General features: G+C 61.9%; 39 protein-coding genes and 1 pseudogene (1 of these 40 cut by a window edge). 24 read left to right on the forward strand and 16 right to left on the reverse strand.

Annotated elements, in window-relative coordinates:
• From murC to OO25_RS19060, 13 genes are all read left to right on the forward strand, one after another.
• Positions 1 to 1,137, forward strand: partial view of a UDP-N-acetylmuramate--L-alanine ligase gene (gene murC, locus OO25_RS19000; protein ID WP_040174189.1) — the 3' portion only. It extends 261 nt beyond the left edge of the window; the window shows 1,137 of its 1,398 coding nt (coding positions 262-1,398); the start codon falls outside the window, past its left edge; the stop codon is at positions 1,135 to 1,137.
• A gap of 58 nt (positions 1,138 to 1,195) precedes the next feature.
• Positions 1,196 to 1,450 (forward strand): DUF2484 family protein, encoded by a 255-nt coding sequence (locus OO25_RS19005; protein ID WP_040182038.1) that lies wholly within the window; start codon positions 1,196 to 1,198, stop codon positions 1,448 to 1,450.
• Positions 1,447 to 1,698, forward strand: a complete 252-nt coding sequence (locus OO25_RS19010) for a DUF2484 family protein (protein WP_040174185.1) — start codon at positions 1,447 to 1,449, stop codon at positions 1,696 to 1,698. The genes OO25_RS19005 and OO25_RS19010 overlap by 4 nt, the downstream gene beginning before the upstream one ends.
• Positions 1,699 to 1,881: 183 nt before the next feature.
• The gene (murB, locus tag OO25_RS19015) at positions 1,882 to 2,805 is read left to right on the forward strand and encodes a UDP-N-acetylmuramate dehydrogenase (protein ID WP_040182040.1); all 924 of its coding nucleotides are present in this window, start codon (positions 1,882 to 1,884) and stop codon (positions 2,803 to 2,805) included.
• A gap of 287 nt (positions 2,806 to 3,092) precedes the next feature.
• Positions 3,093 to 4,013 (forward strand): D-alanine--D-alanine ligase, encoded by a 921-nt coding sequence (locus OO25_RS19020; RefSeq protein ID WP_040182043.1) that lies wholly within the window; start codon positions 3,093 to 3,095, stop codon positions 4,011 to 4,013.
• Positions 4,001 to 4,894 carry a cell division protein FtsQ/DivIB gene (locus tag OO25_RS19025; protein WP_024097909.1) on the forward strand — a complete coding sequence of 298 codons (894 nt, stop codon included), beginning with the start codon at positions 4,001 to 4,003 and terminating at the stop codon, positions 4,892 to 4,894. Before OO25_RS19020 ends, OO25_RS19025 begins: the two co-directional genes overlap by 13 nt.
• 1 nt (position 4,895) lies before the next feature.
• On the forward strand, positions 4,896 to 6,230 hold the full coding sequence (gene ftsA / locus OO25_RS19030) for a cell division protein FtsA (protein WP_014874087.1): 1,335 nt from the start codon (positions 4,896 to 4,898) through the stop codon (positions 6,228 to 6,230).
• A gap of 449 nt (positions 6,231 to 6,679) precedes the next feature.
• Positions 6,680 to 8,476, forward strand: a complete 1,797-nt coding sequence (gene ftsZ, locus OO25_RS19035; protein ID WP_040182045.1) for a cell division protein FtsZ — start codon at positions 6,680 to 6,682, stop codon at positions 8,474 to 8,476.
• Positions 8,477 to 8,690: 214 nt separating this feature from the next.
• Positions 8,691 to 9,626 (forward strand): UDP-3-O-acyl-N-acetylglucosamine deacetylase, encoded by a 936-nt coding sequence (gene lpxC / locus OO25_RS19040; protein WP_040174179.1) that lies wholly within the window; start codon positions 8,691 to 8,693, stop codon positions 9,624 to 9,626.
• A 566-nt stretch (positions 9,627 to 10,192) separates the two neighbouring features.
• On the forward strand, positions 10,193 to 11,041 hold the full coding sequence (locus tag OO25_RS19045; RefSeq protein WP_024097905.1) for an outer membrane protein assembly factor BamD: 849 nt from the start codon (positions 10,193 to 10,195) through the stop codon (positions 11,039 to 11,041).
• 27 nt (positions 11,042 to 11,068) lie between these two features.
• Positions 11,069 to 12,715: a DNA repair protein RecN gene (gene recN, locus OO25_RS19050; protein WP_040182047.1), complete on the forward strand. Its 1,647-nt coding sequence runs from the start codon at positions 11,069 to 11,071 to the stop codon at positions 12,713 to 12,715.
• Between the two features lie 114 nt (positions 12,716 to 12,829).
• Positions 12,830 to 14,521, forward strand: a complete 1,692-nt coding sequence (locus OO25_RS19055) for a chloride channel protein (RefSeq protein ID WP_040182050.1) — start codon at positions 12,830 to 12,832, stop codon at positions 14,519 to 14,521.
• A 216-nt stretch (positions 14,522 to 14,737) separates the two neighbouring features.
• Positions 14,738 to 14,929 carry a hypothetical protein gene (locus OO25_RS19060; protein ID WP_040174173.1) on the forward strand — a complete coding sequence of 64 codons (192 nt, stop codon included), beginning with the start codon at positions 14,738 to 14,740 and terminating at the stop codon, positions 14,927 to 14,929.
• Between the two features lie 404 nt (positions 14,930 to 15,333).
• Here the strand turns inward: OO25_RS19060 and OO25_RS19065 are convergent, their stop codons facing one another.
• From OO25_RS19065 to cobS, 4 genes are all read right to left on the reverse strand, one after another.
• Entirely contained in the window at positions 15,334 to 15,675 is a 342-nt protein-coding gene (locus OO25_RS19065) for a DUF427 domain-containing protein (RefSeq protein ID WP_040174171.1), read from the reverse strand.
• 62 nt (positions 15,676 to 15,737) lie between these two features.
• Complete coding sequence (locus tag OO25_RS19070) at positions 15,738 to 17,540, reverse strand: aminopeptidase P family protein (RefSeq protein ID WP_040182052.1); 1,803 nt, start codon at positions 17,538 to 17,540, stop codon at positions 15,738 to 15,740.
• Positions 17,541 to 17,773: 233 nt separating this feature from the next.
• A complete protein-coding gene (cobT, locus tag OO25_RS19075) occupies positions 17,774 to 19,654 on the reverse strand; it encodes a cobaltochelatase subunit CobT (protein ID WP_040182055.1) in 1,881 nt (626 codons plus the stop codon).
• A 180-nt stretch (positions 19,655 to 19,834) separates the two neighbouring features.
• Complete coding sequence (cobS, locus tag OO25_RS19085) at positions 19,835 to 20,821, reverse strand: cobaltochelatase subunit CobS (RefSeq protein WP_014879537.1); 987 nt, start codon at positions 20,819 to 20,821, stop codon at positions 19,835 to 19,837.
• A gap of 426 nt (positions 20,822 to 21,247) precedes the next feature.
• On the opposite strand from cobS, the gene OO25_RS19090 reads away from it, so the two are divergent.
• Positions 21,248 to 23,371 (forward strand): DEAD/DEAH box helicase, encoded by a 2,124-nt coding sequence (locus OO25_RS19090; protein WP_040182108.1) that lies wholly within the window; start codon positions 21,248 to 21,250, stop codon positions 23,369 to 23,371.
• 396 nt (positions 23,372 to 23,767) lie between these two features.
• Here OO25_RS19090 and OO25_RS19095 read toward each other — a convergent pair whose 3' ends face one another.
• Positions 23,768 to 24,391 carry a DnaJ domain-containing protein gene (locus OO25_RS19095; protein ID WP_040174166.1) on the reverse strand — a complete coding sequence of 208 codons (624 nt, stop codon included), beginning with the start codon at positions 24,389 to 24,391 and terminating at the stop codon, positions 23,768 to 23,770.
• Positions 24,392 to 24,509: 118 nt separating this feature from the next.
• Between OO25_RS19095 and OO25_RS19100 the strand changes: the two genes are divergently transcribed.
• Entirely contained in the window at positions 24,510 to 24,764 is a 255-nt protein-coding gene (locus OO25_RS19100; protein WP_040182060.1) for a BolA family transcriptional regulator, read from the forward strand.
• Positions 24,765 to 24,838: 74 nt separating this feature from the next.
• Here OO25_RS19100 and OO25_RS19105 read toward each other — a convergent pair whose 3' ends face one another.
• Entirely contained in the window at positions 24,839 to 25,540 is a 702-nt protein-coding gene (locus OO25_RS19105) for a DUF4177 domain-containing protein (RefSeq protein ID WP_040182062.1), read from the reverse strand.
• A 280-nt stretch (positions 25,541 to 25,820) separates the two neighbouring features.
• Positions 25,821 to 27,335, reverse strand: a complete 1,515-nt coding sequence (gene gatB / locus OO25_RS19110) for an Asp-tRNA(Asn)/Glu-tRNA(Gln) amidotransferase subunit GatB (RefSeq protein WP_040182065.1) — start codon at positions 27,333 to 27,335, stop codon at positions 25,821 to 25,823.
• Positions 27,336 to 27,507: 172 nt separating this feature from the next.
• Between gatB and OO25_RS19115 the strand changes: the two genes are divergently transcribed.
• A complete protein-coding gene (locus OO25_RS19115) occupies positions 27,508 to 29,886 on the forward strand; it encodes a Tex family protein (RefSeq protein WP_040182069.1) in 2,379 nt (792 codons plus the stop codon).
• Between the two features lie 51 nt (positions 29,887 to 29,937).
• Here OO25_RS19115 and OO25_RS19120 read toward each other — a convergent pair whose 3' ends face one another.
• The 3 genes from OO25_RS19120 to pepN form a co-directional block, all read right to left on the reverse strand.
• Positions 29,938 to 31,278 (reverse strand): hypothetical protein, encoded by a 1,341-nt coding sequence (locus OO25_RS19120; RefSeq protein WP_040182111.1) that lies wholly within the window; start codon positions 31,276 to 31,278, stop codon positions 29,938 to 29,940.
• Between the two features lie 166 nt (positions 31,279 to 31,444).
• Positions 31,445 to 31,897 carry a hypothetical protein gene (locus OO25_RS19125; RefSeq protein WP_040182071.1) on the reverse strand — a complete coding sequence of 151 codons (453 nt, stop codon included), beginning with the start codon at positions 31,895 to 31,897 and terminating at the stop codon, positions 31,445 to 31,447.
• A 123-nt stretch (positions 31,898 to 32,020) separates the two neighbouring features.
• Positions 32,021 to 34,585: an aminopeptidase N gene (gene pepN / locus OO25_RS19130; RefSeq protein WP_040182074.1), complete on the reverse strand. Its 2,565-nt coding sequence runs from the start codon at positions 34,583 to 34,585 to the stop codon at positions 32,021 to 32,023.
• Positions 34,586 to 34,706: 121 nt separating this feature from the next.
• Here pepN and OO25_RS19135 point away from each other — a divergent pair, with 121 nt between their 5' ends.
• The 4 genes from OO25_RS19135 (at position 34,707) to OO25_RS19150 (ending at position 38,786) form a co-directional block, all read left to right on the forward strand.
• On the forward strand, positions 34,707 to 34,907 hold the full coding sequence (locus OO25_RS19135) for a hypothetical protein (protein WP_040182076.1): 201 nt from the start codon (positions 34,707 to 34,709) through the stop codon (positions 34,905 to 34,907).
• A 245-nt stretch (positions 34,908 to 35,152) separates the two neighbouring features.
• The gene (locus tag OO25_RS19140; protein ID WP_040182078.1) at positions 35,153 to 37,285 is read left to right on the forward strand and encodes a malate synthase G; all 2,133 of its coding nucleotides are present in this window, start codon (positions 35,153 to 35,155) and stop codon (positions 37,283 to 37,285) included.
• A 75-nt stretch (positions 37,286 to 37,360) separates the two neighbouring features.
• Complete coding sequence (locus OO25_RS19145; protein ID WP_040174154.1) at positions 37,361 to 37,786, forward strand: heme-binding protein; 426 nt, start codon at positions 37,361 to 37,363, stop codon at positions 37,784 to 37,786.
• A 220-nt stretch (positions 37,787 to 38,006) separates the two neighbouring features.
• Entirely contained in the window at positions 38,007 to 38,786 is a 780-nt protein-coding gene (locus OO25_RS19150; protein WP_040182080.1) for a gamma-glutamyl-gamma-aminobutyrate hydrolase family protein, read from the forward strand.
• 90 nt (positions 38,787 to 38,876) lie between these two features.
• On the opposite strand, the gene OO25_RS19155 is transcribed toward OO25_RS19150, so the two are convergent.
• Together OO25_RS19155 and OO25_RS19160 are read right to left on the reverse strand one after the other, a co-directional pair.
• Complete coding sequence (locus tag OO25_RS19155; protein WP_040182082.1) at positions 38,877 to 41,117, reverse strand: xanthine dehydrogenase family protein molybdopterin-binding subunit; 2,241 nt, start codon at positions 41,115 to 41,117, stop codon at positions 38,877 to 38,879.
• A 3-nt stretch (positions 41,118 to 41,120) separates the two neighbouring features.
• Complete coding sequence (locus OO25_RS19160) at positions 41,121 to 41,585, reverse strand: (2Fe-2S)-binding protein (RefSeq protein WP_040182083.1); 465 nt, start codon at positions 41,583 to 41,585, stop codon at positions 41,121 to 41,123.
• 99 nt (positions 41,586 to 41,684) lie between these two features.
• Here OO25_RS19160 and OO25_RS19165 point away from each other — a divergent pair, with 99 nt between their 5' ends.
• Positions 41,685 to 42,266: a TetR/AcrR family transcriptional regulator gene (locus tag OO25_RS19165; protein WP_040182084.1), complete on the forward strand. Its 582-nt coding sequence runs from the start codon at positions 41,685 to 41,687 to the stop codon at positions 42,264 to 42,266.
• Between the two features lie 36 nt (positions 42,267 to 42,302).
• Here the strand turns inward: OO25_RS19165 and kynA are convergent, their stop codons facing one another.
• From kynA to OO25_RS19185, 4 genes are all read right to left on the reverse strand, one after another.
• Positions 42,303 to 43,136 (reverse strand): tryptophan 2,3-dioxygenase, encoded by an 834-nt coding sequence (gene kynA, locus OO25_RS19170; protein WP_040174147.1) that lies wholly within the window; start codon positions 43,134 to 43,136, stop codon positions 42,303 to 42,305.
• Positions 43,137 to 43,288: 152 nt separating this feature from the next.
• Entirely contained in the window at positions 43,289 to 44,482 is a 1,194-nt protein-coding gene (gene kynU / locus OO25_RS19175) for a kynureninase (protein WP_040182085.1), read from the reverse strand.
• Between the two features lie 64 nt (positions 44,483 to 44,546).
• Positions 44,547 to 44,975: an MmcQ/YjbR family DNA-binding protein gene (locus OO25_RS19180; RefSeq protein WP_040182086.1), complete on the reverse strand. Its 429-nt coding sequence runs from the start codon at positions 44,973 to 44,975 to the stop codon at positions 44,547 to 44,549.
• The gene (locus OO25_RS19185; protein WP_040182087.1) at positions 44,975 to 45,727 is read right to left on the reverse strand and encodes an SDR family NAD(P)-dependent oxidoreductase; all 753 of its coding nucleotides are present in this window, start codon (positions 45,725 to 45,727) and stop codon (positions 44,975 to 44,977) included. The genes OO25_RS19180 and OO25_RS19185 overlap by 1 nt, the downstream gene beginning before the upstream one ends.
• Positions 45,728 to 45,967: 240 nt before the next feature.
• Here OO25_RS19185 and OO25_RS19190 point away from each other — a divergent pair, with 240 nt between their 5' ends.
• The 3 genes and pseudogenes from OO25_RS19190 to OO25_RS19200 all read left to right on the forward strand — a co-directional run.
• Entirely contained in the window at positions 45,968 to 46,921 is a 954-nt protein-coding gene (locus OO25_RS19190) for an MBL fold metallo-hydrolase (RefSeq protein WP_040182088.1), read from the forward strand.
• 287 nt (positions 46,922 to 47,208) lie between these two features.
• Complete coding sequence (locus OO25_RS19195) at positions 47,209 to 47,670, forward strand: isoprenylcysteine carboxylmethyltransferase family protein (RefSeq protein WP_040182089.1); 462 nt, start codon at positions 47,209 to 47,211, stop codon at positions 47,668 to 47,670.
• A gap of 137 nt (positions 47,671 to 47,807) precedes the next feature.
• Positions 47,808 to 48,040, forward strand: a pseudogene (locus OO25_RS19200) (NAD(P)(+) transhydrogenase (Re/Si-specific) subunit alpha); the annotation flags it as partial.

Here is a 48,040-nt window from a genome sequence, read left to right on the forward strand (position 1 = left end):
GACGAGGCGCGCTTGCGTGGTCTGCCGGTAGTGCGCCGGGCGGAGATGCTGGCAGAGCTGATGCGCCTGAAATCCAACATCGCCATTGCAGGCACCCATGGCAAAACAACCACCACCACCATGATGGCAGAGCTGATGGTGGCGGGGCATTTTGATCCGACGATTGTGAATGGCGGGATTATTCACGCCTATGGCTCCAACGCGCGGATGGGGCAGGGCGAGTGGATGGTGGTTGAGGCCGATGAGAGTGACGGCACATTCAACCGCCTGCCCGCGACCATCGCGGTGGTGACCAATATCGACCCGGAACACATGGAGCATTGGGGGGATTTTGACACTCTGCGGGACGGGTTTTATGACTTTGTCTCCAACATCCCGTTTTATGGCGTCGCGGTCTGCTGCACCGATCACCCTGAGGTACAGGCGCTGGTGGGCCGGATCACCGACCGCCGGGTTGTCACCTATGGCTTCAACGCGCAGGCGGATGTGCGTGCGGTCAACCTGAGCTACAAGGCCGGTGTGGCGCATTTCGACATTCACTTGCAGGCCGAAGACCGCGTGATCGAGGGCTGCACCCTGCCGATGCCGGGGGATCACAATGTCTCCAACGCATTGTCCGCCGTGGCCGTGGCGCGCCACCTGGGCATGAAGAGCAGTGAGATCCGCGAGGCGCTGGCGGCCTTTGGCGGGGTGAACCGTCGCTTTACCAAGGTGGGCGAAGTGGATGGTGTGACCATCATTGACGACTATGGCCACCATCCGGTTGAGATCACCGCCGTGCTGAAAGCGGCGCGTCAGGCCTGCGACGGGCGGGTAATTGCGGTACATCAGCCGCATCGTTACTCGCGCCTGTCCAGCCTGTTTGAAGATTTCTGTGCCTGTTTCAATGAGGCCGATGTCGTCGCCATCGCCGAGGTCTTTGCCGCCGGTGAAGACCCGATCGAGGGCGCCGGTCGCGATGATCTGGTGGCCGGTCTGATCCGCCATGGCCACCGCCACGCGCGCGCCCTGCTGGACGAATCGGATCTTGAACGCCTGGTGCGCGAACAGGCGCGCCCCGGTGATATGGTGGTCTGCCTTGGGGCGGGGACCATCAGCGCCTGGGCCAATGGCCTGCCCGAACGGTTGCGGGGCTGAGGGTGACTGGCGTGATCTCATATCTGCTGGCGGTTGGCCCGGTGGGTGAGGTGACGCCATGCTGAGCCTGCTTGCTGCCATCCTCTGGGTGTTCGTGGCCACCGGCGTCGCCGCATTGCCGTTGCGCTGGCAGCGGGGACCGGGGATTGCACTGATCGCTGTGGCGCCGGGTCTGATCTATCTGCTGGGACGGGATCACGGCTGGTTTGCCGCCGCTTTTGGAACCTTTGCGCTGGTGTCGATGTTCCGCCGCCCGTTGTTGCATGTGCTGTCGCGCCTGCGCCGCGCTCCGACGCCGGAGGTGAAGGAATGACGCTGTCGCTCATCCTTGCCTGTCTTTGGGTGGTGGCGGCCAATGTGTTGGCGATGGTGCCCAGCCGCGACAATCACTGGTCGCGCGCCTATCTGCTGATCGCGGCAGGAATCCCGCTCGTCGGCTATGTGACCTATGAAAACGGCCCCTGGTGGGGGCTGGGTGTGCTGTTTGCAGGCATGTCGATGCTGCGTTGGCCGGTGATCTATTTGGGCCGCTGGCTGCGCAGTCGGCTGAGCCGCGGCTGAAGCCCGCCGATTCTTTCGCTCTTGCAATCTTCCTTTGGCACCTGGCATCGGGTTGGGCCATTGTGTGCCCGACCCAAACCGGAGTAAACGCAGGTCTGATCCGGCGCGCATGAGTCTTTTTCTGCGTCCGGGTGGCCATAATGGCGCCAGTGCGTATTGGTGCGACAGGCAGGGGCAGGGCATATGAATATCGACGGGCTGCGTGGCAAGCTTCATCCCAATCGCGATCTATCCGGGTTGACCTGGCTGCAGGTTGGCGGCCCGGCGGATTATCTGTTTCAGCCTGCTGATATCGAGGATCTGAGCCATATGCTGCGCAGTCTCGACCCAGAGGTGCCGGTGTTTCCGATGGGGGTCGGCTCAAACCTGATCGTGCGGGACGGCGGTATGCGGGCGCTGGTGATCCGGTTGGGGCGCGGGTTCAATTCGATTGAGATTGAGGGCGACACGGTTGTGGCGGGGGCTGCCGCGCTGGATGGTCATGTGGCGCGCAAGGCGGCAGACGCGGGCATTGATCTGACATTTCTGCGCACCATCCCCGGCTCCATTGGCGGCGCTGTGCGGATGAATGCGGGCTGTTATGGCAGCTATGTCGCGGATGTGTTCCAGTCGGCCACCGTGGTGCTGCGCAGTGGTGAGGTGGTGACGTTGAGCGGGGAAGACCTGAATTTTGCCTACCGCCAGAGCGATCTGCCAGAGGGGGCGGTGCTGGTATCGGCGACCCTGCGCGGTGGCAAGGGTGAGCCGGATGCGCTGCATGCGCGGATGGAGGAGCAGCTGGCCAAGCGCGATGCGACACAGCCAACCAAGGACCGGTCTGCCGGATCCACCTTTCGCAATCCGGCGGGGTTTTCCTCCACCGGGCAGGCGGATGACGTTCATGATCTGAAGGCCTGGAAGGTCATTGATGATGCCGGAATGCGCGGTGCGCGGCGCGGGGCTGCGCAGATGAGCGAGAAGCACTCCAATTTCTTGATTAACACGGGTGGCGCATCTGCCGCAGATCTTGAGGGATTGGGGGAAGATGTCAGAAAAAAGGTTTACGCCAATTCTGGCATAACGCTAGAGTGGGAAATCATGCGGGTGGGGGATCCGCTTTCCAAATAGCCGACAAAGGCCATGTTTTTCAGGATGTTACTCCTGATCAGCAGGGTGCCGCTTTGGGAATCGCAGCGGCAGGCTAACTGGAAAAGCGTGATCTTGGTAAAGGCACTGTTAACGGGCCGGTAACGTTTATGACGTTAATGTGGTGACAGCGAACCACAAGGGTGCGCGCAGTGCGGGGAACACGCCTCGCGATATCAAAAAGGCAGGTTCTGACCTGCCGCATTTGCGGTCAATTTGGGATCGCACAACAAGGGGCGAAAAGCCCCGGAACATTTGAGGCGCTTGTCGTGAGTAAGTCGAGCAGGACACTCCCGAAAGTGGCGGTATTGATGGGGGGCCCCTCGGCTGAGCGCGAGGTGTCTTTGTCCACTGGGCGCGAATGCGCCACCGCGCTGCGGGACGAGGGATATCAGGTTACGGAACTGGACGCGGGTCCGGATCTTGCCGCACGTTTGCAGGCGGATCGCCCCGATGTGGTGTTCAATGCGCTGCATGGCCGCTGGGGCGAGGATGGCTGCGTTCAGGGTCTGCTGGAATGGCTTGCCATCCCCTACACCCATTCCGGGGTGTTGGCTTCGGCGTTGGCGATGGACAAGCAGCGCGCCAAATCAATCTACCGCGCCGCTGGCCTGCCGGTTGTTGAGAGCGGGATCTATTCCAAAGCCGAGGTGATGGCGGGGCATGTGATGGCGCCGCCCTATGTGGTGAAGCCCAACAACGAAGGCTCCAGCGTCGGCGTCTATCTGGTGAATGAGGTGGCCAATGGCCCGCCGCAGCTGTCGCAGGATATGCCGCATGAGGTGATGGTCGAAAGCTTTGCCCCCGGACGTGAGCTGACCACCACGGTGCTGGGTGACCGGCCATTGACGGTAACGGATATCCTGACCGACGGCTGGTATGACTACGACGCGAAATACAAACCCGGCGGTTCGCGGCATGTGTTGCCGGCAGATGTCCCCGAAGAGATTTTTGCGCTTTGCCTGGACTACGCGGTGAAGGCCCATGATGCGCTGGGGTGCCGGGGCATCAGCCGGACCGATTTCCGCTGGGATGAGGCGCGGGGCGCCGAAGGGTTGATCCTGCTGGAGACCAACACCCAGCCCGGCATGACCCCGACCTCTCTGACGCCGGAGCAGGCGGAGCATAGCGGTATGACCTTCGGGCAGCTTTGTTCCTGGCTGGTTGAGGATGCGACATGTCCTCGTTGATCGACCGTTTCCGCAAACCCCGCGAGGGGCGCCCTGATCCGGCGCCATCGCGGCTGACCTATCGCATCCAGCGCTGGATGCTGACGCCGGGCATCCGCTTTGGTGTGCGGTTTGGCATTCCCTTCTGTCTGGTTTTTGTCGCCGGGGCCGCCTTTATGGCGGATGATGCGCGGCGTGACCGGTTGCAGGTGATGATCAGCGACCTGCGGGCGTCGATCGAGGAGCGACCGGAGTTCATGGTCAATGTGATGGCCATTGATGGGGCCGGGCGCAGCGTTGCCGAAGACATCCGCGAAGTGGTGCCGATTGATTTCCCCATCAGCTCCTTCGATCTGGATCTGACGCAGATCCGCGATGAGATCACCGGGCTGGACCCGGTGCAGACGGCGGATGTGCGGATCCGCCCCGGTGGTGTGCTTCAGGTCACGGTGGAAGAACGCCAGCCCGCTGTTGTTTGGCGCAGCCGCGAAGGGTTGGCGCTGCTGGATGCAAATGGGGTGCATGTGGCTGAGCTGGGCGCGCGCAATATGCACCCGGACCTGCCGCTGGTGGCCGGGCGCAGTGCGGATGATGCCATTGTGGAAGCGCTGCGGCTGTTTGCCGTGGCCAAGCCACTGGGGCCGCGGATGCGCGGGTTGGTGCGCATTGGCGAGCGGCGCTGGGATCTGGTGCTGGACCGTGGTCAGCGGATCATGTTGCCGGCCGAAAACCCTGTGCCCGCGCTGGAGCGGGTGATTGCCGTCAGCGAAGTGCGCGACCTTCTGGAGCGCGACGTGGCTGCGGTGGATATGCGCCTGGCGGCGCGTCCGACCGTAAGAATGACCGAAAACGCCGTCGAGGACTGGTGGCGGATCCGACAGTTGAACGCAGGCGGGCTATGACATGACCGATCTTTACCAATCCCAGCGCGCCATGCGGCAGATGCGACGTCAGGCGATGCAGCGCGGTGTTGTGGCCATTCTGGATGTGGGCAGTTCCAAGATCGCTTGTCTGGTGCTGCGCTTTGACGGCACCGGGCGGCTGAGCGAGGACAATTCCATCGGCTCACTGGCGGGGCAGTCGGGATTCCGGGTGATCGGCGCGGCCACCACCCGCTCCCGCGGGGTGCAGTTTGGCGAGATCACCGCCATGCAGGAAACCGAGCGCGCCATCCGCACCGCTGTTCAGGCGGCGCAGAAAATGGCTGAGGTGCGGGTGGATCACGTGATCGCCTGTTTCTCGGGGGCCAACCCGCGCTCCTACGGGCTGGATGCACAGGTCGATCTGGAAGGTCAGGTGGTGACCGAGAATGAAATCGCCCGCGTGCTGGCCGCCTGCGAGGTGCCGGAATATGGCGCCGGTCGCGAGGTGCTGCATGCACAGCCGGTGAACTTTGCGCTGGATAACCGCTCCGGTCTGAACGATCCGCGTGGTCAGATGGGGCAGACGCTGGCGGCGGATATGCACATGCTGACGGTGGATGCACTGACGGTGCAGAACCTCGTGCGCTGTATCCAGCGCTGCGATCTGGAACTGGCGGGAATTGCCTCCTCTGCCTATGCCTCCGGCTTTGCCGCGCTGGTTGAGGATGAGCAGGAACTGGGGGCGGCCTGCATCGATATGGGCGGCGGCTCGACCTCGATTTCGGTCTTCATGAAGAAACATATGATTTATGCCGATGCGGTGCGTATGGGTGGCGATCACATCACCAGCGATATCTCCATGGGTCTGGGGGTTCCGACCGCCAATGCGGAGCGGATCAAGACCTTCCATGGCGGGGTGCATGCCACTGGCGCGGATGACCGCGAGATGATCGACATCCATGCCGACACCGGCGATTGGGAGCATGATCGCCGCACAGTCAGCCGGGCCGAGTTGATCGGCATCATGCGTCCGCGTGTTGAGGAGATCCTCGAAGAGGTCCGTGCGCGTCTGGATGCGGCTGGGTTTGACAGCCTGCCGAGCCAGCAGATCGTGCTGACCGGTGGGTCCAGCCAGATCATGGGTCTGGACGGGTTGGCGAGCCGTGTTCTGGGGCAGCAGGTGCGGCTTGGCCGGCCTTTGCGCGTCCACGGCCTGCCGCAATCGGCGACCGGTCCCGGCTTTGCCTCCGCCGTTGGTCTCAGCCTGTTTGCTGCCCATCCACAGGATGAGTGGTGGGATTTTGAAATGCCGGTGGATCGCAACGCCAGCGGCACCTTGAAGCGGGCGGTCAAATGGTTCCGCGACAACTGGTGAGCGGTGGTGCCCGGCAGGGCTGACAAGGGCCTGCCGTCACCTCGGGACCTGTGGTTGCAGGGCTTTCATTAATCAAATGTTAACGAAAAACTTCGCTGGCAAGGCGGTTTCGCGGGTGACAGCGAAATCCCGCCGCGTTAATATTCCGATAACGACCGCATCATGCGGCGCATGTAGGCCGAGCAGTGGCCACCAGTATCAGTGACGAGATGTGCTTTCGAGGGCTTTGGTTTTCGGGGGCTGACGTCATGTTGTGGTGTGTTGCGTGGCTTTCCACAGCATTTGCCAAAATCGGCGAAATGTCGCGAAATTAGACAATACTATGTCTATATTTTGTGGAAAATAGCGCTTTTTTGGATGACGCGACTCGTGCTGCGCGGTAGGATTGTCGCAAAGATGGACAGGAATAGGCCCTTGCGGGAGGGCTGATAAACACAGGCGGAACGAGCATGACCTTGAACCTTTCGATGCCCGGCCAGGAAGAGCTGAAGCCCCGGATTACCGTGTTTGGCGTCGGCGGGGCAGGCGGCAATGCCGTCAACAACATGATCGACAAACAGCTGGATGGCGTGGACTTTGTCGTCGCCAACACCGACGCGCAGGCGCTGCAGCAAAGCGCCTCCAAGAGCCGCGTTCAGCTGGGCATCAAGGTGACCGAAGGTCTGGGCGCGGGCGCGCGCCCTTCGGTCGGGTCTGCTGCCGCTGAAGAGAGTATCGAACAGATCGTGGATCACCTCGCGGGGGCGCATATGTGCTTCATCACCGCAGGTATGGGTGGCGGCACCGGCACCGGCGCGGCGCCGATCATCGCGCAGGCCGCCCGTGAACTGGGTGTGCTAACCGTCGGTGTTGTCACCAAGCCGTTCCAGTTCGAAGGCAACAAGCGGATGCGTCAGGCCGAGGAGGGTGTCGAAGCCCTGCAGAAGGTCGTCGATACGCTGATCATTATTCCGAACCAGAACCTGTTCCGTCTGGCCAATGAAAAAACCACCTTCACCGAGGCGTTCTCCATGGCGGATGACGTTCTTTATCAGGGTGTTAAGGGTGTGACTGACCTGATGGTTCGCCCCGGTCTCATCAACCTCGACTTTGCGGACGTGCGCGCCGTGATGGACGAGATGGGCAAGGCAATGATGGGCACCGGCGAGGCCGAGGGCGAAGATCGCGCCGTGCAGGCCGCCGAGAAGGCCATTGCCAACCCGCTCCTGGATGAAATCAGCCTCAAAGGCGCGAAGGGTGTTCTGATCAACATCACCGGCGCCCATGATCTGACCCTGTTTGAACTGGACGAAGCGGCCAACCGCATTCGCGAAGAGGTCGACCCGAACGCAAACATCATCGTTGGCTCTACCCTCGACACTGAGATGGAAGGCAAGATGCGCGTTTCCGTGGTTGCCACGGGTATTGATGCGGTTGACGTCCACTCCGACATTCCGGTGCCGCGTCGTCCGATGTCCGCGCCGCTGAAACAGACCGTAAGCGTTGAAGAAACCCGCAGCGCCGCGCCGCTGGAGCTGAGCACCCCGGTCGAGCAGCCCGTGGCCGCCACCGCAGAGCCGGTTGCCGCAGCGCAGGAAGAACCGTCGCTGTTCTCGGAATTCGATGACGGTCAGGCCGCTGCGGAGGGCCACTACGAAGAGGTTCTGGAAGACGCAGGCGAACAACTGGGCGCCGATGGTCTGCCAGCACCGGCCTATCAGGGCACGCCTGCGCCGGAATTCCAGCCGCAAGCAGATGTGGGCAGCACTCAGGCCGAAAGCTTTGTCGCGCCGAAGGCACCTGCGCCCGGCACCCCGTCGCCTGAGGCGATCGTGCGTCTTCAGGCCGCCGCACAGCGTGCGCAGCCTCAGCAGCCGATGCAACAGCAGGTCCAGCAGCCGCCTATGCAGCAGCGTCCCTCGATTGATGCGGTTCAGCCGCGTGCGCCGCAGCCTCAGCAGGTGCAGCAGCACCAGCCTCAGCACCAGCCCGCTGCAGCAGGTCAGGAACAGCGCCGTTTTGGCCTGAACTCTCTGATCCACCGCATGACTGGCAGCGCCGCTGAAGGCCAGCCTGCCAAGCCGCAGCAGCCGACGCGCCAGCAGCCGCCAGTGCAGCAGTCCCCGGTTCAACAGGCGCCGATGCATCAGCCCCAAGTTGCGCATCAGGGCCAGCAGGCGGCCCCGGCTGCCCAGCCGCAGCGTCAGGCCAACCCGGAGCAGGAACGTATCGAAATTCCGGCATTCCTGCGCCGTCAAGCCAACTGAGTTGATCACATATATGATAAAAAGGTCGCCATCTGGCGGCCTTTTTTCGTTTTTTATCAAGGGGTTGTTGTCGATTGGGCAGTGTTTTGCCTATCTGTTACAGGGATGTTTCATTCCGTTACAAAGATTGAGTTGAGCCTAACGGACTGACACCTTACCTCTGTTCCGCAACAAGGGCCAAGACTGCGGCCCTCCCATACGGAATGAGGCCAACGTGCAGAATACGCTTAAAGCATCAGTGACATTTGACGGGGTGGGCCTCCACTCCGGCAAACCCGTTCGCATGATCCTGAAGCCTGCTGCAGCAGGGCACGGTATCTGCTTCCGGCGCACTGACATTGCCTTGGGCAACACTTTGGTTCCTGCGCTTTGGGACCGGGTCGAGCGGACGCCGCTCTGCACACGTTTGGTCAACGCCTCCGGCGTTGCGGTCTCCACCGTAGAACACATCATGGCCGCGCTGGCAGGCTGTGGCATCCACAATGCGATGATTGATCTCGACGGCCCGGAAGTGCCGATCATGGATGGGTCTTCGGCCTATTTTGTTCGCGGCATCATGCAGACTGGCATTCAGCGCCTTGCTGCGCCTGTCACCGCCTATCAAATCCTGAAGCCAGTGAGCGTCAGCCACGACGGCGCTACAGCGACCCTGTTGCCGAGCAACCGTCTGACCATCGAATTCCACATCGATTTTGCCGAGGCTGCCATCGGGCGTCAGAGCAAGACACTGGATCTGCGCAATGGCGCCTTCGCACGTGAGCTTTGTGACAGCCGCACCTTCTGCCGTCGTGTTGACGTCGAAAGCATGCAGGCCAATGGTCTGGCGCTGGGGGGTGTTCCTGGTGAAAACGCAGTGGTGTTTGACGGTCCCGAAGTCCAAAGCGGTCTGGGGTTGCGCCACGCGGATGAGCCGGTGCGCCACAAGATGCTGGATGCGCTTGGCGATCTGTCGCTGGCCGGTGGTCCTGTGTTTGGCCATTACATTGGCGACCGTGCCGGTCATTCGCTGACCAACACATTGCTTCGGGCCGTGTTTGCAACGCCCGGCGCCGTGCGTCAGGTGACCTGCGATACCGCGATGACAGCGCGCCTGCCCGGGCAGGGGTTGGTCTGGGCGGAGATCCCGACCGACGCGCGCCGCGTTGCGTAATTGAATTGAGGCTATCGGGCGGAAACGTCGACTGGGGGGTTGACGTTCGATCTGGGTTCCCCCGGCAATCGGGGCGCACCCGGCGCCAACCGGACCGTGCGCTGCAACGACAGCACTTCGGTCATCTTCGGACAGAGTGAAGCAGCAGGCGTGCCGGGCACAGGCTGCACCTCAGTCCGCTTCTATACAGGCCTATGCGTTGGCGCAGCCCGACCGGAGCAGCTTGCACCGAGGGCACCGGGGGGAGATCTTCGAGCCGTTCTTAGGCACAGACCCTTGAGGGGCGGGGCGGTTCGAAGATCACACTGTTAGTGGTGCCTTGCGCCAGCAGCTGCTGCGCCTCGCCGGTTTCACCTTGTTTTGACAGTTTGGGATTTCATTGCATTGTGGGCGCGATCCTCCCACGGCTCGGTGCTGGGCCACTTCGCACTCTTGACCCCGCCGCGCTTTCTCTGCCAAGTGGGCTGGAAATCGGTTAAAGACGTTTTGCACGTCAGTTGAATGTGCTAGACCGGGCAGAACCGGGGTTCACACCCGTAAGTAAATGACGGTGAGGTTAGGCGGACATGATCGGCATGGGGGCGGCAGCCAAAACCATCGGCGCGGTTCTACTCGTAGCTGCGCTTTCGGGATGCGGCGGAGATGGGGGCGCGGCCAAGAGTTCGCAACCGCTTGAGGGCTTTACACCGGAGCAGATCTACGAACGTGGTGAGTTCGAGATGGAGCGTAACCGGACCGAGGATGCGGCCTTCTATTTCTCCGAGATTGAACGTCTTTATCCCTATTCGTCCTGGGCTAAACAGGCCCTGATCATGCAGGCCTACGCCTACCATCTGGGCCGGGACTATGAGGACAGCCGCGCTGCGGCGCAGCGCTATATCGACTTCTACCCGACCGAGGAAGATGCCGCTTATGCGCAGTATCTGCTGGCGCTGAGCTATTATGACCAGATCGACGAAGTTGGCCGCGATCAGGGGCTAACCTTTCAGGCGCTGCAATCGCTGCGCACTGTGATCGAAGTCTATCCCGACAGTGAATATGCCAGTTCAGCGATCCTGAAATTCGACCTCGCCTTTGACCATTTGGCGGGCAAGGAAATGGAGATCGGTCGCTACTACCTGCGCAAGGGGCATTATACTTCTGCGGTGAATCGGTTCCGCGTCGTGGTCGAGGATTTCCAGACCACCACCCATACCGCAGAGGCGCTGCACCGCTTGGTTGAGGCCTATCTGTCGCTGGGGCTGGTGAATGAAGCGCAGACCGCCGGTGCCATTCTGGGCCATAACTATCAATCGACCGAATGGTATGAGGACAGCTTCAAGCTGTTGACAGACAACGGGCTGAAAATGCGCGATGTCGGCAACAACTGGTTGAGCCAGATCTACCGTCAGTCCATCAAGGGGCAGTGGCTGTAATCGCCACGTCCGCAATGGGGCCGGGCCATGCTGCGCGCGCTTGATATCCGCGATATTCTGATTATCGACCATCTTGAGCTGAATTTTCAGCCGGGATTGAACGTGCTGACCGGGGAAACCGGCGCCGGTAAGTCCATCCTGCTGGATTCGCTTGGGTTTGTTCTGGGCTGGCGCGGGCGGGCCGAACTGGTGCGCCAGGGCGCCAAACAGGGCGAGGTTCTGGCAGAGTTCGACCTGACCCCGGACCATCCTGCCCATGCGGTGCTGGCGGAAGCCGGACTGCCCGGTGGCGACACGCTGTTGTTGCGCCGGGTGAACACCGCTGAGGGGCGCAAGACCGCCTGGGTCAACGACCGGCGCTGTTCCGGTGAGGTGCTCAGGGCGCTGTCCGACACTCTGCTGGAGCTACATGGGCAACATGACGACCGGGGGCTGCTGAACCCGCGCGGCCACCGCGCCATGCTGGATGAATTTGCGGGGCTGGGCGACATGTTGGCCACCGTGCGCGATCGCTGGGCCACCGCCAGCCGGGCACGCAAGGCCGTCGAGGAAACCCGTGTCGCGCTGGAGGCCATCCGCGCCGAGGAGGACTTTCTGCGCCATGCGGTCGCAGAACTGGACGCGCTGGACCCGCAACCTGGCGAGGATGCCGCGCTGGATCAGCGCCGCCGTGAGATGCAGTCTGCCGAACGCATTCGCGGTGATATCCAACGTGCGCAGGGTATTCTGACAGATGGGGCCGAGGCGGCATTGGGTGATGCGCAGCGCTGGCTGGAAGGGGTTTCGGATCAGGCGGAAAATGCGCTGGATGCGCCAATTGCCGCGTTGCTCAGAGCGATGATTGAACTGGGCGAGGCGCAGGACGGCGTTGCCCGGGTGCTGGATGGGCTGGATTTCAACCCCGGTGAGCTGGAGGAGAGCGAGGAGCGCCTCTTTGCGATCCGGGCGCTGGCACGCAAGCATGATGTGCTACCGGATGATCTGGGTGGCTATGCCGAGACGCTGCGCCGGAAACTGGCGGCAGTTGACGCAGGTGATCAGGATCTGGCCAATCAGGAGGCCGCATTGGCCGAGGCTGAGGCTGCCTATGCAGGCGCTGCCGCGCAGCTGTCGGCAGCGCGCCGCGAAACAGCTGCTGCACTGGACACGGCGGTGATGGCGGAGCTGGCGCCGCTGAAGATGGAGCGGGCAGTGTTTGAAACACGGCTCACCGATGCTGAGCCGGGGCCGGAGGGCAAGGACGCTGTCGCCTTTACCGTGGCAACCAATCCGGGCGCGCCGGCAGGGCCACTGAACAAGATCGCCTCGGGCGGTGAGCTCAGTCGCTTCCTGCTGGCCCTAAAAGTGTGTCTGCGCGGTGAGACCGGCAACCAAACAATGATCTTCGATGAGATCGACCGCGGAGTTGGCGGTGCCACCGCCGATGCTGTGGGACGGCGGCTGAAATCGCTGGCTGAGGGCAGTCAGGTTCTGGTGGTGACCCATTCACCGCAGGTTGCCGCACAGGGCGCGCATCACTGGCGGGTGCAGAAACAGGTGATCGACGGCCAGACGCTGTCGCAGGTGGTGCCTCTGGATGAGGGCGAGCGCGTTGATGAGCTGGCGCGGATGGTTTCCGGTGATACAATCACCCCAGAGGCCCGCGCAGCCGCCAAGGCGCTGCTGACGGGCTGAAGTAAAACTGTCGCTCAGGCGGCCGTAAGCGGTTGAGTTTTCACGATGGTTTAACCACCCAACCGATAGTCTGCCGCCGAACGAGACAAGAACGACACCGGGACAATCGGGTTCATGCCACAGACCATTCGCTCCGTTATTTCTGCCCAGTTTACTCAGGGCATTGCCGCGGCGCGGGATGTCTGGAGGGTGTTGCGCCACCGTGGGCCAAGCCAGATTCAATTCTGGTTCATCGCTCTTCTGATCGGTATCGCCGCCGGGTTTGCGGCGCTGTTCTTTCGCAAAGGGATCACGGCGTTTCAGGCTTGGGTCTACGGCGCGGAAGATGTGAATTTTCTGCATAGTTTTGCGCAGGACATGCCGTGGTACTGGCTCATGGCGATTCCAACGCTGGGCGGGTTGGTGGTCGGGTTGATCTTGCACCGGTTCACTCCTGACGCCCGCGTGCGCTCGGTTGCGGATGTGATCGAGGGGGCAGCCCTTGGCGATGGCCGGGTCGAGATGCGCGCCGGGCTGGCCTCGGCCTGTGCATCCTTTCTGACACTCAGTACCGGAGGTTCAACCGGGCGGGAGGGACCGGTGGTCCATATGGCCGGGGTAATTTCGACCTGGGTCAGCAACCGCATTCAGGCCGATGGCATCACTGGGCGCGATCTTCTGGGCTGTGCAGTGGCGGCGGCTGTCTCCGCCAGTTTCAATGCGCCGATCGCCGGGGCGCTCTTTGCCTTGGAGGTGGTTCTGCGCCATTTTGCGGTCCATGCCTTTGCGCCGATTGTGATTGCCTCGGTCGCCGGGACGGTGATCAACCGGCTGGAATACGGCGATGTGACCGAATTTGATCTGATCACGCCGGGTGCGCTGCAGTTTTATGTCGAGTTGCCGGCGTTTCTGATGCTGGGCCTGATTTGCGGGTTGGTGGCGGTGGTGCTGATGCGCTCAATCTTCTTTGCCGAGCAGATCGGCAATGCGCTGCAGGACCGGCTACAGCTGCCGCGCTGGCTGCGCCCGGCAGCGTCGGGTCTGCTGCTGGGCATGATTGCGGTCTGGTTTCCCCATATTATCGGTGTCGGCTATGAGACCACGGTTTTGGCGCTGACAGGGGCGTTGGTGTTGCATCAGACGATCCTCTTTACGGTGGTCAAGACCGCCGCTGTGGCGATCACCATGGGCGGACGCATGGGGGGCGGGGTGTTTTCGCCCTCGCTGATGGTGGGCGCGTTGACCGGATTGGCCTTTGGGTTAATTGCTACGGCGGTGTTGCCGGATGTCTCGGGGACGCACACGCTTTATGCCTTTGCCGGAATGGGGGCGGTGGCGGCGGCTGTTCTGGGGGCACCGATTTCCACCACGTTGATTGTGTTTGAGCTGACCGGCGACTGGCAAATTGGCCTGGCGGTGATGGTGGCGGTGTCGATATCGACAGCGCTGGCCTCACGTATTGTGGATCGGTCGTTCTTCCTCACCCAGCTGGAGCGGCGCAATATCCACTGTGCCGCAGGTCCGCAGGCCTATCTGCTGTCGATGCTGCGCGCAGGTGCGGTGATGCGGCCGATGGGGGATCCGCGCTGTGCCAGCGCCGAAGACTGCACCGTGTTGATTGAACATGGGCTTTCGATCCGTGCCTCTGCCTCGCTGGAAGCAGCGATGCCGGTCTTCGATCGGGCCGAAATTGACTATCTGCCGGTGCTGGCTGAGGGGGGCGGTGGCGACAATCCGCCGAATCTCATCGGCGCTCTTTACCACGTTGATTCGCTCAAGGCCTACAATCGCGCATTGGCCGCAGCGGCTGCCGAAGAGCACAGTTGACGGCTGAAAGCTGCGGCAGCTTAGTGCCGGTTTGCGACATTTCCGGCAAAGGAGTCGCTCAAAGACATGTTTACCCGCAAAAGACGATCTTGAATATGTGATATTTCTGAAACGGGTGGTCGGTTTTTTCCTTAAGTAATTTTAACCTTTGTCGGCGCGACCGCTTAATTATGGTTAACATAAGGCTAATAGTGATCATTCTTCGGAAGTGAAAACATGCAACACAATAAAATCAGCCCAGCAGAGGCTGAACACGTGGCGAAGGCAGTAGAGCAGGAAAACGAGCGGGCCTCCTATGAGGCCCTGATCGACTATGTTGTTCAAAGTGCTCGGGATGCGCAGATGTTCTGTACAGGCGAGTCGGTCGAGGCGGCGCGTGAGCATCTGTGCCAGACTATCCTCAGCTGACAGGCACAGTGTTTCAGTTGGCCTATTTCGGTTTGTTAATTGGTACTATTTCTATCTTTTTAGGTCTGCTTCAAAGGATCTAAAAAACGGCCCGGATAAAGAAAACGACATAGCAATCAAAATGATCGTTATACGTGCGTTTTGTTGCGGGTCTTTACGGCCAAGGCTATCTGCCCGCGGCCTGCTGCCGATTGAATCGTGTCGCTCTGTGCCCAGCCTTGTGCCGTGCCGCGCTGTGAGTTCCTGATTTCGCACGGCCTGCCGAAGATCCTGAGACGGTTCTGTTTGGCGGTCTCAGGCCACCGGAAATGTCGGCGAAAGCTTGCTTACCCATAAATGGGGCGCCCCGATATGGGACGCCTGTAACGTGTTAGCAGCGTAATTCCGCTGATGATATTCAGGCCTCAGATCTGCTCAACCTTGACCGTGTCTCCGGTGACAAAGGCGAGGTGATCCTTGATCTCGGCCACCGCAGCGATCGGATCTTCATAGCTCCAGACGGCGTTTTCGGTCACCGAGGATTTGTTCACGATGGAATAGTAGCTGGCGTCGCCCTTGCCCGCGCAATGGGTGGTTTTGTCACTGCGATCGAGGAAGGCGGTTGCGATGTCGCCGCGCGGAAAATAAATGACGGGCGCCAGATCGCCCTCGCTCAGCTCAAGCGCGTTGCTGCTCTCGCCGAGCACAGCGCCCCCGGAGCGCACCACCCAGGTGCCGGCTGCCTTGCGAATTTGGATCTTTGTCATGGTCTTTTCCTTCACGTCGTTCGTCACGGATCAATATCGTCTTTGGTTGTAACACTGCGGTATCACAGCGGTGCCGTAGCGGCATCCAGCCAGCGTCGCGCCGGGGCTGTTACGTTGGGTCCAATCTTGTCGGCCACAGCCGCATGATAGGTGTTCACCCAGTCCCGCTCTGCCGTTGTGAGCATCTCTGCGACAATCAGTCGCCGGTCCAGCGGGGCGTAGGTCAGGGTGCGCCAGCTCAGCATCTCGCGGTCTGCGTCAGCACTGTCCAGCTCAGGCGCCGGTTCTACCACCAACAGGTTTTCAATGCGAATACCAAAAGCGCCTTCCCGGTAATATCCCGGCTCATTGGACAGAATCATGCCGGGGTCCAGGGGAACGGTGCCAGAGCGGCTGAGCCGCTGCGGGCCCTCGTGAACGCTGAGAAAGGCACCGACCCCGTGGCCCAGCCCATGGTTGAAATCCTGTCCGGCCAGCCAGAGCGGCATTCGGCCCACCGCTTCGATGTCGCGCCCGGCGAGACCTCTGGGCCAGCGCAGCCGCGACATGGCAATCATACCCTGAAGGACGCGGGTATAGGCCTCCCGGGCGTCCTGCGGTGGGGTGCCTATGGCGAGGGTGCGGGTGATGTCGGTGGTGCCGTCCAGATATTGCCCGCCGCTGTCGAGCACCAGAAGGTGGCCGTCGTCCAGCGTGGCATTGCTGTCCTCGCTGACGCGGTAGTGAATGATTGCGCCGTTGGGGCCGGTGCCGGAGATGGTCTCAAAGCTGATGTCGCGCAGTTTGGGATCCTTGCGGCGCTCCGCTTCGAGGTGTTTGACCACGTCGATTTCGGTGACGCTGCCGGCGGGCTGCGCATCGAGCCAGGCGAGGGTTTCGACCACAGCGGCCCCGTCGCGCAGATGAGCGGCGGCGCTGCCCTCGATCTCGGCGGCGCATTTGCGGGCCTTGGGCAAAGCGCAGGGATCACCGGCTGCGACCAGCGCATCACCGAGCTGATCGGCGACGATCTGGGGCAGGGTGGTCAGGTCTGCCGCGACGGCTGCGTTCGGGCCCTGAGCAAGGTCCGCCACTGCCGGGAGGAAGGCCGCAGGCGTTTGCACGGACACATCCGGGCCGAGATGTGCGGTGACGTCAGCCAGCTTTTCTGCGGCCATGAACAGATCCACCCGCGCGTCGGCGTGCAGAATGGCAAAACCGTGGGCGACCGGGTTGTGAGCGATATCGCTGCCACGGATGTTCAACAGCCACATGATGCTGTCAGGCAGGGTGATCACCGCCGCGCTCTGACCCGCGTTGCGCAGCCCCTCGGCCAGAGAGGTGATCTTGGCGGCGGCGGTTGTGCCTGCGTAGTCAACAGGATGGGCGATGACGGGTTGCATGGGCGGAGCGGGCTGATCGGGCCAGATGCGGTTCACCAGATTGTCGCATTGGACGAAGTCAAAACCATGGTCGCCCAGTGATGCGGTCAGCGCTTGGATCTGGCTCGCGGAATGCAGCCAGGGGTCATAGCCGATGCGTCCGCCCTCTGGCAGCTGTTCTTTCAGCCAGTCGGCGAGCTGCACCTCTGGCCAATGGACCGGGGTGTAGACCTCTGCCACCTGCTGTTTCACCTGCGTGCGGTAACGCCCGTCTATGAAGACGCCTGCGATGTCGCGCAACACGGCGCAGAAACCGGCCGAACCGGTGAAGCCAGTGAGCCAGGCCAGCCGCTCATCGCCGGGGGCAACATACTCGCCCTGATGGGCATCGGCGCGGGGCACCAGAAAGCCGTCCAGCGCCTCCTGTTGCATCTCCGCGCGCAGCGCGTTGAGCCGGGGCGGGCCTTGGTCCGGGCGGGTCACTACGTCAAAGGTCTGGAACATCGGCTCCCTCCATCTGTTTCGGGTGGTCCGCGACGGTCGGTCAGAGCGCAGCGACCGGCCCTTCCGGGAGGGTGTTGCGCGACGTCGGCGGGAACAAGGAAATGACGCGGCAATCATGGCGCGCTCTGTCGCGAATACTTGTTCCAAATCCGGCGGCTTCCCGCAACCCCTGTAACACAAAGCCCCGCACGGTTGGCGGGGCTTTGGTAAGAAGGGACGGCTGACAGATCGGATCAGCTGGCGCGTTTGATGCCCATGACGCGGGCACGGGCGCGCGGATCACTGTCAAACAGCGCGGCGAGCTGTTCGGTCATGGCACCTGCCAGCTGTTCAACATCGGTGATGGTGACGGCGCGGTCATAGTAGCGGGTCACGTCATGGCCGATGCCGATGGCCAGCAGTTCGACCTGCTTGCGCCGCTCCACCATGGCGATTACATCGCGCAGGTGTTTTTCCAGATAGTTGGCCGGGTTCACCGACAGGGTGCTGTCATCCACCGGCGCACCATCGGAAATCACCATCAGGATTTTGCGCGCCTCTTGCCGCGCGATCATGCGGCGGTGCGCCCATTCCAGCGCCTCACCGTCGATGTTTTCCTTCAGGAGGCCCTCTTTCATCATCAGGCCAAGGTTGTCACGGGTCCGGCGCATCGGCGCATCGGCGCCTTTGTAGATGATGTGGCGCAGGTCGTTGAGGCGGCCGGGCAATTGCGGACGACCCTCATTGAGCCAGGCCTCGCGGGCCAGGCCACCTTTCCAGGCGCGGGTGGTAAAGCCGAGGATTTCGACCTTCACGTTGCAGCGTTCCAGCGTGCGGGCCAGAACATCGGCGCAGATCGCGGCGATGGAGATCGGGCGCCCCCGCATGGAGCCGGAGTTATCGAGGAGCAATGTCACCACGGTGTCGCGGAATTCGGTGTCTTTCTCGCGTTTGAACGACAAGGGCGTGGTGGGGTTCGCGACCACACGGGCCAGACGACCGGCATCCAGAATGCCCTCTTCCAGATCAAACTCCCAAGAGCGGTTCTGCTGCGCCTGAAGGCGGCGCTGCAATTTATTGGCCAGCCGAGAAACAGCACCTTTCAGCGGTTCCAGCTGTTGATCGAGATAGGCACGCAGACGCTCCAGCTCGGCAGGTTCGGCGAGGTCCTCGGCGGCGATTTCCTCGTCATGGGCATCGTTGAACACCTTATAGTCGGGATCCGCCTCCGACACAGCTGGCGGCGGGGGTGGGTCCAGCGGTGCCTCACCATCGGGCATTTCGGTGTCTTCGGCGAGTTCATCATCCGCCATTTCATCCATGGAGACCTGCGCCTGACTCTCGTCCTGCTGCTGTTCCTGAGCCTGCTCGGGGTTGGCGTCGGCTTCCTCCTCGTCGGAATCGTCCTGACCGTTGCTGTCGGGGTCCTGCTGCTCCTCAGCGTCCTCTTCAGCGTCGTTTTCCTGCTCATCGTCGAGCTGGTCCGGGTCCTCACCCAGCTGATCGCCATAGCCAAGATCGGTGATCACCTGGCGGGCGAATTTGGCAAAGGTGGCCTGATCCTCGATAGTGTCGTCAAGGTTGGCCAGTGTTTCACCGGCCTGCTGTTCAATAAACCCGCGCCAGAGTTCCATGACATTGGCAGCAGCTTCGGGCATGGGGCGGCCAGTGGCCAGATGGCGGATCAGGTAGCCGGCCGAGACGGCCAACGGCGCCTCGGTTGCGGATTTGATCTGGTCATAGCCCTTGCGCAGGGCCTCGTTCTGGATCTTGACGTCAATATTGGAGGCGGTGCCGGGCATGTGCCGCGCGCCCATCGCCTCGCAGCGGGCGGACTCCAGCGCCTCATAGAGGTCCCGCGCCATATCGCCGGGTGGGGCGTAGCGGGCATGGGTGGCGGTGTCGTGGAATTTGTGGCGCAGCGCCAGTGCGTCGGCGGTGCCACGGGCCAGCAGCACTTCTTCCCGGCTCATCCGGCGGGAGACCTGCGGCAGCCGCATGCTGTCCCCGGACATTCCAGCCGGGTCAACGGAATAGGACACGTTCAATTCCGGGTCGTCGGCCATCACCTTGGTGGCTTCGGCCAGCGCCTTCTTGAACGGATCGGCGGGGTTATCGTTGGGCTTTTTAGCCATTGAACGCACTCCAGATCGACACCGTCAGGAACAAAAGGGCGTACTCCCAACGCAGCCGTATCAAATGACTGTGTTGACTGCCCGTCATCGCTGACGGGGCAGTCTTCTTCCAACCAGTTTTGTCAAACAACCAGACTGCGTCAAGCGCGACCCAAATAGCTGCTATGACGAAAAATGGCGTCACCCCAAGCTCACGCTGGCAGCGCTTTCGGGCAGCTCTTCGTCAAAGCAGCGCTGGTAGAACTCGGCCACGGTCTGGCGTTCCAGCTCGTCGCATTTGTTCAGGAACGACAGGCGGAAGGCATAGCCCACATCGCGGAAAATCTCGACGTTCTGTGCCCAGTTGATCACGGTCCGGGGCGACATCACAGTGGAGAGGTCGCCGTTCATAAAGGCGGTCCGGGTGAGGTCGGCGACGGTCACCATCTGGGAGATGGTCTTGCGCCCCTCGGCAGTGTTGTAATGCGGCGCCTTGGACAGCACGATGGCCGCTTCGGCATCATGGCTGAGGTAGTTCAGTGTCGCCACCAGCGACCAGCGGTCCATCTGGGCCTGGTTGATCTGCTGGGTGCCGTGGTAGAGCCCGGTAGTGTCCCCAAGGCCCACGGTGTTGGCGGTGGCAAACAGGCGGAAGTAGGGGTTCGGGGTGATGATTTCGTTCTGGTCCAGCAGCGTCAGCTTGCCGTCATGCTCCAGCACCCGCTGGATCACGAACATCACGTCGGCGCGGCCGGCATCATATTCGTCAAACACGATGGCAACCGGATTGCGCAGGGCCCAGGGCAGGATGCCCTCGTGGAATTCGGTGACCTGCTTGCCGTCGCGCAGCTTGATCGCGTCCTTACCAATGAGGTCGATCCGGGAGATGTGACTGTCGAGGTTCACCCGCACGGAGGGCCAGTTCAGGCGGGCGGCAACCTGTTCGATATGGGTCGACTTACCGGTGCCGTGGTAGCCTTGGATCATCACGCGGCGGTTGTGGCTGAAGCCTGCAAGAATGGCCAGTGTTGTTTCGGGATCGAATTTGTAGGTGGGGTCCAGAGCCGGAACCCGGTCAGAGCCTTCGGCGAAGCCCTTGACGGTCATATCCGTATCAATTCCGAACACATCGCGCACCGAAAAGGTCTCGGTGGGTTTCGCGTTCATATCCAGCAAACCGTCGGTCATCGCAGTCGATCCTTATCCTCATCCGCGCAGCGTCCGTTGGCTGCGGGCAATCCGCTGGATTGGTGCCTGATCTTGTCTGCAATCGCAAGGGGCCATGACCGGGTTTGACCAGCTGTCGTGACGTTTGGATCAAAACTGGCCCTATGGGGGCTGTCCTCGCTACCGGACGCGCTATGTTTCCTCCGCCTAACGCGTGTTGTGCTGAAGGGCGGCGGCGCTGTGGGATGTCGCTGCAAACGCATAGCGGGGTTGCGTCTACGGGCGGTCTGCGGCGCCCTGATGGGCAAATGAACCCTGTACAACAGGGGGCAAAGCCGATATCAGCGCGCACTTGGATGATGCCATCCGCGTTCCTGCGCAGTCGGGGACATTCCCGATATCGGCGTGCCCTCTGGCGGCGCGCCCCGCAGCAAGCGAAATGAAATCTTGAAAACAGCACTCGAACAAGCGCTTCAGGCGCGCGGCTACGAGCATTTGACACCCGTGCAAGAGGCCGTCACCGCAGCCGAGCTGGATCAGTCCGACCTTCTGGTGTCGGCACAGACCGGATCCGGCAAAACCGTAGGCTTTGGCCTGGCGATGGCCCCCACATTGTTGGGCGACGCCGAGAAACTGGACCGTGCCGATCTGCCGCTGGCACTGGTTATTGCGCCGACCCGCGAATTGGCGTTGCAGGTCAAACGCGAACTTGGCTGGCTTTATGCCGAAGCAGGCGCGCATGTGGTCTCCACCGTTGGCGGTATGGATATGCGCGATGAGCGGCGCGCGCTGGAACGTGGCGCCCATATTGTTGTGGCAACCCCCGGGCGTCTGCGCGACCACATTATGCGCGGCTCCATCAATCTGTCGCAGGTCCGCGCCGTGGTGCTGGACGAAGCCGATGAGATGCTCGATCTGGGCTTCCGCGAAGACCTTGAGTTCATTCTGGGCGAGTCCCCGGAAGAGCGCCGGACCCTGATGTTCTCGGCCACCGTGCCTGCGGGCATTGCGCGGCTGGCGGAGACCTATCTGAAGGATCACCAGCGCATCAAAACCGTGGCGGAAGCCTCGCAGCACGCCGATATCGAATACCAGATGCTGGCCGTGGCGCAGCGGGATGTTGAGAATGCGGTCATTAACGTGCTGCGTTTCCACGAGTCGCCCAATGCCATTGTGTTCTGCAACACCCGCGCGGTGGTGAATCGGATGACCACACGGCTGAGCAATCGCGGATTTTCCGTGGTTGCCCTATCCGGCGAGCTGTCCCAGGCGGAGCGGTCCAACGCGCTGCAGTCCCTGCGGGACGGGCGCGCGCGGGTCTGCGTGGCAACGGATGTGGCGGCGCGCGGGATCGACCTTCCGAAGCTGGATCTGGTCATTCACGCGGATCTGCCATCCAGCCATGAGACGCTGTTGCACCGGTCGGGCCGTACTGGCCGTGCCGGGCGTCAGGGCGTGTCCGCGCTGATCGTGCCACCAAAGGCAAAGGGCAAGGCCCTGCGCCTGTTGCGGTCGGCCAAGATCACGGCAGAGACCAGCCCGGCCCCCAGTGCCGATGATGTCCGCACCCGCGACTTTGAGCGCCTTCTGGGCGACAAGGCCTGGAGCGAACCGGTCAGCGAAAATGAGACCGCCCCTGTGGCAGAGCTGGTTGAGCGGTTCTCGCCCGAGCAGCTGGCCGCCGCCTATCTGCGTCTGTTCCACGATCGCCACAGCGCGCCTGAGGAGCTGAGCGATCCGCAGCACGACAAACGTGAGCGCCAAGAACGCGCGCCCTTTGGTCCGTCCGTGTGGTTTGCCGTCAGCGGTGGCCGTAAGGCTGGTGCCGAGCCGCGCCGACTGCTGCCTGCGCTGTGCAATGCCGGTGGGTTGACCAAGGATGATATCGGCGCGATCCGGGTCCAGTTTGACCAAAGCTATGTGGAAGTGCGCGAAGGCAGCGCCGAAAGCTTCTGGGGCGCAGTGAAACATGACGGTCTGGAAGAGGGGGCAAATGTCACCCGTCTGGACAAGGCGCCGGATCTGCCCAAATCTCCACGCCCGCAGGGGCGTGAAGGCGGTGGTTTCCGCGATGACAAGCGCGGCCATCGTGGACAGGATCGCGGAGATCGTGGAGATCGCGGCGGCGAGCGGGGGGAGCGTAAGCCCTATGGCGACAAGCCCCGCTATGACAAACCGCGCGGCGACAAGCCTGCTTACGGTGACAAGCCACGTGGTGAAAAACCATATGGTGACAAGCCTCGTGCCAGCAAACCCTATGGCGATAAACCGCGCGGTGACAAACCGGCCTATGGCGACAAGCCCCGTTTCGATAAGCCCAAGCGCACAGGTGAGGGCGGCAAAGCCACGGTGACCGCACGCGGGTCGTCGGACCGGGGGGCAACGCCGTCGGCGCCTGCCAAACCTGCGGTTCCGGGCAAGCCCAAAGGCGATTGGTCCAATCCGGGGAAATCCGGTCGCAAGGGGCCGCCACCGCCGAAGGGCAAGCCCAACAGCAAGAAGAACAAGGCGCGTGCAGCCGTTTCCGGGAAGCCCGGCGGCAACGCGCGACCGCAGCGCAAGGGCAGCTGAGCCGCCTATCAGCGTAAAACAAAAAAGCCACGGCACCAATGTGCCGTGGCTTTTTTGTTTTGTCGTGACTGCAAGTCGTGTTGGGAAATCTATCGACTGGTCTTTGGATTTCCCCATTTGGCCAAGATCGCTCCTAATAACAGCGGAGCGGCTCTCACATGCACACGATTTTCGGGCATTCCTCGACCGGTTCAATGACCTGACCTCGGCGCAGGTCGAAGACGCCAGAAGTGGGCGCGACCCCGCTCCGGTGGTCAACGGGCGCCAGGCAGATCAGCGAAAACCTGGGGGAGGCGAAGCATTGGGCAAATAAAAAGCACCGCTTGCGCGACGCTTTCTGGTGTTTTCAAAACGGCAAAGACACCGTTGAGACGAACTTGCTTTAGGTGCTGCGGCTCACTTGAAGCTGCGGCTGTCCTTGATCTGGTCCCAGGCCCAGACCACCTCTTGCAGCTGTTCTTCCTGGCTGCGGTCGCCCCCGTTCATGTCGGGGTGCAGCACTTTGATCAGCTTTTTGTAGGCCTTGCGGATGTCGGCCTTGCTCCAGTCATCCTTGGCCTCCAGCACCTCAAGCGCGCGGCGTTCGGTCGGCGGCAGACGGCGCCCGGCAGGGGCGGAGCGGCCCGGATTGCGAGTGGCGTTCTGACCGAGCACCTGATGCGGATCCTCAATGCCTAGCCGCGCCCAGGCCCGTGCCTCCGGGTCGCCCATGGGTTTGGTCTGGCGTTCCCAGACCTTGTCCTTGGACTGCTGGGCGTTCATCTCAGCCTCAGTGGTGCCTTCAAAGAAGTTCCACTTGTTGTTGTATTCGCGCACGTGCTCCTGGCAGAACCAGTAGAAATCATCCAGCACATCGGGCGCCTTGGGGGCGCGGAATTTGCCGGGTTCATTGCAACCGTCCTTGTCGCAGACGCGTTGGGAGGTTTCGGACGCGCCGGTGGCGGCCCGCCGCCCGCGGGGGTTCTTTTTCTTCGCTGACCGGATGGACATATCGAAACCAAAGGGATCTGACTTGGTCATGGGGCGCACCTTCTAGACGCAACTGTTCGACTCGGAGGCAGCAGTTTAGTCTAAGGGGCGGCAGATTGAAGGGGGCTGGGAAAATTAATACGGGGATTTTTGTGCAGGACACGGCAGAATGAGCATTCGTGATGAGATTGAGGCCCGCCTGCGTGCTGAATTTGCGCCAAGCGTGCTGCGGGTCGAGGATGAGAGCGATCAACACATCGGCCATGCAGGCCACGACGGGCGCGGCGAGAGCCATTTCAACGTGCATATCCGGGCCGCGGCCTTTGCGGATATGAGCCGCGTCGCGCAGCATCGTGCGGTGCATCAGGCGTTGGGCGACATTGTGCCACGCATCCACGCGCTGGCGCTGGATATTGGCGCCTAGCGCGGCAAGTCAGGCAAAGCCCCGCCTATGTGACCAAGCGGCAACGTCGGCGGGGAATTCGGGTAAGGGGCTGGTCAGCTCCCTGCCGGATCTTTGGAGGGGTCTTGCGCCTTTGTCAGCTTTGGCTCGGCCTTTGCGGCGGGTTTGGCTGCGGCGCCTTTCGGCGTTGCGGCGAGGGTGGCGCGGGCCTTCAGTGCGGCGGTCACGCCGGACACCGGGCTGAGTTCCTCCACGCCATCATCAGCCATCATCGCACGTGCACCACGACCGGGAACGGCGATGGCGCCCGCCGGGGCCTCCGGATCACCGGCAATGGCGGTGGGCGGTACGTTGGCGGTGGTGGTCGCCGGACCAAGGGTCGGCACAGTGGTGGTTTCCGGGCGACTGGCGGCCGCGGGCTCCGCGGTGGCGGCTGCGACGTCCTTGGTGTCCGGATCTGCCGGCTCGCTGATGGCCGGACCCGTGGTCTGAGTGGCGATCTGGGCGCTGAGCTGTGCCGCCAGCTGGGCGATGGCCGTGGACTGCGAGTCCTCAGCCGTTGCGGGCAAGGCGCGGCGGAAAATCAGCACGTTGCGCCAATTGGTGGTCGAGCCGGTCAGCCCGCTGCGTTCTTCTGAGGGCAGAAGCTCCGCGCGCTGATACTCCCAGCCCTCTGCTGCCATCTCATTAAGCAGAATATCTATGGAATTGGCGAACCGGGCTTCGGCTGTTTTGACCCCCTTGGCCTTGGTGCCCTTGGCGGGGGCGGGAACAACCTTGTACTCAAAAGCTTGCATAAACGTCTCCTGTGTCGACGGCAGGTTTAGCGCAAGCGTGCGGGGGGTCAAGCGTCCGCGTTCCCCATGGGCGGGGACCTGTCGATGGGCAAGTCGATCTGCAGTATAACCAAATTCCGCGGCGGAATTCCAGTTTGATGACGGGGGCTTGCGCTGTGATGTCAGCACAAAGGGGACACAGGCGGCTGAGTTACAGCCTGCGCAGGCACCAAAAAGGGCGCCACCGGGGCGCCCTTGGTCAATCTGCAATTCGGTCTGATCTGCGACTGGCGGCTTGCGCTCACTCGCCCAGTTTCTTGGCCACCAGCTCATTCACCGCCTTGGGGTTGGCCTTGCCGCCGGTGGCTTTCATCACCTGGCCGACAAACCAGCCTGCGAGCTTGGGGTTCACCTTGGCCTTTTCCACCTGTGCGGGGTTGGCTGCGATGATCTCGTCCAGTGCGGCCTCGATGGCGCCGGTATCTGTCACCTGCTTCATACCGCGCTCTTCGACGATCTGAGCCGGGTCGCCACCTTCGGTATAGACGATCTCGAACAGGTCCTTGGCGATTTTGCCGGAAATCGCATCGGAAGAAATCAGGTCAATGATACCGCCGAGTTGCGCCGGGGAGACCGGGCTGTCGGTGATCTGTTTGTCCTCATCCTTCTTCAGGCGGCCGAAGAGTTCGTTGATCACCCAGTTGGCAGCCAGTTTGCCGCTGCGGCCCTTGGCGGTTTCCTCAAAGAAGGTGGCCGATTCCACGTCGGCGGTCAGCACCGATGCGTCATAATCGGACAGACCGAAATCCTTGATGAAACGTGCCTTTTTCTCGTCCGGCAGTTCCGGCAGGTTGGCGGCGATATCATCGACCCAAGCCTGTTCGATTTCCAGCGGCAGCAGATCCGGGTCGGGGAAATAGCGGTAGTCATGCGCCTCTTCCTTGGAGCGCATGGAGCGGGTTTCGCCCTTGTCGGGATCGTACAGGCGGGTTTCCTGATCGATGGTGCCGCCCGCCTCGATGATGGCGATCTGGCGGCGGGCCTCGACGTCGATGGCCTGCTGGATAAAGCGCATGGAGTTCATGTTCTTGATCTCGCAGCGGGTGCCGAGGTGGGAGAAGTCCTGGGTTTCCTGATACTTCTCATACTGGCCCGGGCGGCAGACCGAGACGTTCACATCGGCGCGCAGGTTGCCGTTCTGCATGTTGCCGTCGCAGGTGCCCAGATACTGCATGATCTGGCGCAGCTTGGCGATATAGGCGGCGGCTTCCTCGGGCCCGCGGATGTCGGGGCGAGAGACGATCTCCATCAGGCAGACGCCGGTGCGGTTCAGGTCCACGAAGGACATGTTGGGATCCATGTCGTGGATCGATTTGCCCGCGTCCTGCTCCATGTGGATGCGTTCCACCCGCACATTGCGCGCGGTGCCGTCGCCCAGTTCCACCAGCACTTCGCCCTCGCCCACGATGGGGTGATAGAGCTGTGAAATTTGGTAGCCCTGCGGCAGATCGGGGTAAAAATAGTTCTTGCGGTCAAAGGCGGACCACAGGTTGATATCGGCCTTGAGGCCAAGACCCGTGCGCACGGCCTGCTCGACGCAGTAGTCGTTGATCACCGGCAGCATCCCCGGCATCGCCGCATCCACGAAGGCGACGTTGGAGTTCGGCTCGGCGCCGAAGCGCGTGGAGGCGCCGGAGAACAGCTTGGCATTGGAGCTGACCTGGGCATGCACTTCCATGCCGATGACCAGTTCCCAGTCATGCTTGGCGCCCGCGATTACTTTGGGCTTGGGGAGTTCATATGTCAGGTCGAGCATGGTTTTCCGCCGTATCCGAATGTCTATAGTTGGCAAGCGTTCTAGGCCTCTGCGCGGGCAGGAGCAAGAGGGCAATGGCGGCACGGGATTGCCGCGGCGGTATTTGCCCTCTTGGCGGGGTTAGGGCGTGCAGATAGAACTGGCAGCCCGAGCAGTTCAACAGGAGGCCGCCTTGGACACATCCGCCCGTATCAGCCAGACCATTGCCACGGAAATCGGCGCTGCCGCAAAACAGGTGAGCGCCGCTGTCGCGCTGCTGGACGAAGGCGCCACCGTGCCCTTTGTCGCGCGCTACCGGAAAGAGGCGACCGGGGGTCTGGACGACACCCAGCTGCGCCGGCTGGCGGAACGGCTGGAGTATCTGCGTGAGCTGGAAAAGCGGCGGGCGGCGATCCTTGAGTCGGTGAAATCGCAGGACAAGCTGACCGATGCGCTGGCATCCTCAATCGCGACGGCAGAAACCAAGGCGCAGCTGGAAGATATCTATCTGCCTTATAAGCCAAAGCGGCGCACCAAGGCGATGATTGCCCGCGAAAACGGGTTGGAGCCACTGGCAGAGGCCATTCTGGCCGACCGCCGCATAGACCCGGAAAAGCTGGCGGAAGGGTACATTACCGAGGCGGTGGAATCGGTGAAGGATGCGCTGAACGGCGCGCGCGATATCCTGACCGAGCGGTTGACGGAAAATGCAGCCCTATTGGGGCGGTTGCGGGGGTTCCTGCAAAAGGAAGCGGTGGTCACCGCCAAGGTGATCGAGGGCAAGGAGCAGGAGGGCGCCAAGTTCTCCGACTATTTCGCCCATACCGAGCGTTGGGCCGATGTGCCCTCGCACCGGGCGCTGGCGATGCTGCGTGGGTCAAACGAGGGCGTGCTGACGCTGGATGTGGGGCCGGAGCCGGAAGAAGGTGCCGCGCGGGCCGAAGGCATGGTTGCGGCGGAGCTGGGCGCGGGCGGCAACGGGCCGGGGGATATCTGGCTGCGCAAGGTCGCGGGTTGGGCCTGGCGGGTGAAGCTGTCGCTGTCGATGATGCTGGAGCTGATGGGAGACCTGCGCGGTCGTGCGCAGGAAGACGCCATCCAGGTGTTTGCGCGCAATCTGAAAGACCTGCTGTTTGCAGCGCCAGCCGGTGCGCGGCCGACTCTCGGGCTGGACCCGGGCATTCGCACCGGCGTCAAGGCGGCAGTGGTTGATGCAACCGGGAAACTGGTGGCCACCGAAACGCTGTATCCCTTCCAGCCGAAGAACGATCTGCGCGGGGCGCAGGTGTCCATCGTCAAGCTGATCGCGGAACATGGCGTCGAGCTGATCGCCATCGGCAACGGCACCGCCAGCCGCGAGACTGAGCGGATGGTGGCAGAGGTGCTGAAACACCTGCCCGCCAAGATCAAGGCGCCGACCAAGGTGGTGGTGTCAGAGGCGGGTGCTTCGGTCTACTCCGCGTCTGAGCTGGCGGCGCGGGAGTTCCCGGATCTGGACGTGAGTTTGCGCGGTGCGGTGTCGATTGCCCGCCGCCTGCAGGACCCGCTGGCGGAGCTGGTGAAGATTGAGCCCAAGAGCATCGGCGTCGGCCAGTACCAGCATGACGTGGACCAGCACAAACTGTCGAAATCGCTGGAAGCGGTGATCGAGGACGTGGTGAACGCGGTGGGTGTGGATCTCAACATGGCGTCGGCGCCGCTCTTGTCCCATGTCTCGGGCCTTGGCCCCGGTCTGGCAGAGGCAATTGTCGCCCATCGCGATGTGAACGGGGCGTTTGCCTCGCGCCGCGAGCTGCTGAAGGTGGCGAGGCTTGGCCCCAAAGCCTATGAACAATGCGCGGGGTTTCTGCGCATCCGGGATGGCAAGGAGCCGCTGGATGCGTCCTCGGTTCACCCCGAAAGCTATGCCGTGGCGCGCAAGATTGTGGCTGCCTGCGGGCGCGATATTCGTCAGATCATGGGCGACGGGGCAGCGCTGAAGTCTCTGCGGGCAGAGGAATTCGTGGGTGGCGACGTCGGGCTGCCGACCGTGCGCGACATTTTCGAGGAGTTGGAAAAGCCTGGCCGCGATCCGCGTCCGTCCTTTGTGACGGCCTCGTTCAAGGATGGGGTTGAGACGATTACCGATCTTAAGCCCGGTATGGTGCTGGAGGGCACGGTGACCAATGTTGCAGCCTTTGGCGCCTTTGTGGACATTGGCGTGCATCAGGACGGGCTGGTGCATGTCAGCCAGCTGGCGGACCGGTTTGTGAAAGACCCCCATGAGGTGGTGAAGACTGGTCAGGTGGTCAAGGTCACCGTCACGGAAGTGGACGTGCCGCGCAAGCGGATTGCGCTGACCATGAAGAAGGACGGCGGAGCCTCTGCCAAAGAGGAGCGTAACGCACGCGGACCGGCCAAGGGGGCAGGCCCGCGACAGGGCGGCAAGCCTGCGTCAGCTCATGGCAGGCATAAGGGCCCGGGTCAGAAGCAGGGCAAAACTCAAAACGCGCGTCAAAACTCCGGTCAGAAGACTGATCAGAATACCGGCGCGCTGGGGGCCGCTCTGATGGATGCTTTCAAGAAGCGATAGCAGGACACCGGATGGAGCATGAGGGCCACGCAGGCGCGCGAGGCGCCTGTGCTAGTTTGAGGAGACCCTCAGGCCGCTGGCGGAGAATTCCACCCTCTGGCCTGCCTCGATCTCATTGCGGAACAGTTTCGCGATAAATGCCAGTGCATCCTTGCGTCCGTGATCGGCAAAGCGGCGCGGGGAGGCGATGCGCAGGTTGTTGTCGAACCGCTGGGCTGCGTGGGCCCAGATCAGGGGATGGATTTCGCGCAGGTGATCGCGGATCAGCCATTCTGCGGCCTCCACGATTTCGGCGCGCTGCGGGGGGCCTTTGGTGGCGGCTTCCTCGCCGTAGCGCAGGGCCACAGCGCAATAGGAGGCGAGAAGGTTGATCATCTCCTGATCTGGGCGACTGGCCACGATATCGCGCAGACCGTCCATGAAGAAGTCGATATCGACGCGGGCGCAGGCCTCTGGGTCCAGTGCAATGGCGTCGAAATAAACCCAGGCATAGGCGCCGTGGCCCCAAGTGGCCTCGGTGCGGGCGGCGGTGCGGCGGGCCTCCAGTTCGAGCGCGGTATAGTCGCCGAACCAGCGCGGCAGCATATGGGTGCCCAGACTGCGCATGTGGCGATGGTTGTCGGGGTCAAGATCAATGAGTGCTGCAAAGTCATCGGCGACCTGTGTGGTTCCGGCAGAGCGTTGCCCGGCCAGAAGGGCGGTTTTGGCGGCGGCTATGAAGGGGCTGTCAAGCGCAATGCCATCCAGCGGGTGCAACAGCGCGGCGGCCCTGTCGAAATGGGCTGCACAACGCTGACCGTTGGCGACGGTGATCGACAAGACGTCGGAATACCCCCGCCAGATCCACGCCACATCAATATGGGCCAGGGCCACCAAGGTGCGCAGATAGGGATCATCGCGATGCTCGACGGACATGGCCTCCAGCCCCATGACACCTTCGATCATCTTGCGCCGGTCTGCGGCGTGGCCGAGGCTCAGCGCGTGTTCGACGGCATTGACCACATCGCCGCGGGCACCATGGGCCAGCAGTTCGGCGACGGGAAGGCCATGCGGCGTGTTGCGTCGCGCCCTATCCGCCTCTGCGATCCGGGCGGAGAGGTCAGCCCAGCGATCCTGACGGGCGAGGAACTGCCCCTGATCCTGCAGTGCCGCGCAGTCACTGCCTGAGTGCGCAGGATCGCAGATTGGCACGATCAGTTGCTCGGTTGATTGGGTGATGGCGCTGCTGTGGCTGCGCGGCTCGGAGGTGCTGTCCTGAACCGTTGTTGGTTGTGGCAAGCGGACGGGGTGATCATCGGCGGTCTGGACAGTCGGTGCGCGCCCGTCGCCGGGCAGAAATGTCGCAAAAACCTGTTTGAAAAGATCGCGCGCTGGGGTGTTTTTTTTGAGCATATCGATGTCCGCGTGCTGGCAGCTTAAATCACTGAAAACAAACTGACCCGGCTTTGGGGCGCAATCATGGCGCGCGCGCGCCATTGCAGAGGACGATTGGGATATTCCAGTGGCAGGTTAACGGGCGTTAAGAGTTGGGTTTGCGGCGGAGGCGCCGCTCAGACCGCTAGAAGATCTGAAAATGATGTCGCTCAACCCGCAGATTGGCGGCAATCAGTGCCTGCTCAAAGCGCTGATGCGGCGGCAGGCAATCCGGCGGGATACGCAGGCGTTTGCCGCTGTCTGTGAAAACCGTGGCCCGATGGGAGAAATCCCAGCGCCTGTCGAGCCGGATGTGGCTGATCCGATCCAGGGGGATATCTGTGCTGCCGGAGGCCGCGCTGCGCCAGCTAAGGCCCTTGCTGTCCAGCGTCAGCATCGCAGTAGGGTTGCGCCATAGCTCCCACAGGCCGGGGAGCAGAGGCAGCGCCAGCACCACAGCAATCCAGACGGCAGCGGAGAAATAAAGAGATATGATCAGGATGCCGGCCGCCCAGAGGCCAAGCGCCACGGTGAGGCGCGGTGTGCGGGCGGTCCGGCTGTAGCGATACGCCGTGGAGGAGACACCGCCGTCAGACACCCGCCAGACCTACGGCACGGCGGGTGTCACCGAGATCCGGCTGACGGCAAAGCTGCACCGTTTCCAGATCTACAGAGGGGAACGGGCAGTCAGGCCGCCCGCTCTTTCTGCGTGGCTTGGGCGTCACCCCTGCAGGATCCGGCTGACCATCTCATGGGTGTCCCGGCTGAGACCCTCTGTGGCGAGGATGCGCTCCAGCTCAACCCGGATCAGGGCCTGTCGCGCACTGTCGTAGCGTTTCCAGGTCTGGAAGGCCGCACACATCCGCGCGGTGGTCTGGGGGTTCAGGCTGTCCAGCGCGATCAGGTTCTTTGCCAGCAGCTGATAGCCCGCGCCACTGACATGGTGGAAGCCCGCGTGATTGCCCGCCAGCGCGCCCATCACGGCGCGGAAGCGGTTGGGGTTCTTCATGTCAAAGAGCGCGTGACCGGTGAGGTCTGAGGCAACCCCGGCTGCCGCATCGGGGGCGGCACAGGCCACCTGCAGGGCGAACCATTTGTCCATCACCAGACGATCGCTCTGCCATTGGTCGAAGAACGCCTGACTTTGGCTCTCGCCATTTTCCGCCTTCATCAGTGATGCCAGCGCCGCATATTGTTGGGTCATATTGTCGGCGGCCTGATACTGGCGTGCCGCCTGTTCGCCGCCATCCAGCCGGGTCAGCAGGGACAGGATACGACCGTTCAGCGCCCGCAGACCGGCACCATGGGCATCGGGCTGATAGGGGCCATCTACAGTGGTTGCGGCGTAGAGCCGGGGCAGGCTGGTCTCCAGCTGCTGCGCCAGCGTCTGAGCGAAGGTCTCTGCCGCATCGTAGATCTTCTGCGGATCGGGGGTGACACCGCGGTTGTGCAGAGATTGAGCAATCTCGGACTGGCTGGGCGGCGATAGCACCAGCGCGCGGAAGGCCGGATCAAGCGTGTCATCGCGCACCAGTTTCTCCAGCGCATCCAGATAGGCCCCGTCGGGCGCGGCGCCCTCGGTCACCATGCTGACGCGGGTTTCGGTGGCCAGAGCGTTGCCCGCCTCCCAGCGGTTGAAGGGATCAGTGTCATGGGCCAGCAGGAAGGCGCGTTCTGCGTTGGTGGTCTCGCGCTCCAGGATCACCGGGGCCGAGAACTCGCGCAGGATGGAGGGCACGGGTTTCGTGGCGAGGCCATCAAAGGTGAAGCTCTGCTTGGCTTCGGTCAGCTCCAGCACCTCCGTGGCGCGCACTTCACCGCCGTTGGGGGAAAGCAGCCCCACCGCGATTGGAATAACGCGAGGGGCCTTGTCGGGCTGGCCGGGGGTGGGCGGCGTCGATTGCTCAAAGGTGAGGGTATAGTGACCGTCGGCATAGTCCTCAGAGACCTGCACCTGCGGGGTGCCTGCCTGACTGTACCAGAGTTTGAACTGGCTGAGGTCACGCCCGGTGGCATCCTCAAACACCTTCAACCAGTCTTCGATCGTACAGGCCTGACCGTCGTGCCGGTCAAAGTAGAGATCCAGCGCCGCTGCGTAATTCTCATCGCCCACAAGGCGCTTCAGCATCCCAATGACCTCAGCGCCTTTTTCATAGACGGTGGCGGTGTAGAAGTTGTTGATCTCTTGAAATTGTTCCGGGCGTGGCGGATGAGCGAGGGGGCCGTTGTCCTCGGGGAACTGGCGGGCGCGCAGCGCAATCACATCCTCAATCCGCTTCACCGGCTCTGACCGCATATCAGCGGTGAACTGGGCATCGCGGAACACGGTCAGGCCTTCCTTCAGGCACAGCTGGAACCAGTCGCGGCAGGTGATGCGATTGCCGGTCCAGTTGTGGAAATACTCATGGGCGATGATCGCCTCAATCCGTTCGAAATTGGCATCCGTGGAGGTCTCGGGCGAGGCGAGAACGCAGGAGGAGTTGAAGATGTTCAGCCCCTTATTCTCCATCGCGCCCATGTTGAAATCATCTACTGCCACGATGTTGAAGATATCCAGATCGTATTCGCGGCCGTAGACATCCTCGTCCCATTTCATCGACTTCTTCAGCGCTTCCATGCCAAAGGCGCATTTGCCCTCGTCTCCCGGGCGGACCCAGATGTTGAGTTCGACATCCTTGCCGGACCGGGTGGTGAAGCTGTCGGGATGGTTCACCAGATCACCGGCCACCAGCGCAAAGAGATAGGCCGGTTTCGGCCATGGATCGTGCCACTCCGCCCAACCGTCGCCTGACCCAGTGGGATTGCCATTGGATAGAAGGACCTTTTCATTCCCTTCGATACGGACCGAGAAGGTCGACATCACGTCAGGGCGGTCAGGGTAATAGGTGATCTTGCGAAACCCCTCGGCCTCACATTGGGTGCAATACATGCCGCTGGACATATAAAGCCCTTCCAGCGCGGTGTTGGCAGCGGGGTCGATCTCCACCTCCGCTTCCCAGGTGAAGGGGGTGTCGGGTGTGTCGCAGATGAGACCACCCGCGATCAGCTCCGGCGTCACGGGTGCGCCGTCGATCTTGGCGGAGATGAGTTTCAGGGCCTCACCGTGCAGGAAAAACCGCGGATCGGCGGCGTTTTCCTTGGGGGCAAAGCGGATCTTGCTCAGCACGCGGGTCGAATTCGGCGCCAGCTTGAATGTCAGCTCTACCGCCTCCACCTCAAATCCGAAAGGTTTGTAATCCTTCAGATAAAATGTCTCCGGTGCGGTGGTGGGCGCGGCATCTTTCATGGTTTTTTCCTGTTCCGTGGAACCCGAGCGGGTCGGTCAGCGTATCTATTACAAGCCTGTGTACCAGCGGCTGCGGCCCCGCGCCAGCAACCGCGCAAACTTGTAGACAAAGGAGCGGCCCATGTCGGCACCTGACACCAATGTTGAACGCGAAGAGAAGCTGCACAAGCCGGCCCTGCTGGGGGTTCGGGGCGTTGTGGTCGCCGTGCTGCTGATGTTTGCCGTTTTCCTGCTTTGGGTTTTCAACAAAGGCGGCGGGCAAGACGTCGTTGAAGCACCGCAGACGGCTGCCGAGGTGCAGGCGACCATCGCGGACGACTGACCCACACCCCCGACCACCCAGAGTTCCTCCCCGACCTACCCGGCAGATTTCTGCCGGGTCTTTTTTTGGTTTTTTCTATAGCGCTGGGTTTGTTCCGGGAAATCCTAAAGGGAGAACAGCACCTATCGTGTTTATTTGAAGCAGCTTCGCCCGAATTGGTAAACTAATATTACCACCATCGTTGCTGATAGGAAACTTTTGGTGTATCCGGGTCTGCAAACGCGCATTTACAGGAGGATCACCCCATGAGCGGGATGCAGGAACGTCATGATATGCAGGTGGCTGACACGCTGGTGTCCTTCATCGAAGACAAGGCTTTGCCCGGCACTGGTGTGACAGCGGATGCGTTCTGGGCTGGTCTGTCCGGGCTGGTCAACGGGATGGGCGATGAGAACCGCGCCCTTCTGGCAAAACGTGCGGATCTGCAGGGACAGATTGACGCCTGGCACATCGAACGCAAAGGGCAGGCCCATGACGCCGCCGCCTATGAGGCGTTTCTGCGCGATATCGGCTATCTGCTGCCTGAGGGCGACGATTTTGAGATCGAGACGCAGAATGTCGACGATGAGATCGCGAATGTTCCGGGACCGCAGCTGGTGGTGCCAATCACCAATGCGCGCTTTGCTCTGAATGCGGCCAACGCTCGTTGGGGCAGCCTCTATGATGCGCTCTATGGCACCGATGCCATGGGCGATCTGCCTGAGGGCAAAGGCTATGATGCCGGGCGCGGTGCGCGGGTGATCGCCTGGGGTCGCGGGTTCCTTGATCAGACCTTCCCGCTGGCTGAGGGGTCGTGGAACGACTGTACCGGTCTGTCTGTGGAAGGCGGCGCGCTGGTGCCAACGCTCAAGGACGCCGCGCAGTTTGCAGGCTATGCAGGCGATGCGGCCACGCCGGGCAAGATTCTGTTGAAGAACAATGGCCTGCACGCGGTGATCGTGGTGGATGCCAACGGGAACATCGGCACGGGCGATCAGGCCGGGATCAATGATATTGTCCTGGAATCGGCGCTCTCCACCATTATGGACTGCGAAGATTCCGTGGCCTGCGTCGATGGTGAGGACAAGGTCACGGCCTATACGAACTGGCTTGGGCTGATGAAACGCGACCTCGCCGAAGAGGTGACGAAGGGCGGTGAAACCTTCACCCGTGTGCTGAACGACGACCAGACGTTCACCGCACCGGATGGCTCGGAGCTGACGCTGAAGGGGCGCTCGCTCCTGCTGGTGCGCAACGTCGGCCATCTGATGACCAACCCCGCCGTCCGCGACAGCGCTGGGCGCGAGGCAGGCGAGGGCTTCATTGATGCGATGACCACCGTCCTGTGTGCGATGCATGATCTTCAGGCGGAGGGCGGTAACTCGCTGCATGGGTCCGTCTACGTGGTGAAGCCAAAGATGCACGGGCCGGAGGAGGTTGCCTTTACCGACCGAATTTTCGCCCATGTCGAAGACGCGCTGGGCTTGCCGCGTCACACCGTCAAGATCGGCATCATGGATGAGGAGCGTCGCACTTCGGTGAACCTCAAATCCTGTATCCGGGCCGCGAAACATCGGGTTGCCTTCATCAACACCGGCTTCCTTGACCGGACGGGTGACGAGATCCACACGTCGATGGAAGCGGGGCCAATGATGCGCAAGGGCGAGATGAAAGCGACGCCCTGGATTGCCTCCTATGAGGATCGCAATGTTGATATCGGTCTGGCCTGCGGCCTGAAAGGGCGGGCCCAGATTGGCAAGGGCATGTGGGCGATGCCGGATCGCATGGGCGAGATGCTGGAGGCCAAGATCGGCCATCCGAAATCCGGCGCGACCTGCGCCTGGGTGCCGTCGCCAACCGCCGCGACGCTGCATGCCACGCATTACCACCGCGTGAACGTCCATCAGGTGCAGGATCAGCTGAAAGCGGGCGGCGCGCGGGGCACGTTGGATGATCTGCTGACCATCCCGGTGATGCAGGGCGAAAACCTGTCGGAGGCCGAAATCGCGCAGGAGATCGAAAACAATGCGCAAGGTATTCTGGGCTATGTGGTGCGCTGGGTCGATCAGGGCGTGGGGTGCTCCAAGGTGCCCGACATCCACAACGTGGGCCTGATGGAAGACCGTGCAACCTGCCGGATTTCCAGCCAGGCACTGGCCAACTGGCTCCATCACGGCATTGTGGATGAGGCGCAGGTCATGGCCGCGATGCAGAAAATGGCCGCAGTCGTGGACGGACAGAACGCGGGCGACGCCAGCTACACGCCTATGGCACCGGGATTTGACGGAGTTGCCTTTCAGGCGGCCTGCGATCTGGTGTTCCGTGGGCGGATTCAGCCCTCCGGCTATACCGAGCCGGTGCTGCATGCGCGTCGCCTTGAACTGAAGGCGCAGGGCTAAGAGAACAGATGGGGTCGGGCGCTGTGCCCGGCCTCTTTTTTTGCGAACATACCAGAGCATATCAAGGACACCGAAATGACCCTTACATTGGATCAGGCCCGCAGCATCATTGATCACACCCGGGCGAAGGGCCGCGAGATGGCGCTCAAACCGCTATCAGTCGTCGTTCTGGACGCCGGCGGTCATGTGCTGGCGTTTGAACGTGAAGATGGTGCCGCTCCGGGGCGTTTTGCCATCGCGCATGGCAAGGCATACGGCGCGGTGATGCTGGGCATGGCGGGCACAGCCCAGATGGCGCGGGCTGAGCAACAGGCCTATTTCATGGCGGCCGTGAACGGTGTCTATGGTGGGCAGGTTGTGCCGGTTCCGGGCGGCGTTCTGCTGCGCAGTGAGGCGGGGGTCGTGATCGGTGCGGTTGGGGTTACCGGGGATACCTCCGACAATGACGCGGAGGCCGCGATGGCGGGCATCCGGGCCACCGGCCTGAACGGCGAGGCGTGATTGGTTTGCCCGACATCATGCGAGGTCGGGCAGGAAGACAGGCCACAGACGACATGACCGATGTGAAAGCTGCGGCCCATATGCAGCTTTTTACGGGCTGACGGCGGGTCCCGCCCTTAAGGGGAATTGCCACTCGCCGCAGCGTGGCTGTAGGATTGTCCTGATCCGGTCGTGCCGCCCGTAAGGGCGCGTGACCGATGCCCAAACCGCTGAGGACAGAATGACACGCCCCAAAGTCGGCATTATTGGCAACTCCTATCTGATCAACGATGAATACCCGGCCCATGCCGGGGGAACCATGAACTCCGAGGCGGTGGCCGAGGTGGCGGGCTGCATGCCGCTGCTGATCCCCTCCGATCCCCGGTTCCTCTCGGTTGAGGAGCTGTTGGAGAGTTTCGACGGTTTCCTGCTGACCGGCGGGCGACCGAACGTGCATCCAAATGAATATGGTGAGGCGGAAACCGATGCGCATGGCGCCTTTGACCGGGCGCGCGATGCCATCGCGTTGCCGCTGGTGCGGGCCTGTGTGGAGCGGGGGCAGCCTTTCCTCGGAATTTGCCGGGGGTTTCAGGAAGTGAATGTGGCCATGGGTGGCACGCTGTACCCGGAGATTCGTGAGCTGCCGGGGCGCATGAACCACCGGATGCCGCCCGATGGTACGCTGGAGGAGAAATTCGCCATGCGCCATATCGTGGAGCTGAGCGAGGGTGGTGTGTTCCACCGATTGTTCGGTGCGCCTGAGGTGATGACCAATTCGCTGCATGGGCAGGGGATCAAGGCACCGGGCAACCGGATTGTGATTGACGGGACTGCGCCTGATGGTACGCCTGAGGCAATTTATGTGAAAGACGCGCCCGGCTTTACCCTTGCGGTGCAATGGCACCCGGAATGGGACGCCGCCAATGATCCGGTGTCGCGGCCCTTGTTCACGGCCTTTGGGGATGCGGTGCGGGATTGGGCGGATGGGACCGGAGCGCGGGGCCATCGGCAAAGCGCCTGATGTGAGGCATCTGACGGGGCTGCTTCTGCTTGCGTTTGTATCAACAGGCACCGCGATGACGGTGCCTGTTGTCGTGTCAGGGAAGCCTTCTCAGACCAGAAGGTCAAACTCATGCATCAGCGGCAATTGCCGTGCGCGCTTGCCCGTGAGGTCAAAGAGAGCATTGGCCAGCGCAGGCGCGGCAGGCGGGGTGCCCGGTTCACCGGCTCCGCCCATTCGGGGCTGATTTTCCAGCAGGGTCACCTCAACCCGGGGCATCGTGTGCATGCGCAGCGCGTCATAGTCGGGGAAGTTCTCCTGCTCGACCGCGCCGCCATCAATGGTGATCTCCCCAAAACAGGCGGCTGACAAGCCGTAGACCATGCCGCCAAACATCTGCGCGCGGGTGTTCTTCGGGTCGATGACACGCCCCAGATCGGCAGCGATCCAGGCGTTGGTCATTCGGATCTGGCCCTCTTCATCGGCCACTTCGATCACCTGAGCGACCGGTGTGCCAAAGCTGTAGGCCATGGCGACCCCGCGGCCGATGCCGTCGGGTGTCTGGCCGGTCCAGCCGGACATGTCACGCACGGTCTCCAGCACCTTGGCGGCGGGGTCCCATTCGGCGCGGGCCAATTCCAGCCGGAAGTCCAGCGGATCGCGGCCCGCCGCATGGGCCATTTCGTCAATAATACTGTCGGAGAAGAACCCGTTGAACGACGCCCCGACCGAGCGCCAGAAACCAACCGGGAGCATGGGCGCGGCCAGATAGCCCTCAACCCGGAAGTTTGGGATGGCCAGCGGCTGGTTGAAGGCAGCGTCGACATGCCCCTTGTCCGGGCCGCTCATCGGCAGGCCCAGCATCCGGCCTGCGCCCTCAACCGTGGCGGATTGTGCGGCGATCTTGCCATGGACCATCACTGCCTTGCCATCTTTCACCGCCGCGCGGTAGCGGGCAACGGCACCGGGGCGGTAGACGTCGTGCGTCATGTCCTCCTCGCGGCTCCATGTCAGTTGCACCGGGGTATCGGGCATTTGCAGGGCGATCTGCACTGCACGGTCCGTGTAGTCGGTTTCGATACGCCGCCCGAAGCCGCCGCCCAGATAGGTGGTATTCACCTCCACCGCGTCGGTGTCGAGCCCTGCCAAGGCTGCGGCGTTTTTCTGCACAATGGTTGGACCCTGATTGGGAGCCCAGATCTGCAAGCTGTCTCCGGAATAGAGCGCGGTGGCATTCATCGGCTCCATCGTGGCGTGGGCGAGGTAAGGCAACCGGTATTCAGCCTCGATCACGGTCGCGCCCTCTGGCAGAGCGTCCACATCGCCATCATCACGCATGGTGGAATTTGGTGCGGCGTCAAAGCTGCGGCTGATTTCGTCAAAAATCGCCTCAGTCGTCTCGGGGTAGGGGGCTTTTTCCCAGGTGACATCAATCGCGTCCACGGCCTGCTGGGCAAGCCAGGTATTGCTGGCCACGACTGCAACCGCATCGCCTAGGTCGAGGATCATTTCGACACCGGCCATCCCCTCGGCAGCGCTGGCGTCAAAGGCGGTTTTGCCGACGCCGAAATGCGGGCTTTGCCGGATGGCAGCGAATTTCATGCCGGGCAGGCGGACGTCGACGCCAAACTCTGCAGTACCGGTGGATTTGGCGACCATGTCGACGCGCGGCACGTCTTTGCCAATCAGACGCCATTCAGAGGCCGGCCGCAGATCTGCTTCGATCGGCGCAAGGGAGGCAGCGGCATTTGCAAGCGCGCTATAGGGCAGGCGGGCGCCGTCGGGAGCAATAACATGGCCGTCCTCGGTCGTGAGCTGATCACGGCTGAGACCCAGTTGATCGGCGGCGGCCTGTTTCAGGGTTTCGCGGGCGCTGGCGCCAGCATGGCGCATCCGTTCAAACCCGTCCCGCATGGAGGAGGAGCCGCCGGTAACCTGCAGATCAAGAAACTTCGACATGTGGCCGACGATTTCGCCCAGCGAGTGCTGGAAATCGGAGGCATCATAACCGCGACCGGGCAGCGCCTCGGACATCATGGCGCTGTTGTAATAGGCCTTGGCTGCCGGGCCATGCAGCACGGTGACCTTGGCGGGATCGACGTCCAGCTCCTCGGCAATTAGGCTGGCCCATGCGGATTTCACACCCTGTCCCATTTCGGCCCGAGGCGCGATCAGCGTGACGCCAGACTGATCGACAAAGACAAAGGGGTTGAGTACCGCGCGCCCGTCTACCTGTGCCAGCGGATTGGGGGCGGGCTGGTGGTATTTATAGGTGCCGAAGGCAACACCGCCGACGATGGCGGCAGAGCCGATGAGAAAGCTGCGGCGGGCGATTTTCTTGAGGCTGGCCATGAATCAGACCTCTCTCATCATGCTGGCAGCGTCGTGAATGGCGGCGCGGATACGCGGGTAGGTGCCGCAGCGGCAGAGGTTGCCCTGCATCGCCTCGTCGATTTCTGCGTCACTGGGGGAGGGGTTCTCTGCCAGGAGGCTCGCTGCCTGCATGATTTGGCCGGACTGGCAGTAGCCACATTGGGCCACCTGATTGGCGACCCATGCCTTTTGCACAACGGCCATTGTGTCGGGTGCTCCGACCCCTTCGATTGTGGTGACATCACCCCAGACGTCGGAGAGTGCCACCTGACAGGAGCGCACCGCCTCGCCATCAATATGCACCGTGCAGGCGCCGCAGGCCGCGACGCCGCAGCCGAATTTTGTGCCGGTAAGACCAATCTCATCCCGCAGCACCCACAGCAGGGGCACGTCGTCCGGCAGATCGACCTGATGAGAGGTTCCATTGATGCGAAGGGTGGTGGACATGGCGGGCTCTTTCTCGATTGGCTGACGTGTTGACACAATTAGCCTATTTTGTCAGGTTGTCAATTGACATAATTGAGGTGAAGTGTCAGAAGCGATTTCATGATCAAAGCTCCCAGCGATCCGAAACAACGCGCCATCCTTGAAGCGGCCTGGGGGGGATTTGCGACCTACGGGTATCGCAAGACCTCGATGGACGACATTGCAAGGCGGGCGGGCATGTCGCGCCCGGCGGTCTATCTGCATTTCCGGAACAAGGAAGCGATCCTGAAAGCGTTGATTGATGCGCATTATGCGGAGACTGCTGACCGGCTCCGCGCGGCGCTGACGTCCAAAGGCACAGCAGCGGCGCAACTGCTTGCGGCCTTTGAGGCGCAGGGCGGTGAGGCGATGGAAGCAATGTTGAACACGCCCCATGGAATGGAAGTGCTGGAAGCCAGCTTGAGCAGTGCCGGGGATCATATCGACGCAGGCGAGGCGCTTTTGCGGGATGTTTACGCGGCATGGCTGGCTGAGATGGCTGCGACGGGCACCATTCGTTTGACAGGCACGGCCGAAGAGGTCGCACGGACATTTTGTAGCGCGATGAAGGGCGTAAAACACACCTCTGCGGATTACGCCAGCTATCGCGCAGGTGTGCGTCAGCTGGCGCAGCTGTTTGCGGTGGGGCTGTCCCCGCGCTGAGGCAGACCAAGCAGGCCTGCCTCAGGGAGTGGCGCGTCAGAGCACGGTGCGCAGGTGCCAGAGTTCCGGGAACAGTTCCACCTCCAGCATCCGTTTCAGGTAGCTGACACCACCAGTGCCGCCGGTGCCACGCTTGAAACCGATGACGCGCTCGACCGTGGTCACGTGATTGAAGCGCCAGCGGCGGAAGTAATCCTCAAAATCCACCAGCTTTTCTGCCAGCTCATAGAGATCCCAATGCGCCTCAGTGTTGCGGTAGACCTCGCACCAGGCAGCCTCGACCGCGGGATGGGGCGTGTAGGCCTCTGACAGATCGCGGTTCAGCACCTCATCCGGCAGGTCGAAGCGCTGGCCAAGCGTCCGTAGCGCGACATCATAGAGCGAGGGCTGGCTCAGCTCTTCCTCCAACAGGGCCAGAATGTCGGGCCGGTGGGCGTGGGGGCGCAACATCGCCTTGTTGCGATTGCCGAGCATGAATTCGATCTGGCGGTACTGGTGCGACTGAAAGCCCGAGCTTTGCCCCAGCTCATCACGAAAGGCGGTGTAATCGGAGGGTGTCATGGTGCGCAGCACATCCCAGGCCGAATTCAGCTGTTCAAAGATGCGGGCGACACGGGCGAGCATCTTGAAGGCCTCATGGGGCTTGTCATCCAGCAAGCGCGCGCGGGCGGCGGTCAGCTCGTGGATGGCGAGGCGCATCCACAGTTCCGAGGTCTGATGCTGGATGATGAACAGCATCTCGTCATGGGTGTTGGTCCAGGTCTTCTGCGCGGTCAGCAGCGTGTCGAGCGACAGGTAGTCGCCGTAGGACATGCGTCCGTCAAACGACATCTGCGCGCCTTCTTTGGCGGGGTCATAGGGGGTGGACATGGAAAGGCTCCTTGGTGTTCCGGAAGTGTATCAGATTGCGGAAACAGGAGCCTTTCTCGAATTGAGCGTGCCACATTGGGCCAGCCGCCGCCACAGGGCGACCCAGCCAGCCGGACGGCACAGTGGCACGCGGTATGCGGGCAGAGCCATCATCAGGTGACGGCGTTGCGGGTCTTGTATTCGGCACTGTCCCACAGCGCGTTGGTCATCACATCCTCGATGATATCGACGGCGGCCCGCACATCGACCTCGTCAATGTAGAGCGGAGTAAAGCCAAAGCGCATGATATCAGGCGCGCGGAAGTCACCGACCACGCCACGGGCAATGAGCGCCTGCATGGCGGCGTAACCCTCATGGAAGCGGAATGAGACCTGACTGCCACGGCCAGCGCCATCGCGAGGGGAGGCAAGGGTGAGATCGGGACAGCGGGCTTCGACCTCAGCGATGAACAGATCGCAAAGTTCAATCGACTTGGCACGCACATCCGCCATATCGGCCATGTCCCAGATGTCCATCGACGCCTCAAGCGCGGCGAGTTGCAACACAGGGGGCGTGCCGACCCGCATACGTTCGATGCCGTTGCCGGGTTTGTAGTTCAGGTCAAAATCAAACGGCGCGGCGTGCCCCAGCCAGCCGGACAGAGCCGGGCGGGCGGCATCTGCGTGGCGGGGGGCGACGTAGATGAAGGCGGGACCGCCGGGGCCGCTGTTGAGGTATTTATAGGTGCAGCCGACCGCGAAATCTGCCTTGCAGCCAGCCAGATCTACCGGCAGGGCGCCTGCGGAATGGGCCAGATCCCAGACCGTTACAACCCCTGCGGCATGGGCCTGTTCTGTCAGCGCCTTCATGTCGTGTTTGCGCCCTGTGCGATAGTCCACTTCGGTCAGCATCAGCACCGCAATGTCATCGGTGATATGGGCGCTGATCTCTTCCGGTGCCACAACGCGCAGGGCATAGTCCGGGCCTAGCGATTTCACCAACCCCTCAACCATATAGAGGTCGGAAGGGAAGTTGCCGCTGTCGGACAGCACCACCTTGCGGGTTGGGTTCAGCTCCAACGCCGAAGCGACGGCCTGATAGACCTTGATCGACAGGGTGTCTCCCATCACCACGTGGCCCGGTTCGGCGCCGATCAAACGCGCAATCCGGTCGCCGATGGCGGTGGGTTTCTGCATCCAACCGGCCTTGTTCCAGCCGGTGATCAGCATCTCGCCCCATTCGTCCTCAATCGTGCTGCGCACCCGTTCGGCGGTGGCGCGGGGCATTGGCCCGAGAGAGTTGCCATCGAGGTAGATCATCCCTTCCGGCAGGGAGAACATGGCCTTGGTCGCGGCAAAATCGGTCATCTGAACCTCGTGAGCATGGGTGATCTGGCGGTCAGCATATTTTATGCTTAAAGTTTCTGGAGTGCTATCGCATCGTGCCGCCCCTGTCCAGAGATTTGGATCCAGGATCCCCGCTCTGGGCGCCACCCGGCTGCGGCTCGGGGATGCCCAGCTCGGTGCGTTTGCGCTTGGACAGGCCAGCGGTGACGAGACGATAGGACAGGCTGATCTGCTCTTTCAGTTCCGTGTCGCTCAGGCCGGGGTCCTTGAAATGCTGCAGCCATTTCATCCCGCGCGACGCCAGATAGGGCGCCGGGCGGACGCCCGGACGCTCTTGCAGGACCTCAAAGGCGATATCGCCGGTCTTGAAGGTAAAGGCGTCTTTGCCATCGGCCCAGCCGCAGATGGCAAAAACCTTGCCCCCTGCCTTCCACACGTCTGCATTGCCCCATTGGACCACATGGGACGTGGCGGCGAAGCTGGCGCAGAACGCGTTGAACTCTTCCCGTGTCATCAGGTTTGCCCGCCGGCAATCTCAATTGTCTGCCCGTTGATCGACTGCGAGCCGGGGCCGCAAAGCCACAGCAGCGCTGCGGCCACCTCATCGGGCAGAATCAGGCGTTTGTGACGATTGGCGGAAACCATGATCTTCAGTGCGTCTTCCTCACTGACGCCCGCGCGCTGAGAGATTGAGGTCACGTTCCGGTCGATAATCGGGGTATCGACGTAGCCGGGGCAGAGGGCGTTGAAGGTATAAGGCGTGCCCAGATAATCCTCGCTCAGCGAGCGTGTCAGGCCGATAAGCCCATGTTTGCTGGCCGAATAGCAGGGCGCGCCTTGCAGGCCACGCAGGCCCGCGATGGAGGAGACGGTGACGACGCGGCCCCAGTCAGTCTGGCGCATGGATTTCATGGATTCGCGGATCGTCAAAAAGGCACCGTCCAGATTGGTGGCCATCATATTGCGCCAGAACTCCATCGACATCTTGTGCAGGGCCTTGCCCTCGGCGATGCCAGCGTTGGGCACGCAGATCTGTATCGGTCCGCGGGCGGCAGTGGCGGTGTCGATCTTGGCGATGACATCAGCTTCGTCACGCACATCCATCGCCAGCGGGTGCAGCCCGTCGGTTGCGACCTCCTCCAGTACCTCTTGCCTGCGTCCGGTGATGGTGACCTCTGCACCTTCTGCGGCCAGCGCCTGTGCCATCGCCAGGCCAATGCCGGTACCGCCGCCGGTAATCAACGCGTGTTTTCCTTTGAGTGTCATGGCCTTGCTCCGCAGTTGGGTGTTGGTGTTCTCGGCCGGGCTATCTCCCGGTTGTGAGAAGAGCCTAACCGCCGCGCGAAGGCAGGCAAGATCTCCGTTCCGTCACTTTGTCAGGCATTTCAGGGGCAGGGGAATTGTCCCGTTTCGGATCTCCTCCGAGAGGTTGTTTACATAAATATTCCAATGTGTGAATGTCAGGCCAAAGGTGGCGACAGGCCCCCGTTGCAGATGGAGGATAACATGAAAACTCTGGCCCTTGGCCTCTTTGCCGCGCTGATATCGCCCGCAGCTGCGCTGGCGAGCGAAGATATCGCCGATCAATACCCGCAGTCCGAGCTGTATTCCAAACCTGTGGAGGTGATCCCGCAGGTATTTTCCGCTATCGGGGCCACCGCACCACCAACCTATGAGAACGCGGGACACAACAATAATCTCAGCTTTGTCGTGACGGATCAGGGCGTTGTCGTCATCAATGCGGGCGCGTCGGACGCGCTGGCGGCTGCGCTGCATGCGGAGATCAAAGCGCTGACCGATCAGCCGGTGGTGCTGGTGATCAATGAAAATGGTCAGGGCCATGCAATGCTGGGCAACGGCTATTGGCGCGATCAGGGCGTGGATGTTCTGGCCCATGTGGAGGCCACGGCAGAGGTCAAAGAGAACGGCCATTTCATCCTGCAAGGCATGCAGAGCTACAATAAGGACCGCGCAGGCGCGACACGGATTGAGCCTGCCAACCTAAGCTTTGAGGATCGCTATGATCTGTCGCTGGGGGGCGTCGATTTTCAGGTCCTACATCTGGGCCCGGCGCATGATCCTGGCGATACTCAGGTCTGGATTCCGCAGTGGGGAATGTTGATCGCCGGGGATATCGCGTTTCACGAGCGGATGCTGCCGATTTTTGAACATACCTGCACCAGCTGCTGGATTGAGACCTGGCAGGAAAAGTTGGAACCGCTGGATCCAACCTATGTGATCCCCGGTCACGGCCATCCGACCAATTTCGATCAGGTGCGGCGCTACACGCTGGACTACCTCGTGGATCTGCGCAGCAAGATTGGTGCCCATATCGAAGAGGGCGGCGATCTGGCGTCGGCTTATTACGTGGATCAGGCCCGCTGGCAGCAGCTCGATACCTTTGAGGAATTGGCGACCAAGAATGCCGGTCGCGTCTATGAGGAAATGGAGTGGGAATAGCCGCAGGGGGTCTGTCGCTTTGGCCATTGACGCTTTTGTGACCGGTTATTGGCGCCGTCTGCGCTGATCACCCGTTTGGGCATGCCAAAGTATACGTGGCTATCCACAACAATTTGTGCAGGATCATGCCGCAAATGGAACGGATTCGCCGTTTCACGACCATTCAGGGCACTTTGTCCTTATCCTTCGGAAGAGCGCTCCGAAGGGTGGACCTCCTGGCCTCATGAGGGAAAACTGCCGCTGATGCGCATCAAATCTGACAAGGATCACCCGGAGTGTCGCCTGCAATGAAATGGATCGACGTGCCTCCGGTGTGGCTGTTGGGGTTTGCGGTGCTGGCCTGGTGCCAAGCCCGGTTTCTGCCGTTGGGGCTTGAATTCTCGGGGCGCGCAATCGGCGCGTTTGTGGGGTTTCTCAGCGGTGTGCTGATCGGCGGGGGGATCGTTTTGATGCTGCTGGCCGTGACGGAATTGCGGCGCCAGAAGACAACGCTTCACCCGCATGGGCAGCCCAGCCAGCTGGTGCAATCCGGCATTTTCAAACGCAGTCGCAATCCGATTTATCTCGGTGATTGCCTGTTGCTGCTGGGGCTGATCCTGCGGTTTGATGCGGTGCTGTCGCTGGCGCTGCTGCCAATTTTTGTTTGGGTGCTGGAGCGGCGGTTCATTCTGCCGGAAGAAAACCGGTTGCGCAGGCAGTTCCGCGCGGACTGGGCGCGGTATGAACAGAAGACACGGCGATGGCTGTGATGGATTTGCGGCACCGCGGCAATCCGTTGCGGCGACGCAGCGAAACTGTTGCGCAAAAATATTGCGCAATGTAGTCAAAATATTTGCGATACGTGCTCAGTGAGTCTGGCGCGGGGACAATGAGGGGGACCGACAAGGTGAAAATAGGCACGCCAAAAGAAGTATTTGACGGCGAGGCGCGGGTTGCGATGACCCCGGACTCTGCGGTTCAACTGCAAAAGCTGGGCTATACCTGTGCGATCGAGACCGGCGCAGGTGCTGCGGCTGGGTTTGCAGATGCCACATATGAGGCTGTTGGCGTTGAGATCGTCAAAACACCGGCCGCGCTATGGAAGGCCAGCGATATCGTGGCCAAGGTGCGCCAGCCGAC

It is taken from the genome of Phaeobacter sp. S60 (genome assembly GCF_000826845.1).
Lineage (GTDB): Bacteria > Pseudomonadota > Alphaproteobacteria > Rhodobacterales > Rhodobacteraceae > Phaeobacter > Phaeobacter piscinae.

Coding starts and splice junctions, on each gene's coding strand:
- OO25_RS19005 (WP_040182038.1), top strand. CDS start 1,196: ATGCTGAGCCTGCTTGCTGCCATCCTCTGGGTGTTCGTGGCCACCGGC.
- OO25_RS19010 (WP_040174185.1), top strand. CDS start 1,447: ATGACGCTGTCGCTCATCCTTGCCTGTCTTTGGGTGGTGGCGGCCAAT.
- murB (WP_040182040.1), top strand. CDS start 1,882: ATGAATATCGACGGGCTGCGTGGCAAGCTTCATCCCAATCGCGATCTA.
- OO25_RS19025 (WP_024097909.1), top strand. CDS start 4,001: ATGTCCTCGTTGATCGACCGTTTCCGCAAACCCCGCGAGGGGCGCCCT.
- ftsA (WP_014874087.1), top strand. CDS start 4,896: ATGACCGATCTTTACCAATCCCAGCGCGCCATGCGGCAGATGCGACGT.
- ftsZ (WP_040182045.1), top strand. CDS start 6,680: ATGACCTTGAACCTTTCGATGCCCGGCCAGGAAGAGCTGAAGCCCCGG.
- OO25_RS19045 (WP_024097905.1), top strand. CDS start 10,193: ATGATCGGCATGGGGGCGGCAGCCAAAACCATCGGCGCGGTTCTACTC.
- recN (WP_040182047.1), top strand. CDS start 11,069: ATGCTGCGCGCGCTTGATATCCGCGATATTCTGATTATCGACCATCTT.
- OO25_RS19055 (WP_040182050.1), top strand. CDS start 12,830: ATGCCACAGACCATTCGCTCCGTTATTTCTGCCCAGTTTACTCAGGGC.
- OO25_RS19060 (WP_040174173.1), top strand. CDS start 14,738: ATGCAACACAATAAAATCAGCCCAGCAGAGGCTGAACACGTGGCGAAG.
- OO25_RS19065 (WP_040174171.1), bottom strand. CDS start 15,675: ATGACAAAGATCCAAATTCGCAAGGCAGCCGGCACCTGGGTGGTGCGC.
- OO25_RS19070 (WP_040182052.1), bottom strand. CDS start 17,540: ATGTTCCAGACCTTTGACGTAGTGACCCGCCCGGACCAAGGCCCGCCC.
- cobT (WP_040182055.1), bottom strand. CDS start 19,654: ATGGCTAAAAAGCCCAACGATAACCCCGCCGATCCGTTCAAGAAGGCG.
- cobS (WP_014879537.1), bottom strand. CDS start 20,821: ATGACCGACGGTTTGCTGGATATGAACGCGAAACCCACCGAGACCTTT.
- OO25_RS19095 (WP_040174166.1), bottom strand. CDS start 24,391: ATGACCAAGTCAGATCCCTTTGGTTTCGATATGTCCATCCGGTCAGCG.
- OO25_RS19100 (WP_040182060.1), top strand. CDS start 24,510: ATGAGCATTCGTGATGAGATTGAGGCCCGCCTGCGTGCTGAATTTGCG.
- OO25_RS19105 (WP_040182062.1), bottom strand. CDS start 25,540: ATGCAAGCTTTTGAGTACAAGGTTGTTCCCGCCCCCGCCAAGGGCACC.
- gatB (WP_040182065.1), bottom strand. CDS start 27,335: ATGCTCGACCTGACATATGAACTCCCCAAGCCCAAAGTAATCGCGGGC.
- OO25_RS19120 (WP_040182111.1), bottom strand. CDS start 31,278: ATGCTCAAAAAAAACACCCCAGCGCGCGATCTTTTCAAACAGGTTTTT.
- pepN (WP_040182074.1), bottom strand. CDS start 34,585: ATGAAAGATGCCGCGCCCACCACCGCACCGGAGACATTTTATCTGAAG.
- OO25_RS19135 (WP_040182076.1), top strand. CDS start 34,707: ATGTCGGCACCTGACACCAATGTTGAACGCGAAGAGAAGCTGCACAAG.
- OO25_RS19140 (WP_040182078.1), top strand. CDS start 35,153: ATGAGCGGGATGCAGGAACGTCATGATATGCAGGTGGCTGACACGCTG.
- OO25_RS19145 (WP_040174154.1), top strand. CDS start 37,361: ATGACCCTTACATTGGATCAGGCCCGCAGCATCATTGATCACACCCGG.
- OO25_RS19150 (WP_040182080.1), top strand. CDS start 38,007: ATGACACGCCCCAAAGTCGGCATTATTGGCAACTCCTATCTGATCAAC.
- OO25_RS19155 (WP_040182082.1), bottom strand. CDS start 41,117: ATGGCCAGCCTCAAGAAAATCGCCCGCCGCAGCTTTCTCATCGGCTCT.
- OO25_RS19160 (WP_040182083.1), bottom strand. CDS start 41,585: ATGTCCACCACCCTTCGCATCAATGGAACCTCTCATCAGGTCGATCTG.
- OO25_RS19165 (WP_040182084.1), top strand. CDS start 41,685: ATGATCAAAGCTCCCAGCGATCCGAAACAACGCGCCATCCTTGAAGCG.
- kynA (WP_040174147.1), bottom strand. CDS start 43,136: ATGTCCACCCCCTATGACCCCGCCAAAGAAGGCGCGCAGATGTCGTTT.
- kynU (WP_040182085.1), bottom strand. CDS start 44,482: ATGACCGATTTTGCCGCGACCAAGGCCATGTTCTCCCTGCCGGAAGGG.
- OO25_RS19180 (WP_040182086.1), bottom strand. CDS start 44,975: ATGACACGGGAAGAGTTCAACGCGTTCTGCGCCAGCTTCGCCGCCACG.
- OO25_RS19185 (WP_040182087.1), bottom strand. CDS start 45,727: ATGACACTCAAAGGAAAACACGCGTTGATTACCGGCGGCGGTACCGGC.
- OO25_RS19190 (WP_040182088.1), top strand. CDS start 45,968: ATGAAAACTCTGGCCCTTGGCCTCTTTGCCGCGCTGATATCGCCCGCA.
- OO25_RS19195 (WP_040182089.1), top strand. CDS start 47,209: ATGAAATGGATCGACGTGCCTCCGGTGTGGCTGTTGGGGTTTGCGGTG.